General features: G+C 46.4%; 54 protein-coding genes and 2 tRNA genes (1 of these 56 running past the window's edge). 49 read left to right on the forward strand and 7 right to left on the reverse strand.

All coding sequences use genetic code 11. From position 1 onward, the window contains the following. Positions 1-12: 12 nt before the first annotated feature. The 10 genes from AC6CIF_RS25485 (at position 13) to yajC (ending at position 8317) form a co-directional block, all read left to right on the forward strand. Positions 13-91 (forward strand) — tRNA-Leu (locus tag AC6CIF_RS25485). A gap of 7 nt (positions 92-98) precedes the next feature. Beyond that, positions 99-172, forward strand: a tRNA-Pro gene (locus tag AC6CIF_RS25490). A gap of 203 nt (positions 173-375) precedes the next feature. Continuing rightward, a complete protein-coding gene (locus tag AC6CIF_RS25495) occupies positions 376-1068 on the forward strand; it encodes a BofC C-terminal domain-containing protein (protein WP_498202037.1) in 693 nt (230 codons plus the stop codon). 285 nt (positions 1069-1353) lie between these two features. Then, on the forward strand, positions 1354-1857 hold the full coding sequence (ruvC, locus tag AC6CIF_RS25500) for a crossover junction endodeoxyribonuclease RuvC (RefSeq protein WP_017686765.1): 504 nt from the start codon (positions 1354-1356) through the stop codon (positions 1855-1857). Next, positions 1854-2468: a Holliday junction branch migration protein RuvA gene (ruvA, locus tag AC6CIF_RS25505; RefSeq protein WP_036616866.1), complete on the forward strand. Its 615-nt coding sequence runs from the start codon at positions 1854-1856 to the stop codon at positions 2466-2468. Before ruvC ends, ruvA begins: the two co-directional genes overlap by 4 nt. A 55-nt stretch (positions 2469-2523) precedes the next feature. Continuing rightward, positions 2524-3534, forward strand: a complete 1011-nt coding sequence (gene ruvB / locus AC6CIF_RS25510) for a Holliday junction branch migration DNA helicase RuvB (RefSeq protein WP_091020485.1) — start codon at positions 2524-2526, stop codon at positions 3532-3534. Between the two features lie 88 nt (positions 3535-3622). Next, positions 3623-5728, forward strand: a complete 2106-nt coding sequence (locus AC6CIF_RS25515) for a SpoIID/LytB domain-containing protein (protein ID WP_498202038.1) — start codon at positions 3623-3625, stop codon at positions 5726-5728. 6 nt (positions 5729-5734) lie between these two features. Continuing rightward, positions 5735-6763, forward strand: coding sequence for a tRNA preQ1(34) S-adenosylmethionine ribosyltransferase-isomerase QueA (gene queA / locus AC6CIF_RS25520; protein ID WP_498202039.1), 1029 nt, complete (start codon positions 5735-5737; stop codon positions 6761-6763). 35 nt (positions 6764-6798) lie between these two features. Next, positions 6799-7935: a tRNA guanosine(34) transglycosylase Tgt gene (gene tgt, locus AC6CIF_RS25525; protein ID WP_017686770.1), complete on the forward strand. Its 1137-nt coding sequence runs from the start codon at positions 6799-6801 to the stop codon at positions 7933-7935. Positions 7936-8002: 67 nt separating this feature from the next. After that, a complete protein-coding gene (yajC, locus tag AC6CIF_RS25530) occupies positions 8003-8317 on the forward strand; it encodes a preprotein translocase subunit YajC (RefSeq protein ID WP_076212512.1) in 315 nt (104 codons plus the stop codon). Between the two features lie 125 nt (positions 8318-8442). On the opposite strand, the gene AC6CIF_RS25535 is transcribed toward yajC, so the two are convergent. After that, positions 8443-8835 carry a TIGR04086 family membrane protein gene (locus AC6CIF_RS25535; protein WP_076212510.1) on the reverse strand — a complete coding sequence of 131 codons (393 nt, stop codon included), beginning with the start codon at positions 8833-8835 and terminating at the stop codon, positions 8443-8445. Positions 8836-9063: 228 nt separating this feature from the next. On the opposite strand from AC6CIF_RS25535, the gene AC6CIF_RS25540 reads away from it, so the two are divergent. Further along, a complete protein-coding gene (locus AC6CIF_RS25540; RefSeq protein ID WP_498202106.1) occupies positions 9064-9792 on the forward strand; it encodes a YetF domain-containing protein in 729 nt (242 codons plus the stop codon). A gap of 3 nt (positions 9793-9795) precedes the next feature. Here the strand turns inward: AC6CIF_RS25540 and spoVB are convergent, their stop codons facing one another. Next, positions 9796-11388, reverse strand: a complete 1593-nt coding sequence (gene spoVB / locus AC6CIF_RS25545) for a stage V sporulation protein B (protein ID WP_498202040.1) — start codon at positions 11386-11388, stop codon at positions 9796-9798. A 227-nt stretch (positions 11389-11615) separates the two neighbouring features. Between spoVB and AC6CIF_RS25550 the strand changes: the two genes are divergently transcribed. From AC6CIF_RS25550 to AC6CIF_RS25575, 6 genes are all read left to right on the forward strand, one after another. Beyond that, the gene (locus tag AC6CIF_RS25550) at positions 11616-11855 is read left to right on the forward strand and encodes a post-transcriptional regulator (RefSeq protein WP_036617497.1); all 240 of its coding nucleotides are present in this window, start codon (positions 11616-11618) and stop codon (positions 11853-11855) included. Between the two features lie 91 nt (positions 11856-11946). Then, positions 11947-13197, forward strand: a complete 1251-nt coding sequence (gene secD / locus AC6CIF_RS25555) for a protein translocase subunit SecD (RefSeq protein WP_498202041.1) — start codon at positions 11947-11949, stop codon at positions 13195-13197. Then, positions 13187-14095: a protein translocase subunit SecF gene (secF, locus tag AC6CIF_RS25560; protein ID WP_498202042.1), complete on the forward strand. Its 909-nt coding sequence runs from the start codon at positions 13187-13189 to the stop codon at positions 14093-14095. Before secD ends, secF begins: the two co-directional genes overlap by 11 nt. 73 nt (positions 14096-14168) lie before the next feature. After that, on the forward strand, positions 14169-15128 hold the full coding sequence (locus tag AC6CIF_RS25565) for a cation diffusion facilitator family transporter (protein WP_237176938.1): 960 nt from the start codon (positions 14169-14171) through the stop codon (positions 15126-15128). Between the two features lie 40 nt (positions 15129-15168). After that, positions 15169-17577, forward strand: a complete 2409-nt coding sequence (gene recJ, locus AC6CIF_RS25570; RefSeq protein WP_498202043.1) for a single-stranded-DNA-specific exonuclease RecJ — start codon at positions 15169-15171, stop codon at positions 17575-17577. Between the two features lie 37 nt (positions 17578-17614). Continuing rightward, on the forward strand, positions 17615-18127 hold the full coding sequence (locus tag AC6CIF_RS25575; RefSeq protein ID WP_017686780.1) for an adenine phosphoribosyltransferase: 513 nt from the start codon (positions 17615-17617) through the stop codon (positions 18125-18127). A gap of 157 nt (positions 18128-18284) precedes the next feature. Here AC6CIF_RS25575 and uraA read toward each other — a convergent pair whose 3' ends face one another. Beyond that, on the reverse strand, positions 18285-19598 hold the full coding sequence (uraA, locus tag AC6CIF_RS25580) for a uracil permease (protein ID WP_076212498.1): 1314 nt from the start codon (positions 19596-19598) through the stop codon (positions 18285-18287). 374 nt (positions 19599-19972) lie between these two features. On the opposite strand from uraA, the gene AC6CIF_RS25585 reads away from it, so the two are divergent. From AC6CIF_RS25585 to AC6CIF_RS25655, 15 genes are all read left to right on the forward strand, one after another. Then, on the forward strand, positions 19973-22150 hold the full coding sequence (locus AC6CIF_RS25585) for a RelA/SpoT family protein (protein WP_036616894.1): 2178 nt from the start codon (positions 19973-19975) through the stop codon (positions 22148-22150). 12 nt (positions 22151-22162) lie between these two features. Further along, the gene (gene dtd / locus AC6CIF_RS25590) at positions 22163-22624 is read left to right on the forward strand and encodes a D-aminoacyl-tRNA deacylase (RefSeq protein WP_315938405.1); all 462 of its coding nucleotides are present in this window, start codon (positions 22163-22165) and stop codon (positions 22622-22624) included. A 76-nt stretch (positions 22625-22700) separates the two neighbouring features. After that, positions 22701-22868 carry a hypothetical protein gene (locus AC6CIF_RS25595; protein ID WP_498202044.1) on the forward strand — a complete coding sequence of 56 codons (168 nt, stop codon included), beginning with the start codon at positions 22701-22703 and terminating at the stop codon, positions 22866-22868. Between the two features lie 265 nt (positions 22869-23133). Continuing rightward, entirely contained in the window at positions 23134-23640 is a 507-nt protein-coding gene (locus tag AC6CIF_RS25600) for a type 1 glutamine amidotransferase domain-containing protein (protein WP_105601829.1), read from the forward strand. A gap of 104 nt (positions 23641-23744) precedes the next feature. After that, a complete protein-coding gene (locus AC6CIF_RS25605) occupies positions 23745-24191 on the forward strand; it encodes a hypothetical protein (protein ID WP_498202045.1) in 447 nt (148 codons plus the stop codon). A 626-nt stretch (positions 24192-24817) separates the two neighbouring features. Beyond that, positions 24818-26086: an SEC-C metal-binding domain-containing protein gene (locus AC6CIF_RS25610; protein ID WP_498202046.1), complete on the forward strand. Its 1269-nt coding sequence runs from the start codon at positions 24818-24820 to the stop codon at positions 26084-26086. Between the two features lie 781 nt (positions 26087-26867). Next, positions 26868-28121, forward strand: coding sequence for a histidine--tRNA ligase (gene hisS / locus AC6CIF_RS25615; protein ID WP_221824756.1), 1254 nt, complete (start codon positions 26868-26870; stop codon positions 28119-28121). A gap of 214 nt (positions 28122-28335) precedes the next feature. Next, the gene (gene aspS / locus AC6CIF_RS25620; protein ID WP_498202047.1) at positions 28336-30114 is read left to right on the forward strand and encodes an aspartate--tRNA ligase; all 1779 of its coding nucleotides are present in this window, start codon (positions 28336-28338) and stop codon (positions 30112-30114) included. Positions 30115-30132: 18 nt separating this feature from the next. Continuing rightward, positions 30133-30891 (forward strand): tRNA threonylcarbamoyladenosine dehydratase, encoded by a 759-nt coding sequence (locus tag AC6CIF_RS25625; protein WP_076320351.1) that lies wholly within the window; start codon positions 30133-30135, stop codon positions 30889-30891. 438 nt (positions 30892-31329) lie between these two features. Next, positions 31330-32628, forward strand: coding sequence for an NCS2 family permease (locus AC6CIF_RS25630; protein ID WP_498202048.1), 1299 nt, complete (start codon positions 31330-31332; stop codon positions 32626-32628). A gap of 85 nt (positions 32629-32713) precedes the next feature. Then, positions 32714-34513 (forward strand): ABC transporter ATP-binding protein, encoded by a 1800-nt coding sequence (locus AC6CIF_RS25635; protein ID WP_498202049.1) that lies wholly within the window; start codon positions 32714-32716, stop codon positions 34511-34513. A 146-nt stretch (positions 34514-34659) separates the two neighbouring features. Next, positions 34660-35325, forward strand: a complete 666-nt coding sequence (locus tag AC6CIF_RS25640) for a TetR/AcrR family transcriptional regulator (protein ID WP_498202050.1) — start codon at positions 34660-34662, stop codon at positions 35323-35325. Positions 35326-35361: 36 nt separating this feature from the next. Further along, on the forward strand, positions 35362-36153 hold the full coding sequence (locus tag AC6CIF_RS25645; protein ID WP_498202051.1) for a DUF4097 family beta strand repeat-containing protein: 792 nt from the start codon (positions 35362-35364) through the stop codon (positions 36151-36153). Positions 36154-36192: 39 nt separating this feature from the next. Beyond that, on the forward strand, positions 36193-36363 hold the full coding sequence (locus AC6CIF_RS25650; RefSeq protein ID WP_405170499.1) for a hypothetical protein: 171 nt from the start codon (positions 36193-36195) through the stop codon (positions 36361-36363). Between the two features lie 135 nt (positions 36364-36498). Further along, a complete protein-coding gene (locus AC6CIF_RS25655; protein ID WP_498202052.1) occupies positions 36499-38679 on the forward strand; it encodes a HelD family protein in 2181 nt (726 codons plus the stop codon). Between the two features lie 123 nt (positions 38680-38802). Here AC6CIF_RS25655 and AC6CIF_RS25660 read toward each other — a convergent pair whose 3' ends face one another. Continuing rightward, complete coding sequence (locus AC6CIF_RS25660; protein ID WP_498202053.1) at positions 38803-39705, reverse strand: DMT family transporter; 903 nt, start codon at positions 39703-39705, stop codon at positions 38803-38805. Further along, positions 39702-40445, reverse strand: a complete 744-nt coding sequence (locus AC6CIF_RS25665; protein WP_498202054.1) for an SDR family NAD(P)-dependent oxidoreductase — start codon at positions 40443-40445, stop codon at positions 39702-39704. The genes AC6CIF_RS25660 and AC6CIF_RS25665 overlap by 4 nt, the downstream gene beginning before the upstream one ends. 136 nt (positions 40446-40581) lie before the next feature. On the opposite strand from AC6CIF_RS25665, the gene AC6CIF_RS25670 reads away from it, so the two are divergent. The 4 genes from AC6CIF_RS25670 to crcB are packed head-to-tail and all read left to right on the forward strand — an operon-like array spanning position 40582 to position 43612. Further along, the gene (locus tag AC6CIF_RS25670) at positions 40582-41472 is read left to right on the forward strand and encodes a LysR family transcriptional regulator (RefSeq protein WP_498202055.1); all 891 of its coding nucleotides are present in this window, start codon (positions 40582-40584) and stop codon (positions 41470-41472) included. A 42-nt stretch (positions 41473-41514) separates the two neighbouring features. Then, a complete protein-coding gene (locus tag AC6CIF_RS25675; protein WP_076212466.1) occupies positions 41515-42822 on the forward strand; it encodes a replication-associated recombination protein A in 1308 nt (435 codons plus the stop codon). 32 nt (positions 42823-42854) lie between these two features. After that, on the forward strand, positions 42855-43256 hold the full coding sequence (locus AC6CIF_RS25680; protein ID WP_498202056.1) for a fluoride efflux transporter FluC: 402 nt from the start codon (positions 42855-42857) through the stop codon (positions 43254-43256). After that, positions 43253-43612: a fluoride efflux transporter CrcB gene (gene crcB, locus AC6CIF_RS25685; RefSeq protein ID WP_498202057.1), complete on the forward strand. Its 360-nt coding sequence runs from the start codon at positions 43253-43255 to the stop codon at positions 43610-43612. Before AC6CIF_RS25680 ends, crcB begins: the two co-directional genes overlap by 4 nt. Positions 43613-43743: 131 nt before the next feature. Here the strand turns inward: crcB and mnmA are convergent, their stop codons facing one another. After that, on the reverse strand, positions 43744-44868 hold the full coding sequence (gene mnmA, locus AC6CIF_RS25690) for a tRNA 2-thiouridine(34) synthase MnmA (RefSeq protein ID WP_076212460.1): 1125 nt from the start codon (positions 44866-44868) through the stop codon (positions 43744-43746). 321 nt (positions 44869-45189) lie between these two features. Here mnmA and cymR point away from each other — a divergent pair, with 321 nt between their 5' ends. Beyond that, entirely contained in the window at positions 45190-45609 is a 420-nt protein-coding gene (gene cymR / locus AC6CIF_RS25695; protein WP_062835876.1) for a cysteine metabolism transcriptional regulator CymR, read from the forward strand. Positions 45610-45790: 181 nt separating this feature from the next. Here cymR and AC6CIF_RS25700 read toward each other — a convergent pair whose 3' ends face one another. Further along, the gene (locus AC6CIF_RS25700; RefSeq protein WP_498202058.1) at positions 45791-46228 is read right to left on the reverse strand and encodes a hypothetical protein; all 438 of its coding nucleotides are present in this window, start codon (positions 46226-46228) and stop codon (positions 45791-45793) included. 90 nt (positions 46229-46318) lie between these two features. Between AC6CIF_RS25700 and AC6CIF_RS25705 the strand changes: the two genes are divergently transcribed. The 12 genes from AC6CIF_RS25705 to AC6CIF_RS25760 form a co-directional block, all read left to right on the forward strand. Then, complete coding sequence (locus AC6CIF_RS25705; RefSeq protein ID WP_047844069.1) at positions 46319-47470, forward strand: cysteine desulfurase family protein; 1152 nt, start codon at positions 46319-46321, stop codon at positions 47468-47470. A gap of 164 nt (positions 47471-47634) precedes the next feature. After that, on the forward strand, positions 47635-48156 hold the full coding sequence (locus AC6CIF_RS25710; protein WP_017686814.1) for a PRC-barrel domain-containing protein: 522 nt from the start codon (positions 47635-47637) through the stop codon (positions 48154-48156). Between the two features lie 10 nt (positions 48157-48166). Next, positions 48167-48376: a YrzR-like zinc ribbon domain gene (locus AC6CIF_RS25715; RefSeq protein ID WP_017686815.1), complete on the forward strand. Its 210-nt coding sequence runs from the start codon at positions 48167-48169 to the stop codon at positions 48374-48376. Between the two features lie 294 nt (positions 48377-48670). Beyond that, a complete protein-coding gene (locus tag AC6CIF_RS25720; RefSeq protein WP_498202059.1) occupies positions 48671-49738 on the forward strand; it encodes an AI-2E family transporter in 1068 nt (355 codons plus the stop codon). Between the two features lie 435 nt (positions 49739-50173). Next, the gene (gene alaS, locus AC6CIF_RS25725; RefSeq protein WP_498202060.1) at positions 50174-52795 is read left to right on the forward strand and encodes an alanine--tRNA ligase; all 2622 of its coding nucleotides are present in this window, start codon (positions 50174-50176) and stop codon (positions 52793-52795) included. Positions 52796-52924: 129 nt separating this feature from the next. Continuing rightward, positions 52925-53185 (forward strand): IreB family regulatory phosphoprotein, encoded by a 261-nt coding sequence (locus AC6CIF_RS25730; RefSeq protein ID WP_036616950.1) that lies wholly within the window; start codon positions 52925-52927, stop codon positions 53183-53185. A 128-nt stretch (positions 53186-53313) separates the two neighbouring features. Continuing rightward, entirely contained in the window at positions 53314-53730 is a 417-nt protein-coding gene (gene ruvX, locus AC6CIF_RS25735; protein WP_036616953.1) for a Holliday junction resolvase RuvX, read from the forward strand. A 12-nt stretch (positions 53731-53742) separates the two neighbouring features. Continuing rightward, the gene (locus AC6CIF_RS25740; protein WP_017686820.1) at positions 53743-54042 is read left to right on the forward strand and encodes a DUF1292 domain-containing protein; all 300 of its coding nucleotides are present in this window, start codon (positions 53743-53745) and stop codon (positions 54040-54042) included. Beyond that, positions 54043-54357, forward strand: coding sequence for a DUF1292 domain-containing protein (locus AC6CIF_RS25745; protein WP_047844066.1), 315 nt, complete (start codon positions 54043-54045; stop codon positions 54355-54357). 76 nt (positions 54358-54433) lie between these two features. Beyond that, positions 54434-55474: an endolytic transglycosylase MltG gene (mltG, locus tag AC6CIF_RS25750; RefSeq protein ID WP_498202061.1), complete on the forward strand. Its 1041-nt coding sequence runs from the start codon at positions 54434-54436 to the stop codon at positions 55472-55474. A 14-nt stretch (positions 55475-55488) separates the two neighbouring features. Next, positions 55489-56418, forward strand: a complete 930-nt coding sequence (locus AC6CIF_RS25755; RefSeq protein WP_222215759.1) for a peptidase U32 family protein — start codon at positions 55489-55491, stop codon at positions 56416-56418. A gap of 17 nt (positions 56419-56435) precedes the next feature. After that, positions 56436-57671, forward strand: the 5' portion of a protein-coding gene (locus tag AC6CIF_RS25760; RefSeq protein ID WP_076252944.1) for a peptidase U32 family protein. The gene runs 93 nt beyond the window's last position; 1236 of the gene's 1329 nt are visible here — the first part of the coding sequence; its start codon is at positions 56436-56438; its stop codon lies off the right edge, out of view.

Here is a 57671-nt window from a genome sequence, read left to right on the forward strand (position 1 = left end):
AACTTCAAATTTGCCGGCGTGGCGGAATGGCAGACGCGCTCGACTCAAAATCGAGTGGGAAACCGTGGAGGTTCGAGTCCTCTCGCCGGTATATATAACGGGATGTAGCTCAGCTTGGTAGAGCACCTGGTTTGGGACCAGGGGGTCGCATGTTCAAATCGTGTCATCCCGATCTCTAAAAACACTATCTATAATTAGATAGTGTTTTTTTATATTTATCTATATAAGATTCTATAAATGTAGGTTCTGGTGTTCACTATGACAATTTCTCTAATCTAACACACGCGTGTTCCTTCTTCAGTCAACAAGTTAGTTGTGCATAAAGCCTCAATCTTTAGGTCACAATAGGTTTAAAAAGTGATAGAAGGGGTTCATGTGAACACGTTTAACTTCAGAAAACAATTCAAGAGACGCTGGCGACGGTGGAAACGAACAGTATGGATGACGGCGGCTCTGCTTGCAGTTACGATATTGGCTTACAGCGGGTTGTCTATCTCATCGGCCATAGAGCGATTGTTGACAACTAATTTTAGTGAGGCAACCAGTGTGATGGGTCCTGTTACGCAGGAAACAAGATCTGAACAGGAGATTCAGGCGTTAGTAGAGCAACTTGATTATGATCCGGAACATTTAACGAGTGTGGTTTTGGAGACACAGTACATCTGCGGAGTGGAAACAGAGCAGTTAGGCAAGATGGCTAGACCACAGTTGAAGATGCTGCTGGCTCAACATCCGGAATGGGATGCTACCGTTGGAACATCAGATGAGTTGCATTTGAAGCAACGTGTAGATGACCTTTCACCGCTATGTAAACAACAGGCTTATATCAGCATTGATGCTGTAGGGAACCTTAATTTGTACGAGGGCAAACCTGCAGAGGAGAAGGTTATTCGTACGTTCTTTCAGTTGGATGTTGGGACATTGGAGAGTTCTTTGCCTGATGGGGTGCTGGAGCAATTGCAGCAGGGTATTCGGATTCAGGACAAGGATGAATATGATAGCGTAATCTCTACGTTCAGTGACTATGCCGTGGATGAAGATCACCATTTAATCCGCAATGGCGGGTAATCCAAACGTCCTCACCTACAGTATTAAGATTGTGAATTACTGAAACGATGGTGGCAATAGCAATAACAATGGTGGTTTAGGGATGTGGAATATGATGAAGGACATCGAAGAGATGTCCTTTTTGTCGTTTGAACTGAAATACATGAAAATACGTATAAACATGTAAAAAATTCACGAATAAAGACGAGTAATCAGTTAGACAAAGTTTTTCCTGCCGCAGGGTCTATCTTTTGTTATAATGAAATGAACGATACATATGTTCGCTTTTGTGAGGGAGAGATGGTTTTGCGTTTTTTGGGAATTGACCCGGGGATTGCGATTGTTGGTTTTGGTTTTGTGGATAAAATCGGCAGTAAGGTGGTACCCGTACAATATGGATGTATTCAGACGGAAGCTCATACCCCTGAAGAGGAACGGTTACTTCACGTATATGAAGGTATGGTGCAATTGATTGATAAATACAAACCGGACGCAGTAGCGCTGGAGAAACTTTTTTTCAATCGGAACGTTACAACAGCGATGTCTGTCAGTCAGGCTAGAGGCGTCATGGTACTCGCTGCCGCACAGAAGGGTTTGCCTATTGCAGAATATACGCCCATGCAGATCAAGCAGGCGGTTGTGGGGTACGGTAAAGCAGAGAAGAAGCAAGTACAGGAGATGGTCAAAATGTTCTTGCGTCTTCAGGTCGTTCCTAAGCCAGATGACGTAGCGGATGCATTGGCTGTAGCCGTGTGCCATGCACACTCTTATACATTAAATTCCAAGTTGAATGAGGTATTGCGAAAATGATTGATTTTCTAAGAGGACAGTTCATTCATGTAGAGAATGATTATATTGTGCTGGATGTTCATGGTGTGGGGTATCGCGTATTCTGTCCAAATCCATTTGCGTTTGCGAAGCAAGAAGGCGAAATTACGGTGTACACTCACCATCATGTGCGTGAGGATGCGATGTTGCTGTTTGGATTTGTTACACGGGATGAGCAGCGTTTGTTCCGTAAACTGATTGAAGTATCTGGTATTGGTCCAAAAGTGGCTCTGGGCATACTCGCTGGAGGTACACCAGAACATGTGGTTACGGCGATTTACCAGGAGAATCTTACGTTCTTGACCAAATTGCCAGGCATTGGCAAGAAGACTGCACAACGCATGATTCTGGATCTCAAGGATAAACTGGATAGTTTTGGCGCGGCAGCGTATGCAACAGGTTTGTTCGCTCCTCCATCGGAAGAGTCGGGAAGTGGTTCTGCTTGGGATGAGGCGCGTGAAGGTCTCAAGGCACTTGGGTACACTGACAGTGAGCTTGATAAAGTGTGGCTCAAATTGAAAAAGGATGTTACTACAGCGGATTCCGTTGATGTGTTGATGAAAAAGGCGCTGCAAATGCTGTTTACGGGATAATCCAAATTGCATATTATAATATAGCTGTAGCCTGCAAAAAAAGGTAGGGATGAACATGGATGATCGGATTATTTCCGCGAACCTGATGATGGAGGACCAGAATGTTGAGTTGAGCCTTCGTCCCCGGTATCTGAATGAATATATCGGGCAGAATCAGGTGAAGGAAAATTTAAAGATATATATTGAAGCTGCCAAATTTCGTAATGAGGCATTGGATCACGTTTTGTTATATGGACCACCTGGACTGGGTAAAACAACGCTTGCCAACATTATTGCCAATGAATTGGGTGTTAATTTACGAACTACGTCAGGCCCGGCTATTGAACGCCCGGGTGATCTTGCAGCATTGTTAACCAATCTGCAGGAAGGCGATGTCCTGTTTATTGATGAGATTCATCGTTTGCATCGTACAGTTGAAGAAGTCATGTACCCCGCTATGGAAGATTCGGCATTGGATATTATGATTGGTAAAGGTCCAAGTGCACGTTCCGTTCGGCTGGATCTGCCGCCATTCACTCTGATTGGGGCTACAACGCGTGCTGGCTTGCTGTCTGCCCCACTTCGAGACCGATTTGGTGTTATCAGTCGCTTGGAATTCTATACGGTTGATGAGCTGGCTTATATCGTCTCACGCTCTACCGAAATTTTGGGTGTGGAGATTGTGGGAGATGCTGCGCAAGAGATTGCATTGCGCTCACGTGGGACACCGAGGATCGCCAACCGTTTGTTAAAACGAGTACGCGACTTTGCACAGGTGCGTGGTGACGGGATTATTACGCAGACACTGGCGGAAGAAGCACTGCAACGTCTCCAGATTGATCCGCGTGGCCTGGATGAGATTGATCATAAGATGCTCAAATCGATGATCAACAGCTTCCGAGGAGGCCCGGTAGGGCTGGATACAATTGCTGCTACAATCGGTGAAGAAAGTCAGACGATCGAGGATGTCTATGAACCGTATCTGCTTCAGATTGGTATGATTCAGCGTACACCAAGGGGCAGGATCGTAACAGATCTCGCCTATCATCATTTGGGTCTTCCTGTTCCACCAAGAGACGGGAAATAATCAAATCTGTTGAACATGCTCATTTGAACGTTCACCATAAACATTGAAATAATCACGTGTTAACCCGATATAAAAGTGAAGAAAATGCATGGAGAGGAGTCTGATTGTGGGAAAAGCAATACGAACGAAGAAGTGGAGTCGTCGATTGAAGGTACTGGCGGCAGCTCTTTTGACAGTGGGTTGTCTGCAAGTGCCTGCATATGCAGCAGGAAATGATGGACAGACGATCCGGGTAGCCATGTTTGCGAATCTGGGCAGTACGTATAAATCAACTACACCACTCATTACGCTTGAATCTACAGGACAATGGAGCATCCAATCGGAGAGTGGCGCAAATGTAAGCCTTCCTGCAGGGCAGGTTCGTTTCAGCGCAGACGGATTTCGAGTGAAAGTGTTGGAGACAGCGGATTTCAAGGCAGCATCTGCAGCAGCAAAACTGTTGCAGGCAACCGCGGATAAACCGTTGCTGTTCACAACGTCTGTGAATGGAAATGCCATTTACCAGCTCTACACAGGCAACTATGCAACGGAGGCACTGGCTGGACAAGCTGTTACACGAGTACAAAAGGTAGCAGCAGCTCAATTGGCTGGTCAAAAGCCAGCTGTAACGGGAAGTAAACGCCTGTCTGCTGGAACCTATGGTTCGATTCAGGAAGCAGAGGCAGCACAAGCCAACCTTTTATCAGCAGGGGTTAGTAGTGCCTATCCAGTCCTTCAACTGAGTGGAGGAAGCCAAGCCTATGCGGTATGGGTTGGTGAAGCTTCAACGGATGCGGAATTATCTGTGTTGAAGAACAGTGTGGAAGCTAAAGCTCCAGGGGTAAGCCTTTCACCTGTCAACAATAGTGCAGGGCTCATCATCCGTCAGGATGCAGGATTAAGTACGGATGCACTGAAAACAGCTCCGCATTACACCGTTGCAGGTACTGAATCCAAAGCATTGGTACAAGGGAATGGCAATGGCATCAAAGTAGTGGAACGTTCCCAGCGAACGTATCGTGGAGATATGGAAATTAGCATCGTAAGTGGTGATCTGGCGTTGGTCAATGTCGTTCCACTGGAGCAATACCTGTACTCTGTCGTAGGGGCAGAGGTGTATTCCTCTTGGCCTGCTGAGGCTCTGAAAGTTCAAGCCGTAGCGGCTCGGTCCTACGCGCTTCAACAGGGTGAACGCTTTAAAATTGCCAATGTCGTGGATACGACACTTAGCCAAGCCTATAACGGGATTGGTTCGGAGAACGATAAAGTAACCAGCGCAGTGGATGCAACTGCTGGAGAAGTAGTGAAGAGTGGTGGTAAAATCGTCGAAGCGGTGTTCTCCTCCAATGCGGGCGGCCAGACAGCTCATCCCTCTGAGGTATGGAACGGGGGAGCAGGCGTGTTCACCAATGTGGTTAGCTCGGGAGATACTTCTGCCCAGGCAGGATTACATACGTGGTACCATGTGCTGCTCAATTCAGGCGTTAGCGGGTACATTCGTGAGGATAACATCAAAGAATTAACGACCAAGACAGATGCGGGACTGGCGAAAGTGACGGTAACGGCTCAGAATACCAATGTGCGTCCCATTCCGTTAATCCAATCCACCGTGGAACCTGTAGCCAAAATGAATCCAGGCAACGAAGCTGTTGTACTGGCAAAAGTGGCTCAATCCAACGATTATGCTTGGGTAAGAGGACCTTTCACGTCTGCCCAGTTGGTTAAATCCCTTCAGGGTAAAACGACAGCGTCTGTTCCTGCTTCAATCTCAACCTTGGAAGTAACCAAGCGTGGACCTTCCGGAAGAGCACTTGAAGTCACTGCCAACGGACAGGCTATGACGGTGAAATATGCCGATACATACCGCTCTGCGCTTGGTGGATTACCGAGCACATTATTTGATATTGCAGGGACCGGAAGTTATACTGTATTAGGCGCTGATGGCAAAACAGCCAGTAAAACCGGCTCAAATGGTGCCTCTGTATTGTCTTCTTCTGGCGCAGGAACATCATCCAGTAATGCACTTGTGGTTATGAGTGGTGATGGTCAAGCGAGAGCGGTAACGCAGGGTCAGACCTTCATGTTCATTGGTCAGGGCAATGGCCACGGATTGGGCTTGTCCCAATGGGGAGCCAAAGGTATGGCAGATGAAGGGTATGATTACCAGGCAATATTGAAACACTATTATCAAAATGCGACTATTGTTAAGGAATGAAACTAAATGAATGTGAACTTATATGATTTTGAATTACCAGAGCAATTGATTGCACAGACGCCGTTGCTTGATCGCACGGCATCCCGGTTGCTTACCTTGAACAAAGATAGTGGTGAGATTAATCATCAAACGTTTCCTGATATCATCGATTTTCTGAATCCCGGCGATACATTGATTCTGAATGATACACGTGTTCTACCAGCCCGTCTATTCGGTACAAAAGAAGATACCGGAGCAAAAGCGGAAGTGTTATTGCTCAAAAATGTGGAAGGTGACAGGTGGGAAGCACTGGTTAAGCCGGGTAAAAAGCTGAAAGCTGGTTCGGTCATCGTATTCGGTGAGGAACTGAAGGCAATCATTGAAGAAGAGGGCGAGATGGGGGCACGTACACTTACGTTTACGTATGATGGAATCTTCCAAGAGATTTTGGACCGTCTGGGTGAGATGCCGTTGCCACCTTATATCAAGGAGACATTGGATGACCGCGAACGGTATCAGACCGTGTACGCCAAGCATGAAGGATCGGCGGCTGCACCTACAGCGGGACTGCACTTTACGGATGAATTGTTGGATCAGATTCGTGCCAAAGGTGTTAATGTGGCCTTCATCACGCTTCATGTAGGACTGGGAACATTCAGACCAATGTCGGTTGACGTTGTTGAAGATCATGTTATGCATGAGGAGTATTACTCCTTGTCACAAGAAACGGCAGATCTGATTAACCAGACTAAAGCGAATGGACACCGTGTTTTTGCGGTTGGGACAACGAGCTGTCGGACTTTGGAAACGGTAGGCAGCAAATTTGAAAATGGAATACTGCAAGCGAGCAGCGGATGGACCAGCATTTTCATCTATCCGGGCTATTCCTTCAAAGTGATCGATGCGATGCTTACGAATTTTCATCTCCCGAAATCTACGTTGGTTATGTTGGTTAGTGCACTAGCAGGCAGGGAACATATTATGCAGGCATATGAGGAAGCCATCCAAGAGAAATACCGGTTCTTCAGCTTCGGCGATGCCATGTTGATATATTAGTATAACGATTAACTTTTAGAGGATGATTAAAACCAATGGCAGCAATTACGTATGAACATATCAAAACTTGCAAACAATCCGGTGCACGTCTGGGACGTGTACATACACCTCACGGTATTATTGAGACACCAACCTTTATGCCTGTAGGTACACAGGCGACTGTCAAAACAATGAGCCCTGAAGAGTTGAAAGAAATGGATGCTCAGATTATTTTGAGTAATACCTATCACCTGTTTCTGAGACCAGGACATGAAATCATCCGTGAAGCTGGCGGGTTGCACAAATTCATGAACTGGGATCGTCCAATTCTGACGGACAGCGGCGGATTCCAAGTGTTTTCTCTCAGCGAGATGCGCAAGATTACGGAAGAAGGCGTTAACTTCCGTTCTCATCTGAATGGAGACAAGAAGTTCCTTTCTCCTGAAGTGGCGATGGAAATCCAGAATGCACTTGGCTCCGATATTATGATGGCGTTTGACGAATGCCCACCGTATCCGGCTGAATATGAATATGTAAAAAAATCACTCGAAAGAACAAGCCGCTGGGCAGAACGTTGTCTCGAAAGTCACGCTCGTCCGCATGACCAAGGTCTGTTTGCCATCGTACAGGGAGGCATGCATGAAGATCTTCGCCGTCAGAGCGCCGCAGATTTGACTTCCATGGATTTCCCGGGGTATGCTATTGGTGGACTGAGTGTTGGAGAACCGAAACATTTGATGTATGGTGTATTGGATTATACGTTACCTTTGTTGCCGTCCAATAAACCACGTTATTTGATGGGGGTAGGTTCGCCCGATGCGTTGATTGAGGGATCTATTCGTGGAGTGGACATGTTCGATTGTGTTCTGCCTACTCGGATTGCCCGTAACGGAACAACGATGACCAGCCAAGGACGTCTGGTAATTCGTAATGCCAAGTTTGCAACTGATTTTGGACCATTAGATCCTGAATGTGATTGTTACACTTGTCGCAACTATTCCAGAGCTTATCTGCGTCATTTGATCAAAGCAGATGAAACATTTGGCCTGCGTTTGACAACGATCCATAATCTTCATTTCTTGCAGAATTTGATGCGTAATGTACGTAAAGCCATTATGGAAGATCGTTTGCTTGATTTCCGGGATGAATTTTTCGATCAATATGGTCTTCATGACAATGACAAAGGTTTCTGATTGAGCTTTTGACGAAACCGGCGTAACAAGCAATATCTGTATGTATAGTCGATAAGGGGGAGTTTGAATGTTTCAGGGAATGACTCTAGCAGGAACACAAGCGGGTGGAGGCATTGTATCTTTGATTGTACCTTTGGTACTCATGGTTGCAATTTTCTACTTCTTGATGATTCGTCCACAGAACAAAAAGCAAAAGCAACGGAATTCGATGCTGAGCCAATTGAAAAAGGGCGATAAAATTGTAACGATTGGTGGCCTTCACGGTACGATCGCTGAGATTACGGATGATGTGGTTGTATTGCGTGTAAACGATGTAACTAAACTGACGTTTGATCGTAATGCAATCAGCAGTGCTGTAGCTCGTGATACGGCTGTTGAATAGTTGCTGTAACATAGAATAACGAGGGTGCGTTTGTGGCGTATTCCCTAGTAGAGAACCGGATCTCCTTGGAGACCCGGTTCTCTTTTTTGATTTATGAGGGAAGGTCGATGTTCTTTACCAGTCAGTTAGGAGCGATGCGTATTAACACCGAACATGCCACCGAGAGCTGAAATGAAGAAAGCACTAAGCAGTTGTAAACTATCCTTCCAATTAAACGAAGCATCCAGCGCGAGAAATCCGATCAACAGCACAAGGAGTCCATATACGATTCCTGTAATGCCTCCGTAGTACCATCCTTTTTCACCAGAACGTTTGCCTGCCACAAAACCACCAATTAATAATGACAAGCCATGAACAACATAGGTATAGAGCGAGAGGTCCTGTTCCCGCATTCCGCTCATCCAGAGAAACAAGGAGAGAATTAATGCCCCGATAAACATCCATACAAAAGCCTGACAGAGGCCTGACAGAATCGGATTGGACACTCGAAACGAAACCAAGCGGCGGATCAATTGCATGAAACAACCCCCTTGTACAAGTTATAAGTTAATACAGTGTATGGTCAAGCCTTCGGACTTATGAACTGTTTTCCATTAAATGAACGGATTATTTCTGCATGAGCCTGTAAGGTTCAGGTCAAAATAGGGATTGCACTACCCAGCTAACTGTTAAAAACTCAGTTTCGAAGGAGGACCCCTGTTGTGAACTTCCCAGATGTTGGATCACATATCTTTCGAACCATTCTCATGTACTTTCTGGTGTACTGTGCAATGAGGGTTATGGGTAAACGTGAGATTGGAAAGCTGTCCATGTTTGATCTGGTCGTGTCGATTATGCTCGCTGAGATGGCTGCCTTTGTTATTGCAGATATAGATAAACCTTTGTATCATGGGATTGCCCCCATGCTTACCTTGATCATTGTACAGATCGGAATGGCCTTTATTGGTCTTAAAAGTCGGCGTCTTCGCCTGATGATTGATGGCAAACCTACAGTTTTGATCTCCAAGGGCGTTCTTCACCGGGATGAGATGCGGAAGCAACGATATAATCTGGATGATCTATTGCAACAACTCCGTGAACAGAATGTAGACAGTATCGGTGAGGTTGATTTCGCTATTTTGGAGACCACAGGTAAGCTGACCGTTTTTCCCAAGGATGAGAATACTTCTAACGACAGCAATTCTTCCGGTTCTGACTCAGAAGATTCTTCCTCCAGTAAATCCAAAACGGGAAAAAACCAGATTGACGGATCTCCAAATATCAAATTTCCAAATATTAAATATGAAGGTCTGCCACTCCCCTTAATTATGGACGGAAAGGTCCAGGATCAGAATCTGGAGATCATCCAGAAAACGAGATTTTGGCTGAAAAATCAAATTCAAAATAATGGAATTCTGGATTTCAAGGATGTATTTATATGCTCCATTGACCACAATGGGAAGATATACGTCAGTCCAAAAGATGATAAAAAATGAAGATCATTTGCCTGATCGGCGCTTGAACCATGAACCAATCAAAGGAGCACGGGACAGATCATGAAAGTCAATCATTTTGGTCCAGCCCATGACGATGAAATACACGATAAGCCCGACAAAAGGAGCGAGAAGCATCCTCACCCAAAAAGGCAATATCATTGCAGTCTCTTCGAATACGAGTAGGGTCGCTGCCCCCATGATAAACATTCCTGCGCCCGTCTTGACCCAATCCAACATTTTGAAGCGGAACTGTAGCAGTTTACGTACGCTTTGGGCATGTAGTAGGGTAACCACAGTAGAATTTACACAGATAGCAATAACCGCACCGAAGATGCCATACTCGGGCCGGGAAGCGAGTGTTAAAATTAAGGTGATTTTGATAACCGCACCGATAAACGTATTCAGCAGTGCTTTACCTGGACGGTCAAGAGCTTGTAACGCAGCTTGAAGAGGAGCTTGAATATAAATGAACAACGCAAAAGGAGCCATTAGCTTCAGCATGCTTCCGATCGATGCATCATTATACAGAACAAGACACATCGGTTCGGCAAGCACATACATAAATACAGAAAATGGAGCACCTGTCACAAGTGCCAAGCGTAATGCCTGATGCATTCGTTTGTGAATCAGTGCGCGATCTCCCTGGGCAGAAGCCTCGGACAGTGAAGGCACAAGTGATGTCGCGAGCGATGAGGTTAGTGCCCCCGGCAACAGCAACAAAGGAATAATCATACCTTGTAATGCACCATATTGTGCTGTAGCAAGCCCTTTGGATATGCCTGCCAGAGCCAGACTCTGGGCAGTAACAATAGTTTCGGCCAGATAAGATAAGGAGCCAACCAATCGGCCTGCTGTAACAGGAATAGAGATTGCAAGCAAACGCCGGATTAATCCGGGCTGTGGAGTACCCGAAGGTTTGGTTGTGAGATTGGGCATGTTCTGTTGCTTAGCGAGCGGTAATTCTTTCTTCTGCCTGTTATACTTCCACAAGAGTACAAGCATACCGCCGAATTCTCCAACGAGGGCGCCCAGCATGGCACCAGCAGCAGCTTGGGCAATACCGTGGGGGAGGAGAAGCCAGGCAAACCAAATGACACAGACGATACGAATGATGGTTTCAACAATGGATGAAATGGCAGTAGGCATCATGTTTTGCTTACCTTGGAAATACCCTCTGTAAACAGCAGATACAGCGATAATGGCAATCATAGGGCTCATACTAACGAACGTATGGTACACCCGCTCATCTGTGAGCACGTACTTGGTAACCCAGGGTGCAAATAGGATGCACAAAAACATGAATACAACACCCAGAGTCAGCGTAAAGCTTAAGCTTACTTGCAGGATTCGCTGAGGGGAATAACGATTGGCACCGGTATCAGCTTCGGCTACGAGCTTGGCTACGGCGAGCGGAATACCACCCGTAATTAATGTCACCAGTACAATAAAAAAGGGATAGCTCAATTGGTAGATGCCAACACCTTCTGCACCAATGACTCGTGGCAGCGCAATGCGCGGAATGAAACCAAGTATTCGATTAATTATGCCTGCCGCGAGCAGGATCATGGCCCCCTGGATAAATGTCTGTTTCTTCAAGACTACCCCTCTTTCCCGGTTGAAAGTACAGGCTATCAACATAAACGGGACAAAGCCGTTGTTCTTCATCCTATGCCAGTCCTTTATCTTCTCATGACAACTTGGACACGATTAACAAAAAGAACCATAATCAGCAAGAAGGAATATGATCAGGCGAAGTCGAATCATGTAATATTGATGCCGCATAAAGGCTTGGATGTACGAAGGGAGGCTCCCCGTTGGAAGAAATGAATGATGTGGAGTTGGAACAGTCAATAGAGATGCTCTGCCGTAGCAAAGCGGAGGAATTAAGGCTTGTCGGTTACGAATATGTCACCAGCAAAGATGTCTGGAATTGCGTCAGTCATAAATATGAAAAACAGGGCATTCCACCGCTTCACCAGCTGGTGAACGACATTTTGTCACTGAAAGCAACAAGCTTTATGAACTTTATGACCGTGTCTGCATACCGGGGGTCCTCTTTCTAGACGAAAGGGATCTTTTTTGTTGAAAATTGACTGCTTTTTACGGCATCGCTATAATAGGAATATTGAGAACGAAAGGGGATCTAGGAACGGCATGAAAAGAATTATCAGTTTCATTCTGGTCGTGCTTGTCACCACAGGGGTAATGGTGGGAACAAGCCCGGAACTGCTCAAAAATATACGCTTGGGCCTTGATTTAAAGGGAGGCTACGAGATCTTATATGAAGCAGAGCCGCTCGAAGCAGGTCAACAAGTCACCAAAGCATCTTTGGTGCAAACGGCCAAAAGTCTTGAAAGCCGCGCCAATGCGCTCGGAACAAGCGAACCGGAGGTAACCACTGAAGGAAGCAACCGGATTCGATTGAAGTTGGCAGGGGTTACGGATGAGGCTGAAGTTAGAGCCAAAATGAAAGAACCGGCTGTTTTGACCTTCCGTAGTAAAGCTGACAACGACAAGGAAGGCGAATACACCAAAATTGAGCTTCGCGGAAATGAATTTGTTGAGAATGCAGCCAAAGTTGTGTTCACTCAATTGAATGAGCCGATGATTGACATTCAAGTGAAAGACAAAGCTAAATTTTCCGAGATTACCAAACGTTTGATCGGACAACCTCTCGCCATTTATTTGGACGATGAGCTGCTCTCTGCTCCAACCGTTAGACAACAGTTGACAGATGGTTCCGCTCAGATTTCGGGTGCTTACACACGTGACGAAGCAAACCAGCTTCGTGACACCATTAACCTGGGTGCATTGCCACTGAAACTTACAGAGAAGTATTCACAAAGTGTTGGTGCAACACTTGGTAAGCTTTCTCTGGATCAGACCATTAAAGCGGGATTGATTGGTTCCGTTATTATTCTAGTGTTCATGATTGGGCTTTATCGCATTCCTGGTATTATCGCGAGTTTTGCCTTGATCACACATACGTGGCTGGTACTTGCAATCTTCTATTTAGGAGAATTCGTGCTTACCCTTCCAGGTATTGCGGCGTTTATCCTGGGTATAGGGATGGCGGTGGATGCCAACATCATCACGTACGAACGGATTAAAGAAGAGATGCGCAGTGGTAAGTCGATCTTGTCTTCGGTTAAAGCGGGTGGTAAACATTCCTTCCGTACAATCATTGACTCCAATGTCACAACCATTATTGCAGCCGCTGTTATGTTCTTCCTAGGTACAGGTGCGGTTAAAGGGTTTGCACTCGTGCTGATTTTTGATATTGTCACCAGCATTATCACGAATATTTTCTTCTCCCGCTTCCTGTTGACCCTGCTCGTACGGGCTAACGTGTTGAAGAAGCCTAAGTACTTCGGAGTGAAGGAGAGTGAAATTCGTGCGCTTTAATTGGAATTTTGATTATATTAAAGGAAGTAAAATTGCCTATACATTCTCGATCATTTTGACTGTAGTAGGGATTATTAGTTTGCTCTCACTTGGATTGAACTACGCCGTTGATTTCCGTTCAGGATCAAATGTGGATATCACCGTATCCAAAGCCATTACAGCGGAGCAAATCAATCCAATCGTGAATGAACTGGGTGTTGACACAAAGGAAGTCCAGATCACGACTGGATCTGATCGGGTTAATGTTCGATTCTCGAACGTACTGGATGAAAACCAAGAAAGCAAATTCAAGAAAGAATTTAGCAAACTGGATGAGACGGCTTCCTATGAAGTGAATACCGTTGATCCAGAGATGGCCAAAGAGCTTGAGCGTAATGCGATCTATGCGGTAATGATTGCCAGTATCGGAATCATGATCTATGTTGCGATTCGATTCGAATGGCGATTCGCTTTGGCAGCGGTTGTTTCCATATTCCATGATGCTTTCGTAGTTATAAGTGTATTTTCTATATTCCGTCTTGAAGTGAATCTGACCTTTATTACGGCGGTATTAACCATTGTCGGATTCTCGATCAACGATACCATCGTTATCTTTGACCGGATTCGGGAGAATCTGCGTTTCGCCAAAAAATCAACGAAAGCTGATCTGCGTGAAGTGGTCAACCGGAGTTTAGCCCAAACGATGACGCGCTCGCTGAATACAACATTTACTGTATTTATTGCTTCACTCTGTTTGTTTATTTTTGGTGGAGAGTCTATTCGTATGTTCTCTCTGGCGATGGTGATCGGAACATTCTTTGGTGCCTATTCTTCAATCTTTATCGCGGCACCATTATGGTTCACGCTCAAAGGTAAACAAGTGGATAAGCCAAAAACAGTAGCTAAAGAATCTAACTAAACATCTTATTGTGAAGCCGCGTCTGCCAGGCGCGGTTTTGCAACTTTATGTACAGAATTAAGGGGGAATATTCATGACCAGAGAACATATCCCATCTGCTCAGGCTGCTACATGGAGCGGTATTGCCGGTAATATGGGACTTGCGGTGATCAAAGCGGGAGTCGGTTATATGGCAAACAGCAAATCATTGCTCGCTGACGGCTTATATTCTGCTTCTGAAGCTGGTTCTGCCCTGGCTGGTCTCTTTCCCTCCAAGTCTGTACGCGATAAGAGCAAGGCTCGCAGGGGACGATTTAAAGAACATTCACGTGTTGCTAGACCCGGGATCTCAGTATTGTTATCTGTGCTGATCCTCATGGGTGGTTTACAGCTTGCCATCTCCGCATTGGGTAGTCTCTCCGGAATTGAACCGGAAGCACCCGGCAAGTCGGTGCTTTTGGTGGCTGTAGCAGCTCTGGCTGTGAAAGAAGCAATTTTTCAATTTCAGTACAGATATTTCCGTAAACGAAACCAGTCTCAGGCGCTGGCCTATGCACAGCAACATCGCCGTGCACTCTATTGCTCGCTCACCGTGTTAATCGGCATTATAGGATCGATGGCTGGTGAAGAGACGGGTTTGAGCATGCTGCTCTACCTGGACCCCACGGCTGCGTTGATTGCTTCCTGTTTTGTGCTTCACAAGGGTTACCGAATGATTGTGGACACAGTCTATGGCTCACTCGTTCAGGAGCTGGAGCAGGAAGAAGCGTCAGATTTCAGGGAGACCGTACAGCGGGTATATGGCATCATTACCATTGAGCATTTGGTTGCACGTGAACAGGAACATGACGTTACGATTGAGCTGGTCATTAGTGTGAATCCGAGAATCTCAATACTGGAAGCACAGGAGATTGCTAATCGGGCCAAGACTCTACTGCTAACCCGTTTCAGTCATGTGAAAGAAGTACAGATTCAAGCGATACCTTATGATCCAGGCTATCCTTATAAATCCAATCATGAACTGCCCGATCACGAAGCGACATTAATTCAGTAGTGAAGCGCGGGTCCAGTAGATCAGGAAAGGAGCGTTATCATTGCTTTATTCGCAATACCGGTGGAATACACCGAATATCGATCTGGAGGCGGCTGCGGGACTCTCGCAGGCGCTTTCCGTTTCACCCCTTGTTGGACGTTTGCTTGTGAGTCGAGGAGTGCACAATGAGAAGGAGGCCGAACGTTTTTTGCATCCTGATCTGAATCAGATGCATGATCCGTATCTGCTACTCGGCATGAATGAAGCTGTCCCTCGAATTAAACTGGCTTTGGAGCGGGAAGAACATATTTTAATCTATGGGGACTATGACGCCGACGGCGTATCCAGTACAGCGCTGATGATCCACCTGATGCGTCATCTTGGGGCCTCGTATGATATATATATCCCTCATCGCTCGAATGAAGGGTATGGTTTGCACAACCATGCGTTGGATTGGGCCCATCAGCAAGGCGTTTCATTGATTATTACCGTGGATACCGGAATCAGTGCTGTTGAACAGATTGCCTATGCGGCAACGCTGGGCATCGAGGTCATTGTGACAGACCATCACGAACCACCTGAAATTTTACCTGAAGCTTATACACTTATTAATCCGAAACTTCCGGGATGTCCGTATCCTTTTAAAGGTTTGGCAGGTGCGGGGGTAGCCTTAAAGCTGGCTCAGGCATTGATCGGGGAAGTGCCCGGTGAATGGATGGAGATTGCCGCTATCGGTACGGTTGCCGATCTGATGCCTTTGGAAGGTGAAAATCGGGTTATCGTCAGTTATGGAATAGAATCCATGCGTGGCTCGCGTCTTCCAGGTGTAAGTGCATTGCTGGAAATCAGTGGTGTGGATCAGAGTCAGGTGACCTCGATTAATATTGCCTTCGCCATGGCACCACGTATTAATGCCAGTGGACGTTTGGACCATGCGGGACGGGCGGTGTCGCTGCTCACAACCGAGAATTTGGATGAAGCTCATACGCTAGCGGGTCAGCTTGATCTATTGAATCGGGAACGGCAGCAAGTCGTAGAGGGCATATTACAAGAAGCAACGGCACAGTTGGAACAAAAGTTACAGCTTCGTTCTGGATCCGTTCCAGATGTAATCGTATTGGCTGGTGAAGGCTGGAATGTCGGAGTGGTTGGTATTGTGGCTTCCAAATTGCTGGAGCGTTATTACCGACCTACACTTATTCTTGGAATTGATCCAGAGAGTGGTGTCTGCAAAGGCTCTGCGCGCTCCATTGAGGGCTTGGATATCTATGAGGCACTCACAGTCAACAAACACACCATGGATCATTACGGAGGACATCCAGCTGCTGCAGGGATGACCCTGCATCGGGATCAACTGGAAGAACTTGAGGCGGGGTTGAATGAGTTTGCTGCAACCGTGTTGACCGAAGAGGACTTTGTACCTCAACGTCTTGCGGATGATGAATGCAGAATTAGTGATGTTCCGCTGAAAGTGATCCAGGAGATCGACAGATTGCAACCTTTCGGGATGAGCAATCCTTCGCCCCGGTTTGTATTGAGAAGTGTGACTGTGAAGGAAACCAGAACAATGGGACGAGAGAAACGCCATCTGAAACTGGTTCTGGAGCAGGATGGTCTGCAACTGGAAACCGTTGCTTTTGGCAAGGGAGCGTTAGCAGAGTTTCTTCTCCCAGGTTCCGTTATTGATGTGATGGGAGAACTGTCCATCAATGAATGGAATGGGATGAGAAAATCTCAATTGATGCTTCAGGACATTCATGTTCCTCAGGTCCAAGTGTTTGATTTACGTGGTAATGCCGAGCCACTAAATGCAATGAAGCATTTCTTGAGCTCACTTGAAGTGCATCTGCGATATAAATCAGGTTCTGTTGGTGCTATTGTTCGGAAAGAAACAGATGTTTCCGAGGGAAATTCATTGTATGAACCTTGCCTTTGGGTATATGATAGAAAGGTCGGGTTATTTCCGTGTAATGCTGCTGCACAGCATTATGGACAGGAACAAGTCCGGACGTTATTTGTGTTTGATACGCCGGAAACCCCGGAACAACTTGATGCCATGCTGGCTTTGTTCAGTGGAGCTGAGAATATCATCCTTCTGCACGGATCAGGCAACCGCCGAGATCGCCTTCAGATGCCTTCCAGAGAACTCTTTAAGCGTATTTATATGCAGGTGTTGAAATGGAAAGCTGAACCCGTGGAAGAACAAGAGATTACTCCTGTGCTCAGTCGTCAGTGTGGTTGTTCTCCGCGCATGATTACGATGATGTTGGATGTATTCGAAGAGTTATCCTTCATTACCCGTGATAACGGCAAAATTGCGTTTGTGGATAACCCGCCTAAGCGTGAACTAACCGCTTCACGTCACTATCAGGCACTCGAAAATATGGCTGAGATAGAACAGGTGATGCTGGATGCAGCCACACCGCAACTGACACAATGGATGATATCCCGGATGAAGGGCGTATCTTAGATAGAAGTTTGTGTATTTATTTTAGGAGGAGATTATTTTGGATTTTAAAGATTATATTCGTGTCATTCCTGACTTTCCACAACCGGGAATCAGCTTTAAGGACATTACAACATTGTTGAAGGATGGAGAAATGTACCGCAATGCGATCAATGAACTGAAAGTGATGGTTTCTGATCTCAAAATTGACGTTATTGCTGGACCTGAAGCACGTGGTTTCGTTGTGGGCGCCCCTCTGGCATATGCTCTTGGTGTCGGTTTTGCTCCGATTCGCAAAAGTGGAAAACTGCCTGGAGAGACGATTGAGGTTGGTTATGATCTCGAGTATGGCAAGGATACACTCGCGATGCACACAGATGCGATTGAAAAAGGTCAAAATGTCCTGATCGCAGATGATCTGCTCGCAACGGGTGGAACGATTGCAACTTCCATCAACTTGATTGAACAATTGGGTGGGAAAGTTGTTGGTGCTGCTTTCCTGATCGAGCTGTCTGATCTGAATGGTCGTGCTAAATTGCCTGAAATCGATGTATTCACATTGATGAACTATTAAGCTGAAATCTCCACATGTATCGCTGTGATGAAACATTGAATTGTTTTTCCGTTTCCCGGGAAATAATATACAGCATTAATGATTATCAAAAAGCCTGTTCTTCCAACCGTAAGGTTAGGGAGAACAGGCTTTTTGATGTGTATAAGATGGAAATTAATCAGGTGTTTTTTTCAGTAATAGGCTGTTTTCTGGAGTCTTCATTCAACCAACCCAGCACTTCAAAAAGCTTAAACAACAAGCTCATCAGGATTCCAACGATGGTTGCGAGTGCCATCCCTTTCAGATGAACGCCGTAGAAGATAACTTCTGTACCACTCAGTCCGATGACCAGTACAAGTGTAGTGAGAATCAGATTGGTTGGTTTGGCAAAGTCAACTTTCTGTTCAACCAGAATACGCAGACCGGATGCCGCAATTACCCCGAACAGGAGCAGGGATACGCCGCCCATAACGGGTACAGGAATGTTGGCTACAAGCGCCGAAAATGTTCCTGAGAAGGAGAGTACGATTGCAATAACCGCTGCGCCTCCAATAACATATGTGGAGTATACCCGAGTCAGAGCCATAACACCGATGTTCTCGCCATAGGTTGTATTGGGAGTAGATCCTACAAAGCCGGACAGTATGGTGGATACGCCGTTACCAAGCAGGGAACGATGAAGCCCAGGGTCCTTCGAGAGATCTTTGCCTACAATGCTGCTCGTTACAAGCAAATGTCCAATATGTTCTACAATAACCACAAGCGCTACAGGTAAAATGGTAAAGACAACAGACCAGTCAAATGTAGGAGTGGTTACGGTTGGTAGTGAGAGGAAATCAGCATTTCCAATAGCCTGTTTATCAACCAAACCCATAGAATAACCAAGGATATAACCCACTACGATACCGATTAGAATATGAATGATTTTGGGGAATCCACGAAATGTTACGGCACCAATGACAGTGATCCCGAGCGTGGCCATGGAGAGTATAATAGGTTTTGCCTGAGGAACCCAGTTGGGATTAGCTAGCGGATCGGAATTAATCAATCCGGCCATACCAGCTGCAACAGGTACAAGCTCCAGACCGATCAAAGCAACGATGGCACCCATAACTGCCGGTGGGAATACCACGTTAATCCAGCCTGTTCCGACATATTTCACAATGAGAGCTACCAGACAGAAAACAAGTCCTGTTATGATAAAGGCGCCAAGAGCCATCGAGTAACCGTTCTCTGGATGTTCTTTTAATACCATCGTGACAGGAGCAATAAAAGCAAAGCTGGAACCCAAATAGGCGGGGATTTTTCCTTTACACATCAGTATGTACAGCAGGGTTCCAATTCCGTTCATCAGCAATATCATACTAGGGTCGACACCGAACAGGTTCGGTACAAGCACCGTACTGCCAAACATGGCGAACAAATGCTGAAGGCTAAGCAGTGAACCTGAGCCGAGTGGCATCTTTTGATTAACCTGAATTTCGCGTTGCAATGAATTTCATCTCCTTTTCCGAAACACAAACTTTCAATAGATTACAGAGTTTCTCTTAATTAAGCAATAACATTTTTGACGTAGCAGAGCGATGGAATTTATATTTTCATGAATTTTCCTTCTATTTCAGCAAATAACGGCAATAATACATAAGAAAATAAGAAATACATCCAATCCCCTGTGAGTCATAGGGAAACGGGTTAGAAGTAATTCAGATTACCAATATAAAAATTGGATAAGCGCTCTTATTCGTCAGCAGTTGACGGGAAACGGGCGAAGCGTCATAATTATAGGAAATTACTTTTACGGGGAACCTGTGTTGCAGCACTGTCACGGGTTCCATTTGGTATAGAAAGGACACGGAACAGATCAGAATGGGCATAGAGCAATTACTCGAGAAGGCCGGGGCATATATCAAAGAACCCGATCTGGTGCGCATACGAGAAGCTTACGAATTTGCTGATCAGGCCCACCATGGACAGACGCGAAAATCGGGAGAACCGTATATTCTGCATCCGCTTGCGGTTGCCGACATTGTTGTGAACATGCAGATGGACACCATCTCCATAATAGCAGCGCTTCTTCATGATGTAGTAGAGGATACTACGGTCTCACTTGAAGAGATCCGCAATCATTTCGGCAATACGTGTGCCATGCTTGTTGACGGCTTGACGAAGCTGGAACGTATTCAGTTTCGCTCCAAGGAAGAACAGCAGAACGAGAACTACCGCAAAATGTTCATCGCCATGGCGCAGGACATCCGTGTCATCGTGATTAAATTGGCTGACCGTCTGCATAATATGCGGACACTCAAGTTTCAGTCGGAAGAAAGCCAGCGCCGGATTTCATATGAGACGCTGGAAATTTTCTGTCCGATTGCAAACCGTTTGGGTATCTCTGCAATCAAATGGGAAATGGAGGACATCGCCCTCCGTTATTTGAATCCGCAGCAGTATTACCGAATTGCTAACCTCATGCACAAAAAACGTGCGGAACGGGAGCAATATATTGATACGGTTATGGATGGAATTACGAACAAGCTCGATGAGATGGGAATTCAGGCAGACCTTTCGGGCCGTCCGAAACATATCTACAGCGTGTTCAAGAAAATGACCACCAAAAACAAGCAGTTTAACGAAATTTATGATCTGCTTGCCATTCGTATTATTGTGGATAATATCAAGGATTGTTATGCTACCTTGGGAATTATACACACGCTATGGAAACCGATGCCTGGACGCTTCAAAGACTACATTGCGATGCCAAAGGCAAATATGTATCAATCGCTGCATACAACGGTAGTTGGTCCCAATGGCGAACCAACAGAAGTACAGATCCGGACATGGGATATGCACCGGACTGCTGAATTTGGTATTGCTGCCCACTGGGCCTACAAAGAAGGCGCAGCGAACGGAAATCATTTTGAAGACAAGATTACGTTCTTCCGTGAAATTCTTGAACTTCAAAACGAAGCACAGGATGCATCAGAATTCGTAGAGTCACTCAAAATGGATTTCTTCTCGGATTTGGTATTTGTATTTACACCAAAAGGAGAAGTCATCGAATTGCCAATCGGCTCTGTTCCTTTGGATTTTGCTTATCGAATCCATACGGAGGTTGGTAATCGGACCATTGGTGCCAAAGTAAACGGTCGGATTGTTCCGCTCGATTATCATCTGAAGACAGGTGATATCATCGAAATTTTGACGTCCAAACATTCTTACGGACCGAGCCAGGACTGGATGAAAATTGCGAAATCTTCTCATGCACGAGCGAAGATCAAGCAATGGTTCAAGAAGGAACGCCGTGAAGAAAACGTTGAAAAAGGTCGGGAAAGCTGTGAGCGTGAACTGAAACGTATGGGGCTTGATCCTTCTGCGTGGATGACGGATGACAAGTTGATGGAAGCTGCCAAAAAATATGCGTTTAACGATATTGATGACATGCTTGCGGCTGTTGGATTCGGTGGGATTACTGCTGCACAGATTGTAACCAAAGCAACCGAAAAACTGCGTAAAGAGCAGGAAGAGTCCAGTTTGCTGGAATTAAATTCCGAGATGCGCGAGCTTAAACCTGCGCCTGAACGCAGAAATAGGCCAACCAACGGTATTCGTGTCAAAGGCATCGATAATCTGCTTGTTCGATTCGCACGATGCTGTAATCCTGTACCTGGAGATGACATTATCGGATACGTTACACGCGGACGCGGCGTTTCCGTACACCGTAGTGACTGTCCGAATATCCCGACAAGTGCAGACGGTGAAGAAGCAGCTCGTGTTATTGAGGTCGAGTGGGAAGAGAATATCGAAGCAAGTTACAGTGTGGATATTGAGATTACAGGCCATGATCGGAATGGCTTGCTCAACGAGGTACTTCAGGCTGTATCCGAAAGTAAAACCAATATATCTGCCGTTACAGGACGGACAGATAAAAATAAATTAGCATTGGTGCACGTCACAATTCTGATTCGTAATACGGATCATCTGCAATCCGTTGTAGAACGGATCAAACGTGTGAAAGATGTCTATTCGGTGCATCGGATTATGCAGTAAGGAGCCTGTAAGATGAGGGTGCTTGTACAACGCTGTAAAGAGGCTCAGGTGACCGTGGGAGACGAGCTGACAGGTAAGATCGAATCCGGATTAATGCTGCTCGTAGGCATTACCCATGAGGATACCGAGAAGGATGCCCAGTATCTGGCTGACAAAGTTAGTGGGTTGAGGATATTTGAGGATGATCAGGAGAAGATGAATCTCAGCCTGCTTGATGTAGACGGTGCTGTATTGTCTGTTTCCCAGTTCACCTTGTACGGAGATTGTCGCAAAGGAAAGCGTCCGAGCTTTGCGGCTGCGGCCCGACCTGAAGCGGCGGAACTGTTATATGAAACGTTTAATCAACTACTACGGGATAAAGGTATTCAGGTTGAAACCGGGCGTTTCGGAGCGATGATGGATGTAACATTTACCAACTGGGGACCCGTGACTTTGATGCTTGAAAGTCCGGTTCGTCAGGAACCACGTGCATAATTTCATGGGGTTCAGGCCATAATAAGGGATAATTCGTTGATGACTATTTCATGATCAAAGGAGTATCCATCCAATTATGCGCCAATCTGCGAAAGAAACACGTAACCGTACAGAACCTTTGTTACTCCCTGGCAACCTGAATGAATCATTGCACCTTGCCCGTTCGGCTGCTGAGTATGTTGCAACGATCTGGGCACTTCAAGATTCGGACAAAGGGAAGCAGAGTCATCTTCCGCGATCTTGAATGTTTATACAGGAATATAAACACCCGATATTTGGATTATACAGATTCTAAAAAGTCCTGATTCCTTCCCGAATCAGGATTTTTTGTCGTGAGTTGATTATTTTAAGTATTGGTTTGACGACTTCGTTACAAAATGAAATTACACCCAATTGTTATAAATTGCTCTGGTGAGGGTAATAACAAAACGAGGCACAACGAAGTGCCAATATACTGCAAGACCCGATTTTATAAAGAAAGTTCGAACACGGAAAGGAGAACATACGTTATGAGTAAAGTTGCTTTTTTATTGGCGAATGACTTTGAAGATTCGGAGATGCAGGTCCCGTATGACGAAGTAAAAAAAGCTGGACATGAAGTGGAGATTATCGGATTAAAAGCCGGTGAGACCCTTAAAGGTAAAGGAGGAAAGGCCTCCTATACCACAGATAAGGCGATTGGTGATGCATCCGCTTCAGATTATGATGCAGTCGTAATTCCTGGTGGATCATCCCCTGAGAATTTGCGAACGGATGCGCACATCTTGAAGTTTGTCACCGAGATCAATAGTGCGAAGAAACCAATTGCAGCGATCTGCCATGGTCCGCAAATTTTAGCTAGTGCCGGTCTGTTGAAAGGCCGCACCATTACATCCTATCCACCACTTAAGGATGACATGGTAAACGCAGGAGCAGAGTTCAAGGATCATGAGGCCGTTGTGGATGGAAACTATATTACATCCCGAACACCCGAAGATGAGCCAGCGTTTGTACGTGAACTGCTAAAAGTTATATAACTTCACCCAGTTCAACTGACATACATGGATGTACCTTAATTACGTTACGTCGTGACGTTTATAAACTTCACGTTGCATTTCATTCCGAAAAAGGAGGGTTTGACATGACAAAACATATTCAGGCGTATTTTCGAACCGAAGATGAGGCAGAGGGCGCAAGAACTTCACTTCAGACGTTCCGTACAGAGCATTTAGAAGTAGGTCAGCTCGATAGTGCGATAGGTAGAGACACGCGTGTTATGGTGCCACTGGTGCCTTATAATACAGCAGGTGGCGTAGGTACCAACGGAGCAATGGGTGTAGGTGCAGCCCCTGGTGTTCCAGCCAGCGAAAATGTGATCCCTGTAGTAGCCGATGTGGACCGTGATGCAGAACGGGATACTCGTGACAGAGTGAATGAGGATGGAGACATGCTGAATGCTTCGGATGTGTCTTCGGCCGATTATGATGATCTGCATTATGTTCTGTCTGCCAAAGTAAGGGATGAGGATTATGACGAGATTGTTCATAAGCTTCGTTCCAACCATGCCTATGTGGAAGAGTTGAATTAACGTGTAGATACTTCTAGGCCCTTGCACTGCTTGACTATAGAGTCGAGTAATGTGCAAGGGTTTTTCAATTATAAATATATTAAAAAACACAATTATAAAGCGCTATCATTTTTGTAATATTACTGTAATATTAGTTACATAAGCCTTTAACATAGTGGGCTTATAATAACACACATGACCCCCTTTTTTTATATATCCTTTGAGCCTGCACACCGTGTGCAGGCTATTTTTTTGAGCTGAGAATGTATATGTTTTGGGCGAAGCTTACCCCTTTTATCAATTTTTGCTAGAATAGAGCAATGGGTTTAAATTTTCTGAAGCGAATTGTTCTCATAGTTGGGCTACATTGGACGTAAATCAAGCTTCCTGCGATTGGGCTCAGGCCAAACCAATCCTAAGACAGAGAGTATGGGGAACTCATTGCCAGAGTGATCGGTCATATTCCAGATGAACATATACTCGCTGAAACGGCCCCGCCCTTATATTATAGGGCGGGGCAGCCGTTTCTACTTAATCGCTGGAAATTGAAAGTTATATAGAATGCCTCATTTGAGATGACACCTATAGTGATAAAGCTACGTGTTCTCAGGTGAATGGCTAGAGACAAATTTAAGGGGGAATTAGTTTTGAGTAAGGTTGGAAGAAATGATCTATGCCCATGCGGAAGTGGGAAAAAATATAAGAAATGTTGTCTGAATAAGGAGCCCTCTGCGGTAGAATCCATACTGGGGCTGATATCAACGGAACAACCGGTCCGGGAAGCTCCCATTCAGCCTGAGAGCAAGCTGACCTTGACCAAGCTGAACAAGATGGTGGCGAGCGAACTGAAATGGGAGCATCCGACTCACGAACAGCTGGCCCTGCAGCTTATTGAGAACATGAAGGGCCAATACGAGCCGGAGCTGATTTTGGAAGCTCTGATGTTATGGAACGGCTATTCCCGTCAGACCAGCCCAACTGTGAAGAAGACAGGTTCGTTCTGTGCGGCAATTGAGTATTTGCTGTCCGAGGAATACGGATTCAATGTCTCAAAGCCTGAGCTGGCTGATAAATATGAGGTAACGACTGGCACAATCTCCCGGAAGGTTAAGGAGATGTCTAATTACATCGAAGTCTACGGCATGGGCGGCGAAACGGACGAGTTATTGATACTGAACAGTCCAGCCACATCAAAGGACAAAGCACAAGCTCTCCTGGATAAGGCGAGGGAAGCCAGTTCTTCCAAACGGAGAGTACAGCTGGCCGAAACAGCGTTGGAGATGTATCCTGACAGTTCTGATGCGCATCTCGTCCTGGCTGAGGAATCAGACAATGAGCAAGATGCACGATCTTACCTCAAGGAAGGAATCGCTGCTGGCAAACGTGAACTGGGCGAACTGTTCTTTGAGGAGAACAAAGGGGACTTCTGGGGGCTTCATGAGACTCGTCCCTATATCCGGATATGCAAAAGCTATGCCGAATCCTGCTGGTTTGGCGGAGATACCAAAGAAGCAGCACAGATCCTGGAGCATATTCTAGAGCTTAATACGGAAGACAATACCGGAGCACGTTACCTGCTCGCTGCTGTGTATTTGTACAGTAACCAATTGGATCAGGCAGAGCGATTGCTGGAGGAGTATGGAAGAGATGACGCCGCAACTGCCTTTGCCTATGACAAGATCATTCTCGAGTATAAGAAAAACGGAATCACCTCCCAGCTCAAAATGCTGTATCGTGTGGCCCGGGGTGTGAACAAACATGTGCCTGATTACCTGTTGGGTTTGAAGCGGCTGCCGCATAACCTCCCTGACTTTGTCGGAATGGGCGACTCCGACGAAGCGATTGAATATGTCATTATGCATTCCCGTTTATGGGCGAGCGCGCCGGATCTGTTGAAGTGGATGCTGCAACAATAGAGAAATATGAAGCGAATAGAAGTTGGAATTCATATGATGAATCCAGCTTCTATTATCCGTGATTTTTGTGTACGTCCCATCCCGTGCAGCGTGTGAGCAAATTTTTTAGAGCTATCTTTTCGTGTTAACCCTTGACTTTAGCACTGCGGTTCATTACAATCAGAAAATAATACGTTGACTATAGTCAATACAAGTCGATTTTTGAACTACATTACTGATTTGATGACGGGACCAAGTACTCCGTGCCCACATGACCAGAGAGGAATCCCTAGGCTGTAAGGATTCTCTTGATGAGCGGACGAATGACTTCCTCGAGAACAGACGGCGAACACAGCAGTGATGATCTGTTGACCAGTAGCTGGCCTGCGCAGGACGTGCGTTATACGTAGAGCGGAATATCTGCTTGATCAGATTGCCTTGGGCAAACCTGAATCATCAGAGATCACCTGAACGGCTAAAGTGTCAGGTTTCCGGAATGTGGGTGGTACCACGGGTGAATGTATATTACACAATCTCTCGTCCCTTTGTTTGCTGTATACACAGCGACAGGGCGAGGGATTTTTTTGTTATATAAGTTGATTTAAAAGAAATACACGAAAACGGAGAGGGCAGAAAAAACCTGTAAAAGCGAAGCGTTCGCCTTTATCACCGGATTTCCACATTATAAAATTAATTCAAAAAATCTGGGGATAACAGCGATTGTAAGGTTGTTCTGCCCGCGCAGTGATCACGTGTAGAATTTTTTAACTTTTAGAGAAAAATCAATGCTGGAGGGATCAAGATGGCTTTTCAAAAACCGACTGGAACGCAGGACTTACTGCCTGGAGTTGTCGAGAAATGGCAGTACGTAGAAGAAAAAGCACGAGATCTGTGTCGAAGGTTTAATTACCGTGAGATTCGTACACCGATCTTCGAACAGACTTCTTTATTTGTACGCGGTGTAGGAGAGACTACCGATATCGTTGAGAAAGAAATGTATACCTTTGATGACAAAGGCAATCGAAGCATGACTCTTCGTCCGGAGGGAACAGCGGGTGTTGTCCGTGCGTATGTAGAGAATAAAATCTACGGTGAACCGGATGTGAGCAAGCTCTATTACATCGGTCCGATGTTCCGGTATGAGCGTCCGCAGGCAGGCCGTCAGCGTCAGTTCCACCAGTTTGGCGTAGAAGCCATCGGTGCGCTGGACCCGGCAATTGATGCCGAAGTAATCGCACTGGGCTACCAATTGTGCGTAGAGCTCGGCTTGAAGGATGTCAAAGTGGAGATCAACTCCGTTGGTAACTCAACCAGCCGTGCAGAATATCGTGAGACGTTACTTGGATTCCTTAGACCGATGAAAGACAGCCTGTGCAAGGACTGCCAGTCACGCATGGAGCGTAATCCGCTGCGTGTGCTCGACTGCAAAGTCGACCAGGACAAATTTGTAGGGGCACCGTCCATACTGGATAGCCTGGATGAAGAGTCTTTGAACCACTTTGCCAAGCTGCAGTCATACCTGGATGATTTCGGTGTGGATTATGCTGTGAATAATCGTCTGGTGCGGGGCTTGGATTACTACACACTGACTGCTTTTGAATTAAAAGCCCAAGGTATTGGAGCGATAGATACGGTTGGCGGCGGTGGTCGGTACAATGGTCTGGTTGGAGATATCGGCGGACCTGATCAGCCTGGCATCGGCTTCGGTATTGGTCTGGAGCGTATCCAACTGATTCTGGAACACCAAAATATTGAGGTTACTACATTGGCTCCACTGGATGTATACTTTGTTGCTCTGGGAGAGGCAGCTGATCGTGAAGTAAACCGTCTGTTGTTCAAACTTCGTCAGTCTGGACTGTCTGGGGAACGTGATTATCTGGGCCGCAAGATGAAAGCACAGATGAAATCAGCTGATCGTTTCAAATCCCGCTATACTGCCATCCTTGGTGATGACGAGCTGGAGCGTGGTGAGATTGCCCTCAAGTCGATGGATACAGGTGAACAACAAACCGTGAAGCTGGATGATCTGGTAGCGGCTATACGCGAGGGTAAATAAGCACGAAGTGTTACATTAAGTCTTAAACATTCAAGTAAAACAATTGATCCGGCAAAATTACTGAGGTTCATCGACGTTTCCAAATTAAGCGGAAGTTGGCGAGCCAGAGGTAACATGCCTTTTCGAATACATGGTCTACACGTAACCGGACTGTTGAAGAGCAGGCACTAACTGCCCATACAGAACGGAAATTCACATAATGAGGAGTTTGGTTATGAAAAGAAGTCATCATTGCGGCGCATTAACACCCGCACACATCGGTGAAACAGTAACATTGAACGGTTGGGTTCAGACCCGCCGTGACTTGGGGGGCGTACTCTTCATCGACCTGCGTGACCGCAGCGGGATTGTACAAGTTGTCTTTAACCCGGCTTATTCCGGTGAAGCTCTGCAAATCGCAGATCGCGTACGTAGCGAGTATGTTATCGCTGTAACGGGTAAAGTTGTTAAACGTGATGCAGAAACAGTTAACAAAAACCTGCCTACTGGCGAAATTGAAGTTCAAATTACAGAAATCGAAGTGCTGAACGCAGCCAAAACACCTCCATTCTTCATTGAAGATGGTGTCGAAGTTGATGAATCCCTTCGTTTGAAATATCGTTACCTGGACCTGCGTCGTCCGGAAATGTTCGAAACACTGAAACTGCGTTCCAAAGCATCCAAAGTGTTCCGGGACTACCTGGATGGAGAAGAGTTCGTTGAAGTGGAAACACCGATCCTGACTAAGAGCTCCCCGGAAGGTGCGCGTGATTATCTCGTACCGAGCCGTGTGCATGAAGGTGAATTCTTCGCTTTGCCACAATCACCGCAAATCTACAAACAATTGCTGATGGTGGGTGGCGTTGAGCGTTATTATCAGATCGCTCGCTGTTTCCGGGATGAGGATCTGCGTGCAGACCGTCAACCAGAATTCACTCAAGTCGACATCGAGACTTCTTTCTTGCAACAGGATGACCTGTTGCCAATGATGGAAGAACTGATGGCCAAATTGCTGCGTGAAACGAAAGGCATTGAGCTGGAGCTGCCTTTCCAACGGATTACGTATGCAGATGCAATGGGTAAATATGGTTCAGACAAACCAGATCTGCGCTTTGGTATGGAACTGGTTGAAATGAACGATATCGTAGCAAACAGTGGTGTAAAAGTATTTGCTTCTGTCATCGAAAAAGGTGGAGAAGTGAAAGTGCTGAACGCTAAAGGCTGTGGCACATGGAGCCGTAAAGAGATCGATGATCTCGGACCATTTGCTGCACGTTTCGGTGCGAAAGGTCTGGCTTGGATTCAAGTGAAAGACGGCGAGTTCAAAGGGCCAATCGTGAAGTTCTTCACGCCTGAAGAAATCGAAGCTGTCAAAGAACGTACTGGTGCTGAAGATGGCGACTTGTTGCTCTTCTCCGCAGACACGAAAAAAGTGGTTGCTGACGTTCTGGGCGCATTGCGTCTGAAAATCGGCCGTCAACTCGGACTGATCGATGACAGCAAATTCAAATTTGCTTGGGTTGTGGACTTCCCACTCCTCGGATATGATGAAGATGCAAAACGTTATGTGGCAGAACACCATCCGTTCACACGTCCAAAAGACGAAGATGTACATCTCTTTGACACTGATCCGGGTGCAATCCGCGCTCAAGCCTATGACCTTGTTCTCAATGGTTATGAAGTAGGTGGCGGTTCGATGCGTATCTACAAACGTGATGTTCAGGAAAAAATGTTTGCTGCCCTTGGACTCTCACCAGAAGTAGCGAATGAGAAATTCGGCTATCTGTTGGAAGCATTCGAATATGGAACTCCACCACATGGTGGTATTGCCTTTGGTCTGGACCGTCTCGTCATGCTGCTGGCAGGCCGTACGAATCTGCGTGAAACGATTGCCTTCCCGAAAACGGCAAGTGCAACGGATCTGCTCATGAATGCACCTTCTGAAGTGGATGACTCACAATTGGAACAACTTCACATCCGCGTAGCTCGTAAACCGGTAGCGGAAAAGAAATAAAGGAGGCATCGATTCTCAATGCTCCATCAATTTTCAAGAACAGAACTTGCGATCGGACCTGAAGGTCTGGACACGCTGAAGAATAGTACAGTGGCTGTGCTCGGTATTGGCGGCGTAGGTGGTATTGCTGTAGAAGCTCTTGCCCGTAGCGGCGTTGGGCGCATCATCCTGATTGATAAAGACGTCGTGGACATCACCAACATTAACCGCCAGATTCATGCGCTGACCACGACAGTGGGGCAGAAGAAAGCGGATCTGATGGTGGAACGTGTGAAGCTGATCAATCCGGAATGTGATGCGATTGCCCTGAATATGTTTTACACGGAAGAAACGTATGAGGAATTGTTCAAATATGAACTGGATTATGTGCTGGATGCATCCGACACGATTATCTACAAAATCCATCTCATTAAAGAGTGCCTTAAACGTAAAATTCCGATGATTTCCAGCATGGGTGCGGCGAATAAAATGGATCCAACGAAATTCCAGGTTGCGGATATTTCGAAAACGACCATGGACCCGATTGCCCGTGTTGTGCGTACCACACTTCGTAAAGACGGCATTAAAAAAGGCGTGAAAGTGGTCTTCTCGACTGAAAAGCCGATGAAACCGCGTGAGGACGTAACACAGAAAATTGTTCCCGAGAATGCTCCGGAAATTCGTAAGGCTAAACAGCCACCTGCGAGTAACTCATTTGTGCCTCCAGTAGCTGGACTGATTATGGTCAGTGTTGCGATTAAGGATTTGTTAGAGATTGCAGAGAACAAGCAGCAGTAACTTGTTGCTAACTGAAGAAGCGTGGATGCTGATAAGGCATCTGCGCTTTTTTGTGTGATCATACTTCGCAAGACCGGAGCGGATGGGACGTCAATCGTCTATGATAGCCGAACTGTATTCATAGATAAATGTCAGAGTTACGTCATGTACTTCAAAGTCAAAACCGTGTATGATATTCACTGCTGCGCGAAATGATGATACATACATAATGAATTTACGGCCATATAGGTTCAACTTAACTTTTTACACGAGAACGGAGAGGACAGAAAAAAGCTGGAGAAGCGAAGCGTTCGCCTTTATCACCGGATTTTCCCCTTGGAGAAGGAAATGCAAAAAATCTGGGGATAACAGCGATCGAAAGGTTATTCTGTCATCGGAGTGGCAAGTGTAAACATTCTTTAGTTGAATTTATAATTAGAGAGAGGGGAATAGAACGAAATGAAACACGGATGGATGACCAGACGTCTTGGCATGGAGCCAGGAGACCAGTGGAAAAAGGAAGTTGTGGCGGGAGCCATTTCCTATTTTGCCGTGGTCTACATCGTTATGGTCAATGCTACAATTCTTTCCGATGCCGGTATGCCCTTGCAGGCGGCCATGGTTGGAACCCTGCTGACGTCCATTGCAGGCTGTTTGCTCATGGCATTTGGCGGAAAATCACCGATTATCGTAGTACCCGGAATGGGGATTAATGCATTTTTCACGTATACACTTGTACATTCCATGAAATTAAGCTGGCAAGAAGCGCTGGCCGTTGTAACCGTTACAGGTATACTGTTTGCCATTGTTGCGTTTACGTCACTATACAAAATGATCAGCGAAGCAATCCCGAAAAATCTGCAGCATGGCATTACGGTCGGGATTGGTTTGTTTCTGACATTTATCGGTTTGCAAAAAAGTGGAATCGTTATCGCACATCAGACCACGTTTGTTGCGATTGGGCATTTCAATGATCCCAATGTCATTACAGCCTGCGTTACGCTGGTGCTTGCCTTGATTTTATTTATACGTAACGTACAGGGTGGACTTCTGATCAGTATTCTGGTCGGGACAGGTCTTGCCTATGTACTTGGTGCAGTGAACCCGGGTGAGTCCGTATCAGCGATGGATGCGCTGCGTCAATACGGCGGCTTGTTTGGCGAATTATCTTTGATGAAACTGGCTGATGTCGCATTCTGGATCGCGGTATTTTTGCTACTGCTCATTGTGGTGTTCGAAAATATCGGATTAATTACCGCTCAGACACAGATGATTGGTCGTCCAGAGCGGTTCAAAGGAAGTCTGCGTGCTCTGTCCATTAGTACCGTGCTGGCAGGTATATTCGGAAGTAGTCCTCCGGTTGCTGCAGCCGAGACTACAGCCGGAATTGCGGCAGGCGGTCGCACAGGTTTAACTCCGCTCGTTACAGCCGTTTTGTTTGGGATGACCTTCTTCTTCATCCCACTGCTCGGTTATATTCCAGACAGTGCGATTGCACCCATTTTGATCATTATTGGTGGCCTGATGGTGCAAGGTGTGAAGGATATGGACTTTGGTGACTTTACAGAGGCTTTCCCAGCATTTCTAATCATGGTCATGATTCCATTTACATATAGCATCGTGGATGGTATGGCGTTTGGATTTATTGCCTATCCACTAGCGAAGCTGGCAGCAGGTCAAGGTAAACAGGTGCCTGTGGTCATGTATGGCATTTCCATCCTCTTTTTAGCCAATTTTGTGTTACATGGTATCTTGTAAAGCTGTGTTATACAACAAAAGGCAACGTCATGTAATTTCATACGTATGATCTCTGGTGAGCAGATGGAGAACGGGAGGAACGGGAATGGAAGAGCAGCAACAAACAGGGCAGAATGAACCGAAGGTAGGAAAAAAGGGATTTAAGGATTTCGTCAAGCTTATCGCTTCTACGAACCCGCCAAAACTGATCCTGATTCTGGCCCTCATTTTAACCCTGATTCAAACGGCGGCCGGACTGATTGTGCCACTGATGACCAAAGGTCTGATTGATGGACTTACCACTTCGGCACTGAACAAATCTGTTATTTTATTGTTACTCGGGGCATTTGTGATTCAAGCGATTGCCTCAGGTATCAGCATTTATATGTTAAATTACGCCGGACAACGCGTGGTCGCAACGCTTCGCACCAAGCTGTGGAACAAGGTATTGTCGCTGCGAATGCCGTATTTCGATCGCAATCGCACAGGCGATACCATGAGCCGAATTACGAATGATACAAGCCAGATCATGACATTGATCGCAGACTATCTGGTTTCCTTTGTGTCCAACATCGTTGCTGTAGTGGGTGGTGTGGCGTTACTGTTCTATTTGGATTGGGTGATGTCGCTCATTATTCTGAGTCTGGTGCCACTTACGCTGTTGATCCTGTTGCCGGTGGGTAAGAAGATGTACAAGATCTCCAAGAAGCAGCAGGACGAGATGGCAGGTCTTACATCCGTACTCAGTCAGGTTATTGGCGAAATCCGATTAGTCAAAGCCTATGGTACGGAGAAACAGGAAGTGGAAGCAGGGGATTCCCGGATTCGTAAAATGTTCGCTTTTGGCTTGCAGGAAGCACGCATTCTTGCTCTGATCGGCCCCTTGTTTACATTTGTCATGACTGCCGTTCTAGTCGTTATTCTGGGTGTGGGGGGAATGCGCGTAGCGTCTGGACTGTTGTCGCCTGGTGAACTGGTTGCGTTCATATTGCTGTTGTTCCAGGTCATTATGCCAATGGGACAATTCACGACGTTATACTCCCGTTTGCAAAAAGTCGTAGGTGCAACGGAGCGCATACAAGCGATCCTTGCTGATGAGGAAGAGCCGCATGACAGCACCAAGGTAGCTCCAAAAGGAAATGAGACGATTGCATTCCATGATGTACACTTTTCCTATGTTACAGGTGAGGAAGTGCTGCACGGAATCAATCTGACGGTACCTACACAAAAAGTGACAGCCATTGTCGGTCCAAGCGGTAGCGGCAAATCAACACTGTTCTCCTTGATGGAGCAGTTCTATATGCCCGATTCAGGCCATATTTCATATGGGGGACAAGCGATAACGGATTATTCTTTGTCTTCTTGGCGCAGTAAGATCGGGTATGTGTCTCAGGAAAGTCCCCTCATGGCGGGTACGATCAAAGACAACATCACGTACGGATTAGGTCGTGAGGTCACGATGGATGAGATCCGACGAGCTGCTGAGATGGCCTATACTGCCGACTTTATCGACAAGCTGCCACAGGGCTATGACACGGAAGTGGGCGAGAGGGGAATCAAGTTATCCGGGGGCCAACGTCAGCGGATTGCTATTGCTCGTGCCTTACTGCGCAGTCCGGATATTCTTATGTTGGATGAAGCGACATCCAGTCTGGACAGCACCTCGGAGTATGAAGTACAGCAAGCATTGTCCAATCTGATGGAAGGAAGAACTACGATCGTGATCGCGCACCGATTGTCCACAGTGGTGGATTCCGATCAGATTGTTGTATTGGAGCATGGGCATGTTACCGGAACAGGAACTCATACCGAATTAATTAGCAATCATCCGGTATACCGTGAATTAGCGCAGAAACAGTTTGTGGCACAGGAAGGCAATGCAACTACAGTACAAAACGAAGAGTAATTCTCATTAATGCAGGGTCTCCGTTATACCCATGAGGTATTTCAACGGAGATCCTTTTTCTTTTTCTGAAATTCCTCATATTGACAGTAAGACCAACATACTCTATATTATAGATACCGACCGTTGGTATGTATAAGGAGGAACTTATGGCCAGAAATAAATACCCTGAGCAGACACTGGACCTGATTCTGGCAGTCTCAACTCAAATGTTTACTGAAAAGGGATATGAAAAGACCAGTATTCAAGACATTATAGATGAATTAGGTATGTCTAAAGGTGCGATATATCATCATTTCAAGTCCAAGGAGGATATCCTTAGTGCAGTGATGGAGAAGGAGCTCGGGCGGGCAGAAGACATGTTTATGGAACTCATCCAGAACACGCATGCTCCGAATGCCAGACAGAAGCTCATCAGTATTTTGGAAAATATTATCGTTGATCCTGGAATTCAGTCCAACTCAATTGATCAGGTTCTTAGCACTCAGATCAAGAATCCGCAGTTTGTTCTTGGAGGGATCAGAAAAGGTGTTCTGAAGGATGCACGAATTATTGCCAATATTATGGAACAAGGCAAGGAAGATGGGTCCATTTCAGTCGAATATCCGCTGGAGTGTGCTGAAATCTTCATGCTGCTTGTTAACATTTGGATCAACCCTCTTCTATTTGGCAGAGATCAGGAGCAGACATTGGAAAGGCTTAAGTTTTTGCAACACATGATGAAGCTCTTGGGAGCAGATATCGTTAGCGAACAGCTCATTCAGCGAATTACGAATCGGCATGCCAGCACGGGAGGGTATGTGGAGGCGGAATAAACATATACCTGATTGTTTGAAATGGAGAGGGAGAAGATGTTGAAAAGTAGTGAGCTTGCCATATACAAGAGCATAGACATTGATCAACCCATTCATGATGTACAGTTAAATTGGTTGTCAGGAGATATCAGAGTTCTTCCGAGTGTGGATGAACAGATTCACGTTATGCAATATGCGGATGCGTGGTTTTCCAAGCGAAGGCTGATGCAAGTTAACATACGAGGGGATACCTTAAGCATTGTGGACGGGAGAAAAGGGGGAGGACTCATCGGGTTAAATGTAGGTAGAACAGCATTGAAGATTCATGTACCAGCTCGGGTTTTTAACAGTATTTCGCTGATCTCCACAGGAGGACACCTCCGGTTGAATCGGCTTCTGGCCACTCGCTGTCAATGTAAGATCACCTCAGGTCGTGTAGATCTATCAGGGAGGATGGATGAGCTTGAACTGTGCGCATTGGCATCCGTAGTGAAAGGGCAGCACCTTAGTGCAGATAAATTCAATCTTCAATCCCATTCAGCCAAGATCGACATTTCGGGGGAGTTTAGTCACTTGCAAATTACCACAATAGGCAGAAAATTAAATATGGACTGTCTCAAGATGCCAGAGAAATTACATTCCGTATCCACAGGGGCAAAGGCAGTGGTTTCCATCCCAGATAACGAAGGTTTCCAAATTATACTTAAAGAAAGATCAGGAGCATTAAAAAGTGAATTTGATCTGACTCCCTTTCATGGGGACAGCAATAATCTAATACACAAAAGTGGAAAAAGTGAATTCCAAGTGGATATTCGAGGAGGAGCTTTTCATCTGAAATCCAGGAAATGAGACACCGATCGTGTACTGAAAACAAAGGGGGCAGATATCATGGCTGGTTGGATCGTAGGAATTAGCTTTTCCTCCATCGTACTGCTAATTGGGATTAACGGCGCATTGAACGGCAGGCGCAGGCAGGCCAGAAACAAGTGGGCCTGGTGGTTTATTTTGTTTGGTTGTTGTGCGCTTGTCAGTGCCATCATTAATTATCAATTCAGATGAGCTCATGTCTTACAAAAGTAAGCCAACAAAACGGATGTGGCTTTCAATTGCCCTATGTGATATAGTAAGTATCCTTTTGTATTTCCAGATCTAGGTGATGCAGAGCAAAACATATTCTTAGGAGGTAACTGAAACATGTCAGACAGCTTTCAAAGTGCCTATCAAGAAGAAGAGTACAGGTTAGAGCGAACGATGGAGGAAGTGGACAGTCAGTTGGAACGACTGCAGAACATTCCGGTGTATACCGGCCACGACTTCACAGAACAAGTGCTGGAAGCTGGACGCGAAGAGCGCCGCACCGCCTTGTCCAAGAGCGCGCAGCAACCCTATTTCGGACGCTTGGATTTCGAAGAACAGGGCAGTGGTGCACGGAAACCGCTGTATATTGGCAAAATCGGCGTAGACCGCGAAGAGGTGGGAGAGCATCCGCTCGTCATCGACTGGCGTGCTCCTGTCGCAAGCCTGTTTTACTCATTTACCGGAGGGGAAGCCTCCGCTACGTATGAAGCCCCGGAAGGGCTTATTGAAGGTCTCGTATATCTGAAACGAAACGTTGTCATTCGACAGCGGATATTGGAACGTGTGGCGGATACATATAACCGTGACAGCGACCAGCCAGCGGTATCTGATGAATTCCTCGTTTATCGTCTGGGAGAGAACAAGGACAACAAACTGCGTGATATCGTATCGACGATTCAGGCGGAGCAGGATCTAATTATTCGTGCGGCGCGAAATACCGCATTAATTATTCAAGGTGTAGCCGGATCCGGGAAAACAACGGTTGCCCTGCATCGGCTTGCCTTTTTGCTATATCAGTACAAGGAGCAGGTATCTGCAGAGAAAATGGTTATTTTTGCACCCAACCACATGTTCCTGGATTACATCTCGGATGTGCTTCCGGAACTTGGAGTAGGGGACATCCAGCAACGGACATTCCCGGATTGGGCGATGAACTTGCTGGGGCTGGAGATGCCTTTGGCGAATACGTCGGATACATTGAACACCTGGTTCGAAACTCCAGATGCACGACCTGAATTGAATGATGATGTACCTGGACGTTACAAAGGGTCCATCCGCTTCATGGAGCTTATTCGAGAGTGGCTCTCGGGGATGGAAGCGGATTCCGTACCGGATATGGACTTCAGTCCATGGGATGGTAAGGTGCTCAGCAAGACGGAGATCGAGAACTGGTTCGGTGAGGAATACAAACATTATCCGCTGGCCAAACGCAAAGAACGGGTCATGGCGCGAGTTCACCGCTGGATTGAGATGGAACTTAAGAAACCGATGCCAGAAGCTGTGCGCAAAGAACGCAAGAAAAAAGCATCTACTCGTGAGAAAGCTTATGCCAAAAAATGGCCTCAATATGAGCCGCTTACGTTATACAAACAACTGTTCAAAGCTTCAAAGGGTGGTTCTGTGCCAGCCTCGCTCAGCGGGCTTATCCCCAAAGGCGTAATGAAACAAACGGCAGCAGATCTGAAACAGGATATCGTCCGTGAGGAGGATCTGCCTGCATTGGTATATATTCATACATTGGTTCATGATATTGAGGGTTCGGAGCGGTTCGATCATGTCGTGATCGATGAAGCGCAGGACTTTTCACCATTCCATGTGGCGTTATTGGATCAGTTCGTCAAAGGGCATTCCTTCACCATACTGGGTGACTTGTCCCAAGGCATTCATGAGTACCGTGGTGTTCATGCGTGGGAAGAGATGAGTTCTCTGTTTCCTGAGGAACAGAATGCATACTTTGCATTAACCCGAAGTTATCGTTCAACGATGGAAATTATCGACTATGCCAATACGATTCTGGAACGTGGCGTCAAGAGCGGAATTACGGCGATTCCTGTTTTCCGTAGTGGTGATCCGGTTCGGACGTTGGCTTATGGAGGGGAAGGGCGGACGGCGAGTCTGGAGCAGGCTTTGAAGCTGTTAACGGTCAAAGACTACCGAACGGTCTCCATCCTGACCCGTACACTGCATGAAGCAGAGGAACTTCATCGTGAACTTCAGGACGCAGGCTGGGATCTAAACCTGATCGATGGTGGCAAAAAGCAGTACACTGGTGGACACTCCGTTTTACCGGTCTATCTGTCCAAAGGGTTGGAGTTTGATGCCGTTATTGTGGCAGACGTAGACCAGAAGCATTATTTGCCCAATGCGGGTGATGCAAAGCTGTTGTACGTTGGTTGTACACGGGCCTTGCACGAATTGTGGTTGTTCCACGAGGGTGAACTGCCGATCTATGCGGCTGCAACACATAATCCCTATGGCGAACCCGTAACCATTCAGGGTTGGCCAGAGCTTGGTTAGATAAAGTTTGCATATACAACAAAAGGCATGAAGTTCATGGGAAAGTCCCATAAGCGCATGCCTTTTTTACTTTTGTGCGAGAAATGATTCATCTTCCAAGGAAGAACGATAAAGAAGTTTAAGTTATGTTACTCTATTTCTCAATCTGGATGAGCGACGGTTCACTAGGAATATGCCAACACCAATAAATAAACCGCCTGCCAATGCTAACCACTGAACGTGTTCTCCTAGCAAAATCCAACTCGATAATACACCAAAGAACGGTGCCAGAAACAGATACGAACTGGTTTGGGCTGGGTCACTATTCTGCAGCAGATAAAACCAGAGTGAGAACTGAATGATGGAGCACACAAGCGTTAACCAGAGCAGCGCCATAACCGAAGTGGTATTGACCATAAAGTGAGGCTGTTCAGTCCATACGCTCAGCAGAAGCAACGCAGCACCTCCCGCGAGCATCTGATAGGCTGTTAAGACAAATGTATCGTAGCCATCGCCCCAGCGTTTGATGAGCAATGTGGACACGGCAAAGGAAATCGCACCACCAAATCCAATCCAGGTTCCGGAGCTAAAGCTCATCTGCCACCCAAAAGTTAACATAATCCCGATGAAACCGAGTATAACACCGATCCACTGACTGAAACGGTAGGTCACTCTATACAAGAGAGCACTGAGGATAATGACCAGTAGCGGATTGGTAAACGTAATAATGGCGGATTCACCGGATGTAATCCAGTTCATGCTGTAGTAGGCGCAGCCCATCACTCCTGCGGATTGGAACAGACCAATGAGGATTATTTTCAACCAAGACTGCCATCCAGTAGGCAAAGGACGTTTACGAAGGAACAAGGCCATCAATCCACCAGCCAGTACATAACGTATGCCCATGAGCAGGAAAGGTGGGGCATATAACATGCCGATCTTGCCAACCGGAAAAGAAGTACCCATGATTAGCGTTGTCAAAATGATCAATAGTGTATATTTTAATGTTTCTATGATCCGGGTATCTTTATCATGACTGGAGCTCATAACGTCTGTCCGCTATCTACAGTAATTAGCTGCCCGGTCATGGATTGCTGTTCCAGCGCAGCACAGATCATGTGCGCGATATCCTCAGGTGAGGCAATGTGCTGTAATAACAGCTCTCCACCGAGACGATGCATTCGCTCCTCATTTCCAGCCCACCACCTTGTAGCAACTGCGCCAGGGACGATAGCATTCACCCGAATGTGTGGTGAGAGTGCGTGCGCAAGTGATAAGGTCAGACCATGAACTGCCGCTTTGGAGACGGCGTAAGGGAGGGAGGAGCCCGAGCCCGTACTGCCTGCGATGCTGCCCAAATTTACGATAGAACCACCGCCAGCCTGTCTCATACCTTCCGTCACTGCACGAGCGCAATGAAACATGCCTTTCACATTCACATCAACCAGCTCATTCCAGACGTCATCTGTAACAGACTCCAGATCGTGCATGGGGATATGGTGCGTGATTCCAGCGTTATTTACAAGTGCAGTGATCGGGCCATAGGTTTCAGTTATTGTAGTGACCATCCGCCGGACATCAAGATCATTGGCAACATTAGCTTGAACGGCGAATGCATGGCCTCCCGTATCCAAAATGTGTTGAACAGTCTCTCTTGCTGCATCTTGTGAGTGGGAATAGTTGACAGCGACTAAGGCTCCGCGTTCAGCGAGCATCTCACTTACAGCACGGCCTATACCTGTTCCACCACCTGTGACCAGAGCAACTCTATTTTTCCAGTATGTCATGCTGAACACTCCTTATCATCATCCAGTCAGATGACTGGTTAGGGATCTACATGAATTGTAGTCCGGTTTACACATGAAGTATAATGATTGGTAATGAAGCGGATATCATTTTGAATGATGTCTGAGTGGAGGGACCATGGAGAGCGGGGATCTTAGAATATTTCAGTGTGTTGCACAGGAAGGAAACCTGACCAAAGCTGCTTCTAAATTGGGGTATGTTCAATCCAACGTAACGGCACGAATCCGGCATCTGGAAGCAGAAGTGGGTACAACGTTGTTCATTCGTCATAACCGAGGCATGACATTATCTCCAGCCGGAGAGATGCTGCTGACCTATGCGGATAAAATTATTGGTTTGCTGAATGATGCTTCCAAGGCACTTCGGGCGACAAGTACACCATCGGGTCCAATGCGAATAGGCTCTACACAAACCGCTGCGGCCGTGCGACTACCTGAACTTTTCGTCAGATATTATAAACAGTATCCAGATGTCTCCTTATCACTGGTTACTGGTAATTCGCAGATGCTTATGGATCAGGTTATTGGGTATGAATTGGAGGGAGCATTTATAGGCTGTCCCTGTGATCATCCTGACATCGTTTCTATTCCCATATTTGATGAGGAACTATTTGTTGTTTATTCTGGTATGGGGCCTACGGATGAAGATCTTAACAGAAAGCCCATTCTTGTTTACAGCATGGGGTGTTCCTATCGTCAGATTTTGGAGGAATGGTTAGAGGTGGGTGGTGTTACCCGCCCAGTAATTATGGAATTCGGAACTCTTGAAGCGATTATTAGTGGAGTTACGTCCGGTATGGGAATTTCCTTATTACCAGAGATTGTGATTAGGCATCAGATCAAAAATGGATTATTACGCACGCATACACTCCCCTTAGGTATGAATCGCATGATGACTCATTTTATTACTCGCAAGGATGCCTTTGTCAGCAGTGCACTTCATGCATTTATGGCTATGTTACCGCGAGAGTATGATATGATAGAGAGTGGAGAACCATCAGAAGTGTAATTGTAATCAAGGCAAGGCAATCCGTTAAGGAAGTGATGAGCAATGGATTTATTTTCGTTTCAACAGGACTCAAAACCACAAGCTAGATTGCTCGCGGACCGCTTGCGGCCAGAGCATCTGGATGAATATATTGGACAGGAACATATTATTGGACCAGGGAAATTACTCCGGCGCGCCATCGAGGCTGATCAGATTTCATCAATCTTGTTATATGGCCCTCCGGGATGTGGCAAGACAACCTTGGCACATATTATTTCCCAGCAAACGCAAGGACAGTTCGTACGTCTGAATGCAGTGGAAGCTTCCGTCAAGGATGTGCGGGAAGTCATCGAACAGGCCCAAACGAACAAACAGCTGTATGGAACCAAAACCATTCTGTTCCTCGACGAGGTACATCGGTTTAACAGTTCACGTCAGGATGCGCTATTGCCAGCGGTAGAGAAGGGCACTATTATTTTTATAGGCGCAACAACAGAGAATCCCTTTCATTATGTCAATGGAGCCTTGATGAGTCGCTCCACCCTATTCCAGCTGGAATCACTGAACAAGGATCATTCCCTTATTGCGATGCGCAGAGCATTGAGTGATGCCGACAAAGGTCTGGGGTTCATGGAACTCGAGGCGGACGATGAGGCGCTTGAACATATTGCCACGATGGCCAACGGGGATATTCGGCGTGCGCTTAACGCGCTTGAACTGGCTGCGTTGACCACGCCACCGGAGAAGGATGGGTCCATTCATATTACGCTTGGTGTGGCAGAAGAGTCTATTCGGCGCCCCATTGTGAAGGCGGATGAATCGACACAGTATGATGTGTTGTCTGCATTTCACAAGAGTATTCGGGGTTCCAGTGATGCTGCGCTATTCTGGTTTTTATACGCGGTGGAGAAGCTCGGCATGGACCCGATGACCTTTATTCGGCGCCTGATTGCAGCAAGCAGTGAAGACATTGGACTTGCGAACCCGCAAGCCATGACCCAGGCCATTGGAGCACTTGATGCGTACCGGAATAACGGCTGGCCCGAAGCCAAGCTGAACATTGCACAAGCGATTCTGTTTGCAGTAGAAAGTCCAAAATCCAACGCGGTGTATACCGCCATTTCCAAAGCCATGAACGCGATTGATGAGGTGAAATCGGCAGAAGTTCCGCTTCACTTGCGAGATACGCATTACTCGGGTGCTGTAAAACTTGGACATGAGGGCTATCAATATCCACACAACTATCCGGGGCATTACGTGAAACAAGAATATTTGCCAAAGCAACTCTCACGGAGAGTATTCTATGAGGCCACGGAGCAAGGCAACGAATCGAAGATCAGGTTGAACCAACAGCGGCGCAGAGAACTGTAATACAGACAGATCACTCGGGAGATGCACACAACATGAAAGAGCTTTTGTATATAGGGGCGGGTGGATTTATCGGTACATTAACCCGATATGCCATACAGTTAGCGATACCAACTGTCCATGGGGGGTTCCCTTGGGCAGTGCTGTTAATCAATGCGATGGGCAGCCTTTTTTTGGGTTGGTTCTTTACCATAGCTGTTCCAGGCAAAATAACATCACAACTTCGACTTGCGATTGGTACAGGTTTTACTGGCGCATTTACGACATTCTCCACGTTTACACTGGATATTGTTCGTTTATCCGAAGGGGGCGAATGGGTCCATGCCGCTATTTATATGATCGTAAGTCTGTTGGCAGGATTAATGCTCTGTGCGCTGGGAATGAGCCTTGGACAGCGTATGTTGGGAGCACCAAGACAAGAGGGTGATGCCTCATGATCCTGTGGATTGGTTTTGCAGGTGTGCTGGGTGCGGTACTGCGTTACAGTCTGGGAAAATGGGTCTCTGGCTTTCTAGGAATGGCCTTTCCATGGGGAACATGGATCATCAACATCAGTGGTTCATTGTTGCTTGGGTTGTTATATGGGTGGCATGAATCTGCAATGATCTCAGATGGAATCTGGGTGATGTGGGGAACCGGATTTTGCGGTGCGTACACGACGTTCTCTACCTTTGGTTATGAGACGTTAGGACTTATGGGTCGACAACGATACGCCAGAGCGGCGCTCTACGTTGTCAGTTCGGTTGTAGTTGGGGTGTTGGCCGCCTGGGCAGGAGTCTGGTTGACTGCATAACGAACTATTTTTAATTTTTTTGCAAAAATAAGCAGGAAAAAAGCCATCCTTCATGGTATACATGAAAGACGGCTTTTTTAATAGGGATACACGGTATTGTGTATAATCCGCATTTTAATGGACAAGCTCTATTATTGCATTGCGGGTACAGGTACTTTTTGCACCTGATCGATCGTACCCCCGCCCAGGCAAACCTCTCCGTCGTAGAAAACAACGGCTTGTCCTGGTGTAATGGCTTTTTGCTGCTGGTCAAATTGTACATCCACACTTCCATCTTCCTGCCAGGTCAATGTAACACCTTGATCCGGCTGACGATAGCGGAATTTGGCAGTACAACGGTATGGCACATTAGGCATGTGCTCTGCACCAGCAATCCAGTTCACACCCGTTGCGGTTAGACCTGTGGAGTACAGGCTTGCATGGGCATCGCCCTGAACAACAAGCAGTTGATTCTTCTCCAGGTTCTTGTCTGCAACAAACCAGGGTTCACCATTGCCGGAACCACCAATGCCAAGACCTTGGCGCTGTCCAAGTGTGTAGTACATCAGACCGTCATGACGACCTTTGACTTCACCGGTTGCGATATCAACCATGTCTCCGCCTTTGGCAGGCAGATAGTTACTCAGGAACTCTTTGAAATTGCGCTCACCGATGAAGCAGACACCTGTGCTGTCTTTTTTCTTGGCAGTATACAAACCAGCCGCTTCTGCGATTTTGCGCACTTCCGGTTTGGGCAGATGACCAATCGGGAACATGGCTTTGGACAGCTGGTTCTGATTGAGTGCGTTAAGGAAATAGGTCTGATCCTTATTGTTGTCCACGCCGCGCAGCAGCTTGAACGTACCATCTTCTTCAATCAGGCGAGCATAGTGTCCTGTAGCTACATAATCTGCGCCGAGATCCAGAGCTTTGTTCAGGAATTCACCAAATTTGATCTCACGATTACACATGACATCCGGATTTGGCGTGCGACCCGACTTATATTCATCAAGGAAATAGGTAAATACTTTATCAAAATACTCTTTCTCGAAGTTGACAGTGTAGTATGGAATGCCGATCTGTTCACATACGCGGCGTACGTCCTCTGAATCTTCTTCAGCGGTACAGTGGCCGAACTCGTCGGTGTCATCCCAGTTTTTCATGAAAATGCCGATGACATCGTACCCTTGCTCTTTCAGCAGCAGTGCGGTAACGGAAGAATCGACACCTCCGGACATGCCAACGACGACCCGTGTATTTTCAATTGTTTTGGACATCGTTATCACCATTTCTATATATAAATGTGTTTCGTTTCTTATTCTAGCATAACCGGACTCAAGATACGATACACCCGGCCAATTTTGGATAGTGTCCACCACAGACGCACATTTTGGAATATCGTCAATCTTTCTTTTCCATAAAGCATGCAGATATGTTAACATTAGCTGAGGGTTATGATCGGAATACGGAGAATTAGAAGGTTAAAGATGAGTTCTATGAATCTCTGCTGTGGACAGATCGTGAAACAAAAGGTCGTGGACCACAGGATAAAATATAAAGTTTCCAATCGTTTCTGAAAATTGAAAGAGGTGACTCCTTTGAAAATATCGACAAAAGGCCGTTACGGCCTCACAATCATGATGGAGCTTGCTGCCAGAACAGGCGAAGGCCCTACATCACTTAAAAGCATTGCCGAGCGCAACCAGCTTTCGGAGCATTACCTGGAGCAACTGATTGCTCCACTACGTAATGCAGGACTGGTGAAAAGTATTAGAGGTGCTTACGGCGGTTATATCCTTGCAGGTGATCCTGCAACCGTGACTGCAGGCGATGTAATCCGTGTACTGGAAGGGCCAATCTCTCCAGTAGATTTCACGGAGGAAGATGATCCAGCGAAGCGTGATCTGTGGTTGCGTATTCGTGACGGGATTGCGGAAGTGTTGGATTCCACAACACTGAAAGACCTGATTACCTTCCAGGATCAAGAGAAAAAAGACAGCTACATGTTTTATATTTAAGGTCATTAATTCGCATCACAGAAGACACAATAAAGCCCCCAACTTGGGGGCTTTAGACATGCCAATGGTACTTTGTTCTGTTCTTCAATTTCTATGGATTATTTTAATTGAGCAGGGCTATGTATTCAGCCGCGGGATTTACAAGCTGGTCAAGTGTGAACTTAACTGGATCACTTGTAAATCAGCGACTTTTTAAGGTTTCTATATCAGCTTCCATGCGTAACTGACGGCGATTCAAAATATCAATGCTGTGCTGATGGGTATTCAATTCGGTAGTTACTTTGCGTTCAGAGGCAGAATGGGAAGTGTCAAGACGTTTCGTAATAGTCAATGTTTCCAGAACAGCTTGTTGAAGAGGCGGAATGTTTTTAGTTTGTTCCTCTATGGTGTCCAATCTGCCATCAATGGCATTAAGTCTGTCATCGACAGTGTCTAGTCTGCTCTCTACGGCACCGAGCCTCTCTTCCATAACATCAAGCCGGTGGTCTATTTTTCCAAGATGTCCATCAATGCTGTCGAATCGTTTGTCCATTTGTTGAAGCTGATTCAGAATCTGCCCGAGAATGGGATCACTTATGTCTCTCTCTCCTTTTTGAAATGGATATAGAACATTATACACGAAGATGCAACAACAGAGCATCCGTTTCAATTTCCAATTTTAATAGTTTGCCATGAGATAGAAATTTAACATATAACGGGGTGAAGATAAATGAAACGAATTTATTTGGATCACGCCGCATCGACACCTATGCATCCACAAGTCGCAGAAGCGATGATGAACGTCATGACAGGACAATTTGGCAATGCATCAAGTATCCATGCCTTTGGGCGTGAGGCCAAACGGACTGTCAGCGGAGCAAGGGATGTCATTGCGGCGTCTTTGGGCTGTTTCCCGGACGAATTGGTATTCACCGGAGGTGGCACGGAGAGCGACAATCTGGCAATCTTTGGAGCAGTCTCATCCAGGCAGGATAAGGGGAAACACGTCATTACAACCGCAATTGAGCACCACGCTGTCTTGCATACGTGTCAGGAATTGGAGCGGCAAGGTTATGAAGTAACCTATCTATCTGTGGATCGTCATGGACGAATAAATCTGGATGAGTTGCAAGAGGCCATTCGGCCGGATACGGTGCTGATTACCATGATGTATGCCAACAATGAAGTGGGCACCATTCAGCCGATACGCGAGGTAGGTGAGCTTGCCCGTCAGCATAATATCCTTTTCCATACCGACGCGGTTCAGGCTCTGGGCAGCCAGAATATTTCCTGTAAGGAACTGCCTGTGGATCTGATCAGCTTCTCTGCGCATAAAATCAACGGACCTCAGGGTGTGGGTGCACTCTATGTACGGCGAGGAATTGTGCTGGAAGCAAGAGCTCACGGTGGGTTGCAAGAGCGTCAGCGTCGGGCTGGTACGGAAAATATCGCAGGTATTACCGGATTTGCAGAGGCTCTCAAGATTGCATCAGCACAGACGGAGGCGCATCGTCAACATGATTTGGAATTGCGCAAACTTTTGTTGGAACAGCTTGAAATTCATGTGGGGACGGAGCATTTTCACGTGAATGGACACCTGGAGCATACGCTGCCAAACATCCTGAATATCAGCTTTCCGGAAGTGTCCACAGAGACGATGTTAATGAATCTGGATATGGAAGGGATTGCTGTTGCAAGCGGTTCTGCCTGCACTTCTGGTTCACTTGAAGTCTCTCATGTGCTCAAAGCGATGAAACTGCCTGAAACATTTTTACACTCTGCGATTCGATTTAGCTGGGGATTGGGTAATACTACGGAAGAAATCATGATAACCGCCGAAAAAATTGGAACCATTCTTGGACGACTGCGTAATAGACCCTAAGGGGAACTTTACACATGGAACAGAAGGAGGGAAGAAGTTCCATTTCATCGGTTGGATAGAAGCGGTTTTGATGATCGGCGTCTGATTGCCACTCATCAACTTTGGGCATACCTAGCAATAGCGCCGCGCCTATTTAATGATAAGAAGATGAGGGGGACCCAGCGATGAAGCTTCAGGAAATGATCGGACTTGCCGTTTTTGATGTTGAGGACGGGAAGCAGGTCGGTAAAATCCAGGATTTCATTGTGAATGATGATTGGGAGATCGAAGGCATTGAGCTTGAGAACAAAGGTCTGTTTACCAATCATGTCAAAATCGTGCAGTGGCAAGATATTGTTGCCTACGGCGAAGATGCCGTCATGATCCGTAATCAACAGGCTGTCCGCAAGACGGGAGCCGACGACATAAAATACACGTACCTCCTCGGTCGGTCTAAATTGAAGGAGATGTCCGTGCTCACCGAAGAAGGTTTGCTGCTTGGGCGTGTCTCCGATGTTTATTTTGACCAAGAGTTGGGAAATACAATAATAGGGATTGAAATTACGGACGGTTTTGTGTCCGATCTGATCGAGGGCCGCAAATGGCTGCCATGTACAAGCGATATGTCCATCGGGGAAAGTGCCATTATGGTGCCGTCGCTGAGTGAACAACGCTTGGAAAATGCCATTCATTCTGTTAATGGATAGGTGAATGAATATGAAATGTCCAAACTGTAGTTCCAAAGATATCGGGAAAATTGGTTCCCACCAGTTTTATTGCTGGGGATGCTTTATCGAATTAACGGTGAACGGTGAGAAAATGTCTGTATATCAGGTGGAAGAAGACGGTACGCTGAGTTCCCTGGATGATCTGTTTTTCGGGGACGAGCTGCCACAAGACTTCCCTCATCTTCACGCTTCTTCTTAATAAGCAGGATAACTTCCTCTATATGCGGTTTCATGACAATGTCTGTCATGGGAGGCTGTCGATAATTGTTGGCAGATGTATATAGATGCGGTTACATAGTGGTTCGGCTGGTGTATGGTTGATTATATGCTAACCCGTACTGCAAAATGCGCTTCCTTCTCTGATGAAGGAGGCGTTTTTTGGTTTGAGGAAAAAATGTTCGGATTGCTCCTTTCCACTTCTGCGCTGTGTTAATAAATATTACCTTTCCTACATATACTGACTCTCAGAGCCAGTCCAAAAGGAGAGATGCAAGTGGAGCAATTAACCAAAAACAAGCTGTTCCGTTACGCGATCTGGCTGCTGCTCGGATTGATCATTTTATATTTTATATGGCTACTGCGGCCTTTACTGCTTCACATATATGCGTTCCTGAAAACAGTGCTGGCACCCTTTATCGTAGCCCTTATCATATCCTATGTACTCAATCCGATTGTCAGCATGCTGGGAGGGCGCAAGGTGCCGCGTACGATTGCGGTACTACTCATATATGCCTTTTTCCTGACCTGCCTCGGTGTCATTTTGATGAATGTGATTCCGGTATTGATTGAACAGCTGGGGGAACTCAACGAGCATATGCCGGAACTGTCCATGCGTGCCCAGAGCCTGATGAACAATATGGATCACAAATTAATGCCGCCAAGTGTGCGAACAGGCATGAACAGTTGGTTTTTTCAGATGGAGGATCGACTAACTCAGGCAATTACTGTGCTCATGGACAATATCGGGGCGACCATTAATGTGTTATTCAATGTGTTTATCGTGCCATTTCTGATCTTTTATATGTTAAAAGACTTTGAGGTGTTTGAGCGCACCATTGTGGCGTATCTTCCGCGTTCACGTCGTAAAGCGATTGTCTCGGTGATGAAAGAGATCGATACTGCACTGGGGAACTACATTCGGGGACAGTTTATTGTCTGTGTCATTGTTGGTATCTTTGCCTACATTGGTTATATCATCATTGATATGCCGTATGCCCTGCTGCTTGCAAGCATTGTAGCTGTGTTTAACATTGTGCCCTACTTGGGGCCGTTCCTTGGAGCTGCTCCTGCTGTGGTCATGGCATCAACTGTATCGTTTAAAATGGTACTACTTGTTGCCATTGTGAACACACTGTGCCAGGTGTTGGAGAGTAACGTTATTTCTCCTCAGGTGGTGGGACGTACGTTGCATCTGCATCCACTGTCGATTATATTTGCACTGCTCGTCGGAGGTGAACTCGCAGGCATTGTAGGTTTAATTCTGGCAGTACCCGTTTTTGCCGTGCTGAAGGTGATTGTGCAACACTTTTTCGCCTATTACATCAAACGAAGGACCGACTAATTATCAGGGGGAAAACATCAAAGAGGTCGCGTTGACACCCGCTTGTGCTATCGATATAATGAGTGTGTATGTTGAGAACATGAAATCGATGATGAAATAAAGTACGCCGAGGGTTCCTTTCCTCAGAGAATAGACTTCATCGGATCAGGGTGAGCCTGAACTGATGGCTGGAAGAGTCTTGAAAGATGAAGCGGCGGAAAGCTAATTTCGGAGTGCAGGACAACCCTGCCGGGAGCGACCGTTATTTCGCATGAACGAGGAGATTGTTTGTTTGTCCGGGCAGCAAGGGATGAACAGCAATAACCAGGGTGGTACCGCGATAACATCGTCCCTGATTATTCAGGGGCGTTTTTTGTGTTTATTTTTACAAAAACAATGTTGACCAACCGGAGCGAATACGCAACGGACTATTATAATTTAATGGGGGCATCCAGTATGAAAGCCAGTGAAATCCGGTCCAAATGGATAGAGTTTTTTGCAAGTAAAGGTCACAAAATCGAGCCGAGCGCATCGCTCGTGCCTCACAACGATCCTTCTCTTTTGTGGATCAATGCAGGTATGGCACCGCTCAAACCATATTTTGACGGACGTGAGAAGCCGGAGAACCCGCGCCTTGCGAACTCCCAAAAATGTATCCGTACCAATGATATCGAGAATGTTGGTAAAACGCGTCGTCACCATACGTTCTTCGAAATGCTCGGCAACTTCTCCATTGGAGATTACTTCAAGGAAGAGACCGTAACATGGGCGTGGGAATTCTTGACTAGCAAAGAGTGGATCGGATTCGATCCGGAACGTCTTTCCGTTACGGTATATCCGGAAGATGAAGAAGCTTTCAAACTGTGGAACGAAAAAGTGGGACTGCCTGCGGAGCGTATCATCAAATTGGATGAAAACTTCTGGGATATCGGCGAAGGCCCATGTGGACCTTGTACCGAAATCTTCTATGACCGCGGCGAAGCTTACGGAAACGACATGAGTGATCCTGAAATGTATCCAGGTGGGGAAAACGAACGTTATCTGGAAGTATGGAACCTGGTATTCTCCCAGTTCAACCATAACAAGGACGGCAGCTACACACCGCTTCCTAACAAAAACATTGATACAGGAGCAGGTTTGGAGCGTTTTGCATCCATTCTGCAAAATGTGGATTCCAACTTCGACACAGACCTGTTCCAACCGATGATTCAAAGAACAGCCGCTCTTGCGGGTGTGAAATATAACGACAGTGTAGAGATTGATGTTGCACTGAAAGTCATTGCAGATCATATCCGTACGGTTGCTTTTGCAGTAGGTGATGGCGTTCTGCCAAGTAATGAAGGACGTGGATATGTCATCCGTCGCTTGCTTCGCCGTGCAGTTCGTTATGGAAAAGTGCTTGGACTTGACCGTCCATTCCTGTATGAATTGACAACAACCGTTGGTGAAGTGATGGGCATGTACTACCCTGAGGTAGTAGACAAACAGGAGTTCATCGCCAAAGTAATCAAAACCGAGGAAGAGCGTTTCCACGAAACTCTCACAGATGGTCTGGCTATTCTGGCTGATATCAGCGGCACAGCCAAATCCGAAGGACGCACCGTTATTAGCGGACCTGAAGCTTTCAAGCTGTATGATACGTACGGTTTCCCGTTTGACCTGACAGAAGATTATGCTGCAGAGCATGGACTGACTGTGGATCGTGAAGGTTTTGATGCTTCCATGCAGAAACAACGTGAGCTTGGACGTGCTGGACGTCAAGAGAACGAGAGCATGAAAGTCCAAGGCGGACCACTTGCTGACCTGGAGGTTAAAAGCGAGTTTGTTGGTTATACTGACCTGTTGACGGAAGCAAAAGTGGTAGCCATCGTAGCTGGTGATGCCCTTGTTGAATCTGTAGGCGAAGGACAAACGTGTCAGGTTGTTCTGGACAAGACTCCGTTCTACGCGGAAAGTGGCGGTCAAGTGAGTGATCAGGGCTTGCTGCGAGGTGCTAGTGTAACAGCAAAAGTACAAGGTTTGTTCAAAGCTCCACTCGGACAACATGTACATCTGGTGACTGTGGAGTCTGGTGAACTGCGTGTAGGTGATGTGATCAACGCCGAAGTAGACTCTGCGAAACGTGGCGACATTATCAAAAACCATACAGCAACCCACTTGTTGCACAAGGCACTCAAAGATGTTCTCGGCACACACGTAAACCAGGCAGGGTCGCTCGTAGAGCCACAGCGTCTGCGGTTTGACTTCTCTCACTTCGGCAGCATTACGCCGGAAGAGTTGACAGAAATTGAGCGTCAGGTGAACGAACAGATCTGGAATCGTCTGAACGTGAACATCGAGCTGAAAGCTATTGATGAAGCCAAAGAAATGGGGGCAATGGCCCTGTTTGGCGAAAAATATGGAGATATTGTACGTGTTGTTCAAGTCGGAGACTACAGTTTGGAACTTTGTGGCGGCTGTCACGTAAATAATACTTCAGAGATTGGAATCTTCAAACTGGTGAGCGAGAGCGGAATTGGCTCCGGCGTACGCCGGATAGAAGCTGTAACTGGCCGCGGCGCATATCTGTATGTGGAAAGCCAGTTGGAACTGCTTAAACAATCAGCAGCACTGCTCAAAGCAAATGTGGCTGATGTACCTAAACGGATTGAAGGTCTGAACCAACAACTGAAAGAAGCAGCCAGAGAGACTGAATCCCTGCAAAGCAAGCTGAGTGCCATGGAAGCGGGTCAATTGACCGATCAAGTGGTACAAGCAGGAAATACACAATTGCTGGCAGCACGCGTAGATGCTACGAACATGGATGCGCTGCGTACAGTGGCAGATGAGTTGAAAGTAAAATTGCCTAACGCAGTACTCGTATTGGGTGCTCCAGCGGACGGCAAAGTGAATTTTGTTGTAGCAGTACCTGCTGAACAAGTAAAACAAGGATTACACGCAGGCAAAATCGTCAAAGAAGTCGCAGCAGTATGCGGCGGCGGTGGCGGTGGACGTCCAGATATGGCGCAAGCCGGAGGTAAGGATGCGACCAAGCTGGATGAAGCGCTGAAACTGGCGGTTTCGTTAGTTAGCCAGTAAAGGACAAGCAAAAAACACAATTGCCTTATCCTTTGTTTACTTGTGGCAGTCAGAATATGTTATTATATAAACAGAAATCAATTCGGCAGGACATGGTCCCCATGTTCATGCAGGAGCGAGGTGTCATCAATGGACTCCATGGATAAGACGGTTAAATTTAATGTGAAAGGTGACGAACAGGAAGCATCATCCAAAGAGATTCTTCTCACGGTATATGATGCATTGGTCGATAAGGAGTATAATCCGATCAACCAGATTGTTGGGTATCTGATTTCTGGAGACCCGGCATACATTCCTCGTCACAACAACGCACGTAGTCTGGTCCGTAAAAAGGAGCGCGATGAGCTGATTGAAGAGCTTGTACGTTCCTATCTGGCCAATCACCGGTAATGTACGCCGCTTCCGCTGTGTTGCAGCCTTGCAGGCAGCGGGAAATGAACCGACAGAAGACAGCCTGAAGCTTGAGAAGGCGATTATTTGTAATCGACCTGAGCAGGCCCCAGGATGGGAGAGCATGGATGAAAATATTAGGTTTGGACTATGGGGACCGAAGAATCGGAGTTGCCGCGAGTGACGCCTTCGGTTGGACTGCCCAGGGATTGGAAGTGCTAGAACGCCGCCGTGATGAAGGCGAGTTCGCTCGGATTGCCGAACTTGTGCGTGAGCATGAGATTAGTGAGATCGTAGTCGGACTTCCCAAAAACATGAACGGCACCGTAGGACCGCGCGGTGAGATATGCATTGCTTTTGCCGATCGCCTGCGGGATGAACTGAATTTACCTGTTCACCTTTGGGATGAACGGCTGACAACCATGGCAGCAGAACGTACGCTGATTGAAGCGGATGTCAGTCGGAAAAAACGCAAACAGGTTGTGGACAAAATGGCCGCAAGCTTGATTTTGCAAAATTATTTGGATGCCAATAGTAGAAGGTGAGGGGGATCAACAATGGCTGAAGATCAACTGGGTATGGAAGAAGAAGCGGAAATTATTTACATTGCGGATGACGAGGGTAATGAAGAGGAATTTGAAGTCATCATGAAGTTTGAAGTGGATGGTTCGGAGGCCAAGTACATGATGGTTGCTCCGGTTGAACCTGAAGATGGCGAAACGGATGTATATGCATTCCGTTATGAAGAAGAGGGCGACGATATTAAACTTTTCGTCATCCAAGATGATGCCGAATGGGATATCGTCGAGGAGACGTTTAATACATTTCTTGCTGAAGATGAAGAGGAAGCGAACTAAATGACGGAATATAGCCGCAAAGACCTGAAATGGACAGATTCACTGCGTCTGGCATTCGGTGCTCATGTTGAGCTCGAGGAAGAGAACGGTAAATCACAACCGTATGACTTGTTGGCTGAGTTCGAAGTGAACGGTCAGCAGTACGCGGTGCTCCGCAGTTCGTTGCGACCTTATGACGAGGTTGAACTTCTGCGGGTATCACCTGGAAGTGAAGACCAGATCATGCCAGAGTTAGTTACGATCGACGATGATGATGAGTGGGAGAATATCTCGGAACTGTATGATGAGTGTACACTCCCCATTGACGAAGATTAAATCAGCTTCAAATTGAAGAAACCGGGAGGGCGGAGAAGTCCGCTCTTTTTGGTTGTGTAAAGGAGTTGTTTCTTTTTTGAAAGGGAAAGCAATTGTAGTCATACTGCTTATCATTGTAGTTCTTGCCGGAGGCGCAGGCGGTTACGTATGGAGTATGATGCGTCCTGTGGAAGCTTCTACAGAACCGGTCGTATTCGAGATTAAGAGCGGATCGGGAACTTCGAAAATCGCGGATCAGCTTCAAGAAGAAGGCCTCATTCGAAGTGGGTTAACCTTTAAAGGGTATTTAAAGTGGAAGAAAATAGGTTCTAATTTCATGGCGGGTACATATTCAATGAATCCTGGCGTGACATATGATGAGATTGTTAGCAAGCTGAGTAGTGGTGAAGTTGTACCGGAGGAAATGGTGAAATTTACGATTCCGGAGGGTTATAACGTTCTGCAAATGGCGGGTAAGCTTTCTTATGAGCATGTTGTAGATCGGGATGAATTCATCAAGCTGGCCAATGATCCTTCGGCCTTTGATGTAGATATCATCAAAGATATTCCAGTGGATGAAGAACTTCGCTACGTATTGGAAGGGTATCTATTCCCGGAGACGTATGAGCTGAAAAAGGGAAGTTCCACGCATGATGTGATGCAACGGATGCTGGAAGAATTCCAGACCAAGATTAATTCCATTCCTGATTTGGAAGCCAAGCTCCAGGAAAAGAACCTTTCCCTGCATGAGCTGCTGACGATTGCATCACTCGTGGAGAAAGAAGTTGTAGTGGACGAGGAACGTGCTCTGGTTGCAGGTGTAATCTACAATCGGATCAATCAGGATATGAAGCTGGAGATTGATGCTACCGTGCAATATCTGCTCGACAGACCGAAGGAACGATTGTTTTTCAAGGATCTAAAGGTGAAAAGTCCCTATAATACGTACCTGAACAAAGGCTTGCCACCAGGTCCAATTGCCAGTCCAAGTCTTCCGTCCATTGAGGCAGCGCTAAATCCGGAAGCTTCGGAGTATCTGTTCTATGTGACAAAAAAGGATGGCTCGTCTGGACATCTATTTGCCAAAACGTATAAGGAACACCAGCAAAATATAGCCAAAAGTAAGGCTGCGCAATAAGCGGAGGGGATTATATGAGTAAGAAACATGAACTGCTCGTTACAGCAGCGAATGTGAAAGAGGCAGAAGTGCTGCTTCAGGCGGGAGCAGATGCTCTGGTCATTGGAGATGATCGATTCGGCATGCGTCTTCCAGGCAGCTTTAGCGTGGAAGAGACAGCAGAGGTGGTTGCCATTGCAGCCAAACATCAGGCGCGTGTGTATGTATCCATGACTAATCTGATGTCCAACGAACTGTTGAAAGAATTGCCTGAATATGTCCAAGCACTTGGCAGAATCGGTATTGATGGTGTGGAGTTTAATGATCCATCCGTGCTGGCCACCATGAAGGAATATGCTCCACATGTGAAGCTGCACTGGAATGCGGAGATGACTTCAACGAACTATGCGACGGCCAACTATTGGGGAACCAAAGGAGCGAGTCGTGTTGTACTTGCCCGAGAGCTGAATATGGACGAGTTGACGGAAATGGTTCCTTTTTTGAAGGTGGAAGCTCAGGTTCAGGTGCATGGCATGACGAATATTTATCATTCCAAGCGCAGTCTGGTGCAAAGTTATATGGCTCATCAAGGGCGGCCGGTTGAGGGACATCTGGGTAAAGAACGGGGATTGTTCCTGATCGAGGCTGAACGCCGGGATGAGAAATTCCCGATCTATGAGGACATTAACGGCACACACATTATGAGCTCAGAGGATATTTGTATCCTCGAAGATCTTCATCTGTTGATGGAGGCGGGTGTGCACAGTTTCAAAATTGAAGGCATGTTAAAATCACTCACCTACAATGAAGCTGTTGTACGTGCATATCGGACAGCGATTGACAGTTATATAGCCGATGCTGATGCATATGCTTTCTCTGAAGAGTGGCTCGCTGAGGTACGGAAGTTACAGGACCCTGAACGTGAATTATCGTTTGGATTTTTCTATAAAGAACAAGTGTATTAATAGACGAGGTGAACAGAATGGAAACAGTGGCGGTACAGCGGAAGTTTTCGGGTAAACGTAACCGTCTGGACAAACCGGAGCTGCTAGCTCCGGCGGGTAATCTGGAAAAACTGAAATTTGCGATCCATTATGGTGCAGATGCCGTATATATCGGTGGACAGGCTTATGGACTGCGGTCCAACGCGGATAACTTCAGCTTTGAAGAGATGCGAGAAGGTGTGGAGTTTGCCAAAAAGTATGGAGCCAAAGTGTTCGTAGCGACGAACATCTATGCACATAATGAGGATGTTGAGGGTATCGAAACATACCTGCAAAACCTCTATAATGCGGGAATCTCTGCGATCATCGTAGCTGATCCGGCTATTATTGAAGTAGCCCTTCGTGCTGTGCCAGGCCTTGAGGTACATCTAAGTACTCAACAATCCACACTCAACTGGCAAGCCGTGAAGTTCTGGAAAGATGAAGGACTCCCGCGAGTTGTTCTCGGACGTGAGACCAGCTTTGAAGAGATTGAAGAGATCAAGGCCAATGTGGATATCGAAATTGAAGCCTTTATTCACGGGGCGATGTGTTCATCGTATTCCGGACGTTGTGTACTCTCCAACCATTTTACGGATCGGGACTCCAACCGGGGTGGCTGTTGCCAGTCTTGTCGCTGGAAATATGATCTGTTCGAGGATGCGAGAGAAGATACGGTGTGGGTCAGCGAAGAGGACATGCAGATGAAGGCACCTGCGCCATTCAAACTGGGTGAGAACCAGCTTCCCCTGTTCCAGGAACAGGATAATTCATTCTCCATGGGATCTAAGGATCTGTGCATGATTGGCCATATTCCCGAGTTGATTGATGTGGGCGTGGACAGTTTCAAGATTGAAGGACGTATGAAATCGATCCACTACGTGGCAACTGTGGTTAACGTATACCGTCAAGCCATTGACGCCTATATGGCTGACCCGGAAAACTATGTTCTGAAACCTGAATGGGTTGAAGAAATGAACAAAGCGGCGAATCGTCCGCTCAATACCGGATTTTTCTATGACACACCAGACCATGAAGATCATATCTATGAACCGGAAGAAAAGGCCGTACCTTTTGACTTCGCTGGATTGGTCATGGGGTATGATGCCGAAACAGGAATGGCAACCATTCAACAGCGCAATCACTTCAAACCAGGACAGGAAATCGAATTTTTCGGTCCGGGAGGTCACTTTTTCAAACAGGTGGTCGGTGAAATACAGGATGAAGAAGGCAAT

It is taken from the genome of Paenibacillus sp. GQ49 (assembly GCF_059759055.1).

Excerpts from the sequence above, each read along its gene's own strand:
- AC6CIF_RS25650 (WP_405170499.1), top strand. The coding sequence starts at position 36,193 with ATGGCTGGTTGGATCGTAGGAATTAGCTTTTCCTCCATCGTACTGCTA.
- mnmA (WP_076212460.1), bottom strand. The coding sequence starts at position 44,868 with ATGTCCAAAACAATTGAAAATACACGGGTCGTCGTTGGCATGTCCGGA.
- AC6CIF_RS25640 (WP_498202050.1), top strand. The coding sequence starts at position 34,660 with ATGGCCAGAAATAAATACCCTGAGCAGACACTGGACCTGATTCTGGCA.
- AC6CIF_RS25715 (WP_017686815.1), top strand. The coding sequence starts at position 48,167 with ATGAAATGTCCAAACTGTAGTTCCAAAGATATCGGGAAAATTGGTTCC.
- AC6CIF_RS25605 (WP_498202045.1), top strand. The coding sequence starts at position 23,745 with ATGACAAAACATATTCAGGCGTATTTTCGAACCGAAGATGAGGCAGAG.
- AC6CIF_RS25625 (WP_076320351.1), top strand. The coding sequence starts at position 30,133 with ATGCTCCATCAATTTTCAAGAACAGAACTTGCGATCGGACCTGAAGGT.
- AC6CIF_RS25710 (WP_017686814.1), top strand. The coding sequence starts at position 47,635 with ATGAAGCTTCAGGAAATGATCGGACTTGCCGTTTTTGATGTTGAGGAC.
- AC6CIF_RS25540 (WP_498202106.1), top strand. The coding sequence starts at position 9,064 with ATGTACTTTCTGGTGTACTGTGCAATGAGGGTTATGGGTAAACGTGAG.
- dtd (WP_315938405.1), top strand. The coding sequence starts at position 22,163 with ATGAGGGTGCTTGTACAACGCTGTAAAGAGGCTCAGGTGACCGTGGGA.
- AC6CIF_RS25665 (WP_498202054.1), bottom strand. The coding sequence starts at position 40,445 with ATGACATACTGGAAAAATAGAGTTGCTCTGGTCACAGGTGGTGGAACA.
- AC6CIF_RS25565 (WP_237176938.1), top strand. The coding sequence starts at position 14,169 with ATGACCAGAGAACATATCCCATCTGCTCAGGCTGCTACATGGAGCGGT.
- AC6CIF_RS25635 (WP_498202049.1), top strand. The coding sequence starts at position 32,714 with ATGGAAGAGCAGCAACAAACAGGGCAGAATGAACCGAAGGTAGGAAAA.
- AC6CIF_RS25645 (WP_498202051.1), top strand. The coding sequence starts at position 35,362 with ATGTTGAAAAGTAGTGAGCTTGCCATATACAAGAGCATAGACATTGAT.
- AC6CIF_RS25595 (WP_498202044.1), top strand. The coding sequence starts at position 22,701 with ATGCGCCAATCTGCGAAAGAAACACGTAACCGTACAGAACCTTTGTTA.
- queA (WP_498202039.1), top strand. The coding sequence starts at position 5,735 with ATGAATGTGAACTTATATGATTTTGAATTACCAGAGCAATTGATTGCA.
- AC6CIF_RS25755 (WP_222215759.1), top strand. The coding sequence starts at position 55,489 with ATGAGTAAGAAACATGAACTGCTCGTTACAGCAGCGAATGTGAAAGAG.
- aspS (WP_498202047.1), top strand. The coding sequence starts at position 28,336 with ATGAAAAGAAGTCATCATTGCGGCGCATTAACACCCGCACACATCGGT.
- yajC (WP_076212512.1), top strand. The coding sequence starts at position 8,003 with ATGTTTCAGGGAATGACTCTAGCAGGAACACAAGCGGGTGGAGGCATT.
- AC6CIF_RS25535 (WP_076212510.1), bottom strand. The coding sequence starts at position 8,835 with ATGCAATTGATCCGCCGCTTGGTTTCGTTTCGAGTGTCCAATCCGATT.
- AC6CIF_RS25550 (WP_036617497.1), top strand. The coding sequence starts at position 11,616 with ATGAATGATGTGGAGTTGGAACAGTCAATAGAGATGCTCTGCCGTAGC.
- AC6CIF_RS25655 (WP_498202052.1), top strand. The coding sequence starts at position 36,499 with ATGTCAGACAGCTTTCAAAGTGCCTATCAAGAAGAAGAGTACAGGTTA.
- AC6CIF_RS25705 (WP_047844069.1), top strand. The coding sequence starts at position 46,319 with ATGAAACGAATTTATTTGGATCACGCCGCATCGACACCTATGCATCCA.
- AC6CIF_RS25600 (WP_105601829.1), top strand. The coding sequence starts at position 23,134 with ATGAGTAAAGTTGCTTTTTTATTGGCGAATGACTTTGAAGATTCGGAG.
- AC6CIF_RS25730 (WP_036616950.1), top strand. The coding sequence starts at position 52,925 with ATGGACTCCATGGATAAGACGGTTAAATTTAATGTGAAAGGTGACGAA.
- AC6CIF_RS25585 (WP_036616894.1), top strand. The coding sequence starts at position 19,973 with ATGGGCATAGAGCAATTACTCGAGAAGGCCGGGGCATATATCAAAGAA.
- AC6CIF_RS25660 (WP_498202053.1), bottom strand. The coding sequence starts at position 39,705 with ATGAGCTCCAGTCATGATAAAGATACCCGGATCATAGAAACATTAAAA.
- AC6CIF_RS25630 (WP_498202048.1), top strand. The coding sequence starts at position 31,330 with ATGAAACACGGATGGATGACCAGACGTCTTGGCATGGAGCCAGGAGAC.
- AC6CIF_RS25745 (WP_047844066.1), top strand. The coding sequence starts at position 54,043 with ATGACGGAATATAGCCGCAAAGACCTGAAATGGACAGATTCACTGCGT.
- AC6CIF_RS25670 (WP_498202055.1), top strand. The coding sequence starts at position 40,582 with ATGGAGAGCGGGGATCTTAGAATATTTCAGTGTGTTGCACAGGAAGGA.
- AC6CIF_RS25740 (WP_017686820.1), top strand. The coding sequence starts at position 53,743 with ATGGCTGAAGATCAACTGGGTATGGAAGAAGAAGCGGAAATTATTTAC.
- AC6CIF_RS25515 (WP_498202038.1), top strand. The coding sequence starts at position 3,623 with ATGGAGAGGAGTCTGATTGTGGGAAAAGCAATACGAACGAAGAAGTGG.
- hisS (WP_221824756.1), top strand. The coding sequence starts at position 26,868 with ATGGCTTTTCAAAAACCGACTGGAACGCAGGACTTACTGCCTGGAGTT.
- tgt (WP_017686770.1), top strand. The coding sequence starts at position 6,799 with ATGGCAGCAATTACGTATGAACATATCAAAACTTGCAAACAATCCGGT.
- AC6CIF_RS25675 (WP_076212466.1), top strand. The coding sequence starts at position 41,515 with ATGGATTTATTTTCGTTTCAACAGGACTCAAAACCACAAGCTAGATTG.
- alaS (WP_498202060.1), top strand. The coding sequence starts at position 50,174 with ATGAAAGCCAGTGAAATCCGGTCCAAATGGATAGAGTTTTTTGCAAGT.
- secD (WP_498202041.1), top strand. The coding sequence starts at position 11,947 with ATGAAAAGAATTATCAGTTTCATTCTGGTCGTGCTTGTCACCACAGGG.
- ruvX (WP_036616953.1), top strand. The coding sequence starts at position 53,314 with ATGAAAATATTAGGTTTGGACTATGGGGACCGAAGAATCGGAGTTGCC.
- crcB (WP_498202057.1), top strand. The coding sequence starts at position 43,253 with ATGATCCTGTGGATTGGTTTTGCAGGTGTGCTGGGTGCGGTACTGCGT.
- AC6CIF_RS25680 (WP_498202056.1), top strand. The coding sequence starts at position 42,855 with ATGAAAGAGCTTTTGTATATAGGGGCGGGTGGATTTATCGGTACATTA.
- ruvB (WP_091020485.1), top strand. The coding sequence starts at position 2,524 with ATGGATGATCGGATTATTTCCGCGAACCTGATGATGGAGGACCAGAAT.
- ruvA (WP_036616866.1), top strand. The coding sequence starts at position 1,854 with ATGATTGATTTTCTAAGAGGACAGTTCATTCATGTAGAGAATGATTAT.